Source organism: Pantoea cypripedii (assembly GCF_011395035.1).
Classification (GTDB): Bacteria; Pseudomonadota; Gammaproteobacteria; order Enterobacterales; family Enterobacteriaceae; genus Pantoea; species Pantoea cypripedii_A.
Genome location: NZ_CP024768.1, coordinates 1,578,613 through 1,623,331, shown reverse-complemented (window position 1 = coordinate 1,623,331; position 44,719 = coordinate 1,578,613). Strand labels below are relative to the sequence as shown.

The following is a 44,719-nucleotide window of genomic DNA, read 5'->3' as shown; positions in this document are numbered from 1 at the left end:
AGCACGGCAGTGGGATGGCAAAGTGCCAGAGGTGAGCTATCCGGAAGGGTCGAAGTTGCGCCTTGTGGGAATAAAAGGAGATATCTGTCTGGGAGGAAGGCTGTTCGTGAGTGCAGCGCTGAGAGGAGAATATGTGCGGTTCGTTGAAGTGGATGACGGTCTGGACGTCATCCTCTTCGACAGGCTGATCCTGGCGTATTACGACCGGTCTGAAAGACGTATTATCCGGATAGACTGAGCACAAATGTGTTACCTATGTGCCCGGTCTGATCTGTTACCCATGTGCCCGGTCGTACCTTTATGCCGACCTGACGATTATTTGTATAGACCGCGCAGAAAGGTGTGCACAAACGCCGGGACCACTTCGCTTGCCAGACCATACTGGCTCTCGGCAAACTCGTTACCCACCTGACTCGGTTCCAGATTGAGTTCCACGGTATGCGCCCCCTGCACTTTCGCCTCATGGACAAAACCGGCGGCCGGATAGACGTGGCCGGAGGTGCCGATGGCAATAAACAGATTCGCGCGGTCCAGCGCCTGATAAATCTCTTCCATACCCAGCGGCATTTCGCCAAACCACACCACGTGCGGACGCAGCAGTGAGTGGAACTGACAGCAGGTACAGCGATCGTCCGGGGTGAGATCCTCTTGCCAGTCAATCACCTGGCCGCTACTGACGCAGCGCACCTTCAGCAGCTCACCGTGCATATGCAGCACACGCTGGCTCCCGGCACGTTCGTGCAAATCATCAATATTCTGCGTCACCAGCAGGAAGTTATCCCCCAGCACCTGCTCCAGCTCAGCCAGCGCCCGGTGTGCCGCGTTCGGCTGGATCTCAGGCTGTTGCAGCTGGCGACGGCGCGCATTGTAGAACGCCTGCACCAGCGCCGGATCGCGCCGGAAACCTTCCGGCGTCGCCACATCCTCAACCCGGTGCTCTTCCCATAAACCATCGGCAGCACGAAAGGTACGAATGCCCGACTCAGCCGAAATGCCTGCCCCGGTCAGCACCACCACATGCGGCAGCGGGTGCGCTGCCAGCTCCGCTTTACGATCGCGCTCAAAAATACGCTGACGAAAACGCTGATGCACTTTACGGCGCGTCTTTTTATAGCGAGCGAGTCGAACGCGGCGACGGAGTGTGCGCATAAAGGCTCCTTAATCTGCGCAACCGCTGCTCTGCCGCGGTTGCGCTGGTTTGCGGTTATTGCCCGCTCAACACACGGGCCGGATCGATGCGGCTGGCGCGTCGCGCCGGATACCAGCTGGCGAGCAGGCTCAAAATTATCGCGGTGGCCAGCACCGAGAATACATCCAGCCAGTGCAGTTCCGACGGCAGAAAATCGATAAAATAGATATCCCCTGCCAGCAGCTGATGGCCGGTGAGATGTTCCAGCCCGCGCATAATCGGCGTCAGATTCAACGCCACCACCACGCCGACCACCACGCCGCTTACGCTGCCCAGCAACCCGGCCAGCAGCCCGTACCAGATAAAAATGGCACGGATTAACCCGTCTTTGGCACCGAGGGTACGCAGCACCGCGATATCGCTGCTTTTGTCCTTCACCGCCATCACCAGCGTTGACACGATATTGAAGCAGGCTACGCCAATCACCAGCACCATCGCCAGATACATAATGGCGCGAATCATCTGGATATCACGATACATATAACCGTAAGTACCAATCCAGCTGCGGATATAGACATAAGAATGGGTCACTTCACCGGCATCACGCACCAGCTTCTGTGCTTTGAACGGGTCGTTCATCTTCAGCGCGATACCGCTGACGCTATCCCCCATATCCAGATAGTTCTGCGCATCCGCCAGCGGCACCAGCGCCAGGCTGTGGTCAAGCATCCCGCTCAGTTGCAGAATACCGCTCACCTGCAAACGAATACGTTTGGGTTCCAGCAGCTTATTCTGGCCGTCATTATTGGGGATCATGATGGTGATCCAGTCACCCTGCTTCACCTTCAGCGACGTCGCGATACCGCCGCCGAGGATGATTTGCTGTTTACCGGCCGCGAACTGCGACCAGGCATTATCGGCCACGAAACGCGGCAGTGCGCTCAGACGCGGTTCCTGTTGCGGATCAACGCCCTTCACCTGCAAAGCCTGGAGTTTCGCACCGCTCTCAATCAGCCCGGTGAAGTTCACATAAGGCGCTGCCGCCGCGATGCCCGGCACCTGCTCAATCGGGGCAATCATCGGCTGCCAGTTACGGAACGGCTGATTAACCGGCTCGATTTCCCCATGAGGCACCACCGCCAGAATGCGGCTGTTGAGTTCACGTTCGAAGCCGTTCATCGCACTTAAGCCGATGATCAGCACCGCCACACCCAACGCGATACCCACCGTTGAGATAATGGAGATCAGCGACACCATGCCGCCACGCCGACGGCCGCGGCTAAAGCGCAGCCCCAGCAGCAGGGATAACGAAGGCGTCATTACAGCGCTCCCAGCGTCAGATGTTCGCTTAGCTGGCCGTCACGCATCTCCATCTGACGACTGAGACGTTTTGCCAGCTGCAAATCATGCGTCACCACCAGAAAGGCGGTGCCCTGGCGGGTATTCAGTTCGCCCAGCAACTCAAAGATCGCATCGGCGTTACGCGCATCAAGGTTGCCGGTCGGCTCATCGGCCATCACCAGACGCGGACGATTCACCAGCGCTCGGGCAATCGCCACACGCTGCCTTTCACCACCCGATAACTCTGAGGGACGATGCGCCGCGCGTTTTTCCAGCCCGACCGCCGCCAGCATCTCTCGGGCGCGAGCCTCTGCTTCACCTTTAGGGTTTTTGCCAATCAGCAACGGCATCGCCACGTTTTCCAGCGCGGTGAAGTCCGGTAGCAGGTGGTGAAACTGATAGATAAAGCCCAGCTCGCGGTTACGCAGCTCGGCCTTCGCGGAAGAGGACATCTCATTCAGCGATTTACCGTCGAAAACCACATCACCGGAGGTCGGCGCATCCAGACCGCCCAGCAGGTGCAACAGGGTACTTTTGCCGGAACCGGAACTGCCAACGATCGCCGTCAGTTCGCCAGGCTGGAGGCTGAAAGCCACGTTGCGCAGCACATCGGTCTGCACGCTGCCTTCCTGATAGCGTTTACACAGGTCACGACACTGCAACAAAGGGGTGTTACTCATAACGTAAAGCCTCAGCGGGTTGAACGGCGGCAGCGCGCCATGACGGATAAAGAGTGGAAAGCAGCGCGACAGCCATCGACACCAGCGCAATGGTGACCACCTGCCAGACATTGATATCTACCGGCAGCGCGGCACCATCAAGGAACAGGCCAATCACCGGTAGCAAATGATTTAACTGGCTGGCGAGTAGCACCCCGAGCAGCGTGCCGAGCAGCGCCCCGATAATGCCCGCGCTGGCCCCCTGCACCATAAACACCGCCACGATCTGACGGCGGGTTAAGCCCTGGGTTTGCAGAATAGCCACTTCGGCCTGCTTTTCCATAATCAGCAGCCCGAGCGAAGTGATGATGTTAAACGCGGCGACGGCGATGATCAGACTGAGCAGCAGCCCCATCATATTTTTCTCCATGCGTACCGCCTGGAACAGGTCACCTTTGCGCTCACGCCAGTCTTTCCATACCAGCCCATCGGCCAGCTTCTGCTGGCTCAGCGCATCCACGTTGAGGGGTTTATCCAGCCACAAACGCCAACCGGTGATATTGCCGAGCGGATAACGCATCACGCGTGAGGCATCCTGTTGGTTGACGAGGATCTGGTAGCCGTCCACCTCGCTGTTGGCGGCGTAGGTGCCCGCAACGGTAAAAATACGCTGGCTGGGAACGCGGCCAACCGGGGTGAACTGGCTGACAGAAGGCACCATCAGGCGTAATTGATCGCCGCGCTTAACCCCCAGTTGTCCCGCCAGCTGCTCACCGAGGATAACGTTATATTGTCCTGGCTGGAGCACGCTCTGCTGGGTATTGACCAGATACGGGGTGAGCGGATCTTTCTCATCCGGATTGATGCCGAGCATCACCGCGACGGAGACGCTGTGGGCGCTCTGCAACACCACGTCCGCCGTGGTGAGCGGCGCAATGCGCGTCACGCCCTGGAGATTGAGGCTTTGCGGCGTCAGCTGTTGCGGATTGATGCTGCCTTTGTCGCTGGTAACCAGCGCCTGCGGCATCAGGCCAAGGATATTGCCTTCCAGCTCACGCTCGAAGCCGTTCATCACCGACAGCACCGTCACCAGCGCCAGCACGCCCAGCGTGATGCCGATGGTCGAGAGCCAGGAGACGAAGCGACCGAAGCGGTCTGAAGCACGTCCACGCATGTAGCGCAGGCCGATGAATAACGCGACTGGTTGATACATGAGATCCGTCTTGGCAGTAGCCTGAAAATAAGTACAGGGATGATAAAGGAGCCGCCTGCTTTATGAAACCTCTAACCCTCTGAGTCTGCGGCAAAGTTGCGTCAAAATACGTCGCATAGCCGCTCAATGCACAAAAAAGTGACAAAGCAATGACGTTAATTGTACGTTTATTAAGCGTTCGCTGGGGTAGACTCAAAGATGTAGTAACGTTTTATTGCGCAGGAGAACACCATGTTCAAATTTCCCAAAGGCAGTATTGTGAAACACAAATCGGGAGAGATAAAAGGCGAGGTTGTTAACGTTTTTGAACAGGGAGATGCGCCGACGGGGTATTACGTAAAATGGGACGATGGTAACCACAGTTACCATCTGGAACAGGAACTCTCCTGGGCCAACGTTGACCGCCCGCGTATGCACTATACACAGCAATCGATTAAGTAACACAACCGGAAAAAAGCACCGCGACAGGTGATCCTCAGGGCGGATTATGGAATGATGACGCCCTGGAATAAAAGGAGAGAATGTCGAGACCCCATGTCCGAACAGAGTCGTTATACCCTGCCAGCGAAAGCCGGTGACCATCGTCAACTCGGTCAACTGCCAGGTGCCGCTCAGGCGGTGGAGTGTGCCAGCATCACCGAACGCCATCAAGGTCCGGTGCTGATGATTACCCCGGATATGCAATCTGCCCTGCGTCTGCAGGAGGAGATTCGCCAGTTCACCGATCTGCCGGTCAGTAACCTCGCCGACTGGGAAACGCTGCCCTACGACAGCTTCTCGCCCCATCAGGATATTATCTCCGCCCGCCTTTCCACCTTATACCAATTACCGACGCTGACGCATGGCATGCTCATCATGCCAGTGAATACGTTGATGCAACGCGTTTGCCCGCACAGCTTTTTACACGGCCACGCGCTGGTGATGCAACAAGGCCAGCAGCTATCGCGTGATGCCCTGCGCGACCAGCTGGAGCAGGCCGGTTACCGCCATGTTGATCAGGTGATGGAGCACGGTGAATACGCCACGCGCGGCGCGCTGCTCGACCTGTTCCCCATGGGCAGCGATCAGCCCTATCGCATTGATTTTTTTGATGACGAGATCGACAGCCTGCGTCTGTTTGATGTCGATACGCAGCGCACGCTGGAAGCCGTCGACGCCATCAATCTGCTACCGGCGCATGAATTTCCTACCGATAAAGCCGCCATTGAACAGTTCCGCAGCCGCTGGCGCGAAACCTTTGATGTGCGTCGCGAACCGGAACACGTTTATCAGCAGGTCAGCAAAGGCACCCTGCCCGCCGGGATCGAGTACTGGCAACCGCTGTTTTTCGAGCAATTACTGTCAACGCTCTTTAGCTACCTGCCCGCTAACACGCTGATTATCAATAGTGGTGACCTGGAAAGCAGCGCACAACGCTTCTGGCAGGACGTCAATGCCCGCTTCGAAAATCGCCGTATCGACCCAATGCGTCCGTTGCTGGAGCCGGTGGCGCTGTGGCTGCGCCCGGATGCCTTACTGGGTGAGTTAAAAGCCTGGCCGCGTATCCAGTTAAGCAGCGACACGCTGCCGGAAAAAGCCGCTAACACCAACCTCGGCTATCAGCCGCTGCCGGAATTGACAGTGCAGGCGCAGGCCAAAGCGCCGCTCGACCTGCTGCGTCAGTTCCTTGAACAATTTTCCGGTCCGGTGGTATTTTCGGTGGAAAGTGAAGGCCGCCGCGAAAGTCTGCAGGAATTGCTGGCGCGCATAAAACTGCGCCCACAGCCGATTAACCGCCTGGCGGACGCCAGCCAGCACGCGCACAGCCTGATGATTGGTGCCAGCGAGCGTGGCTTTATCGATAGCGAACGCCAGCTGGCTTTTATCTGCGAAAGCGATCTGCTGGGCGAGCGCGTCAGCCGCCGCCGTCAGGATAATCGTCGCACCATCAACCCTGATGTGCTGATCCGCAACCTGGCGGAGTTGCATCCCGGCCAGCCGGTGGTGCATCTGGAACACGGTGTTGGACGCTATATCGGCCTGACCACCCTTGAAGCGGGTGGTATCGAAGCGGAATACCTGATGCTCTCCTACGCCGGTGACGCCAAACTTTATGTACCGGTGTCATCACTGCATCTGATCAGCCGCTATGCCGGGGGTGCCGATGAGAACGCGCCGCTGCACAAACTGGGCAGCGATGCCTGGTCACGGGCGCGTCAGAAAGCGGCGGAAAAAGTACGCGACGTGGCGGCTGAATTGCTGGATATCTACGCGCAGCGCGCCGCCAAAACCGGTTATGCCTTTAAGCACGACCGCGATCAATATCAGCTGTTCTGTGAAGGTTTTCCGTTTGAAACCACGCCAGATCAGGCGCAGGCCATCAATGCGGTGCTGAGCGATATGTGCCAGCCGCTGGCGATGGATCGTCTGGTATGTGGTGATGTTGGCTTTGGTAAAACGGAAGTGGCGATGCGCGCCGCGTTTCTGGCGGTGGAAAACGGCAAGCAGGTGGCCGTGCTGGTGCCCACCACCCTGCTGGCGCAGCAGCATTACGACAACTTCCGTGACCGCTTCGCTAACTGGCCGGTGCGTATCGAGATGTTGTCACGCTTCCGCAGCGCTAAAGAACAAAATCAGATCCTCGAACAGGCGTCTGAAGGCAAAGTGGATATTCTGATCGGCACCCATAAGCTGTTGATGAGCGACCTGAAATGGCACGATCTTGGTCTGTTGATCGTCGATGAAGAACACCGTTTCGGTGTGCGCCATAAGGAGCGTATCAAAGCGATGCGTTCCGATGTCGATATTCTGACCCTCACCGCCACCCCAATCCCGCGTACCCTGAATATGGCGATGAGCGGCATGCGCGATTTGTCGATTATCGCGACGCCACCGGCGCGACGCCTGGCGGTGAAAACCTTTGTGCGTGAATACGACAGCCTGGTGGTGCGTGAAGCGATTCTGCGTGAAGTGCTGCGTGGCGGCCAGGTTTATTACCTGTTCAACGATGTTGAAAACATTGAAAAAGCTGCCCAGCGGCTGGCGGAACTGGTGCCGGAAGCGCGTATTGCCATTGGTCATGGTCAGATGCGTGAGCGCGACCTGGAACGGGTGATGAATGATTTCCACCACCAGCGTTTTAACGTGCTGGTGTGTACCACCATCATCGAGACCGGTATCGACGTGCCAAGCGCCAATACCATCATCATCGAACGCGCCGACCATTTTGGCCTGGCCCAGCTGCACCAGCTGCGTGGCCGTGTGGGTCGTTCGCACCATCAGGCTTATGCCTGGCTGCTGACGCCACATCCCAAAGCCATGACCACCGATGCGCAGAAGCGACTGGAAGCCATCGCCTCACTGGAAGATTTGGGGGCCGGTTTTGCCCTGGCGACCCACGATCTGGAGATCCGTGGTGCCGGTGAGCTTCTGGGTGAAGACCAGAGCGGCCAGATGGAAACCATCGGCTTCACGCTGTATATGGAGCTGCTGGAAAGCGCGGTTGATGCGCTGAAGGCCGGACGCGAGCCGTCGCTGGAAGATCTTACCAGCAACCAGACGGAGATCGAGATGCGTATGCCCGCCTTGCTGCCGGATGACTTCATCCCCGATGTGAATACCCGCCTGTCCTTGTACAAACGTATCGCCAGCGCCGGAGATGACGGCGAACTGGCCGAGCTGAAAGTTGAGATGATTGATCGCTTCGGCACCTTGCCGGATGCGGCACGCAACCTGCTGGATATCGCCGCACTGCGTTTAGTGGCGCGCGAGTTGGGGGTACGGCGCATTGAGGCCAGCGAGAAAGGCGGCTTCTTTGAGTTCGCCCCGCAAAATCATGTCGATCCCGGCTGGTTGATTGGCCTGCTGCAAAAAGACCCCAAACAGTGGAAACTCGATGGTCCAACGCGCCTGAAATTCACCCGCGATTTAGCCGAGCGTAAGTCGCGTATGGACTGGGTGCAAAAATTCGTTGGCGATCTGGCGCATCATCGCGTGTAAACACCTTTCTGTGACGTAACGGCGCGATTTATCGCGCCGTTTTTCCCTGCGGTGGATAATTATTCGGTTCCTGACTATCTTTGCATGAGTCCATTTTTTACCAGAGTGGGTTTATGCTTTTTCGCAAGGAAGTCAGCGATCATTTACAGTCACGCTACGCCGGACCTGTTCTGCTGTTAACCGGCTGGCCGGTCTGGATAACGTTACTCGTCACCTCAGTGTTGCTCGCCAGCTTACTGCTTTTCCTCTGGCTGGGAAGTTATACGCGACGGGCCACTGTCAGCGGTGAAGTCATCACCTGGCCGCACACCATTAACCTGTTTGCACCGCAGCAGGGGGTGGTTTCCCGTCTGCTGGTCTCCACCGGCCAGCTGGTCAGCGCCGGTACCCCTCTGTATGCGCTGGACATCAGCCGTGTCTCTCCCTCCGGTAATCTCAGCGCGACCACACGGGCGTTGCTGATAAAACAGCAGCAACAAATGGACGATATGGTGCGTCAGCTGGAGCAAAACCGCCGCGCGACGCTCACCACCGTTCAGCAGCAGCTTGACCAGTTACGCAACGCCCGGCAGCAAACCCAGAAGATGGTGGACTCGGCCACGGAGGGGCTTGACGTGATGCGCAGCAGCATGAACGACTATAGCCGCTTTATCCGCAAGGGATTGATCACCACCGACCAGCAAAACAATCAACGTTATCTTTTTTACCAACAGCTTAGCGTGTGGCACAGCCTGAATTCTCAGCGGGTACAGCAGGATATGCAGATCGCCGACCTGCTCAGCCAGCAGGTCACTCGTGCCGCCGATTTTGATGGGCAGCTGGCGCAGTACCACATTCGCCAGGCCGACATCGCTCGTCAGCTGGCGGAAGCCGATGCCGGTAGCGAACGCCTGATAACCGCCCCCGCCGCAGGACGCATCTCATCGCTGAGCGTGACGGCAGGACAGATGGTCAGTGACGGCGATAGCCTGGCGCAGCTGGTGCCTGCCGGAGACGACACCCCGAGCCTCGTTATCTGGCTCCCCAACGACAGCGTGCCCTATATCAAACCGGGCGACACGATAAACATCAGCTATGCCGCGTATCCAGCGGAAAAATATGGCCAGTTTCCGGGCAAGGTGCTGTCCGTGTCCGCCGCGCCAGTGCCGCTGCGTGAACTCAACAGCTACGGCAGCGCGCCCCGCTTAGCAAACGGGCAGCTGGCAGGCGCATGGTTCAAAGCCAGTGTGGCCCTGAATCAGCGGGGTTTGCGCTGGCAGGGCGAAAATCTACCGCTGGCCAGCGGTATGCAGTTGCAGGCCACGGTCTTCCTCGAAAAGCGTCCGCTGTATCAGTGGATGCTGTCTCCCTATTACTTCCTGAAAAACAGCATAACGGGGCCTGTCAGTGACCAACGGTGAAATGAGGGAGTTGTTCTCCCGTCTGCATATCAACCTGCGTCGTCGCATGCCGGTGATCCTGCAAACTGAAGCCGCTGAGTGCGGACTGGCATGCCTCGCGATGATCGCCAGCTGGTATCGATTGCCCGCCGACCTGCGGTTTTTACGTCAGCATTCGGGCATCTCCTCGCGGGGTGCCACGCTGCGCACAGTGATCGATACTGCGGCGGTCGCGGGCATGAAGTCGCGGGCGTTGCGTCTGGAAATGGATAATCTGCGCGCGCTCAAGCTGCCCTGCATTCTGCACTGGGATTTAAACCATTTTGTGGTCCTGGTCGCGGTGCGTCGTAATCGTGTGGTGATTCATGATCCGGCAGCCGGTTATCGCGTGCTCGGGATGCAGGAAGTCTCCCTGCATTTTACCGGCGTGGCGCTGGAGCTGTGGCCGACAGGCGATGTGCCACAAAGCGCCGCCCCCCGTCCCCGGCTTTCCCTCTGGTCACTGACGGGACGCATTGCGGGTTTGGGCACCACCCTCGTCAAATTGTTTTGCTTCTCCATCCTGGTGGAATCCGCCAGCCTGTTGTTACCTGTCGGGATGCAAATGGTGCTGGACCATGCCATTCCGGCCAGTGATATCGGTTTACTGACGCTGATTTGCCTGGGGTTATTGTTTTTTGTGCTGTTACGCACCGCCGTCAGTGCGCTACGCGGCTGGACATCGCTGGTGATGAGTACGCTGATCAGTGTGCAGGGAAAAGCGCGGTTGTTTGATCACCTGCTCGCTCTGCCCACCGAATGGTTTGAAAAACGCAAACTGGGGGATGTTCAGTCGCGCTTTACGTCTCTGGAGACATTGCAAACCACCCTGACCAGCAATGTGGTGAGCGGTATTATGGACGGCATCATGACCATTGGCTTGATGATCATGATGTTGCTGTATGGCGGGTCATTGTTATGGGTGGTGCTGGCCTTCACGCTGCTGTGGTGCCTGTTCCGGCTCGGCACCTACCGGGCCTGGCGGCAGGCATCGGAGGAGCAAATCGTCAGAAGTGCCCGTTCCGGCTCGCATTTTATGGAATCACTTTACGGTATTCACACCATCAAAGCGCTGGGATTACCCGCACTGCGCGCGCAGCACTGGCTTAACCTGAATATAGAAAACGCCAATGCCACCATCAGCAAAACGCGCTATGAAATGCTGTTTTCTGGCGGCAATACCCTGATTGCCACGTTGCAGCAAATTACCCTGTTGTGGCTCGGGGCCAGCGCGGTGATCGCCGGAGATATGACGCTGGGGATGTTTGTCGCGTTCAGCACTTACCGCGGGCAATTTTCTGACCGCACCGCCAGTCTGCTGGAAACCTTGCTCCAGCTGCGCATGCTGTCACTGCATAAAGATCGCGTGGCGGATATTGTGCTGGCCGAGCCAGAAACGCCCGTCGGAGAGCCTGTTCATCCGTTGCTGAGCCACGGCGAACCCGCCGCGCTCGCCGTGAAAGGGCTATCCTTTCAATATGATCCCTTCAGCCCCCTGCTGTTCAGCGATGTTAATCTTGAGATTGAGGCCGGGGAGTGCGTGGCAATCACTGGCCCTTCCGGCAGAGGAAAAACCACGCTGATCAGGATGATGGCCGGTCTGCTTAAACCCAGCGCCGGGGAAATTTATGTTAATGGCATCAATATCCGCACCAGTGGCGTGGCGAACTGGCAGGCCTGTATCGCCTGCGTGTTGCAGGATGATACGCTGCTGGCGGGGTCCGTGGCGGAAAATATCTGCGCGTTTGATACGCAGCCAGACGAGGAGTGGATCAAAGCGTGCGCCAGCCTCAGCCAAATCCATGACGATATTCTGGCGATGCCAATGGGGTATCAGACGCTGATCAGTGAGCTGGGTAGCAGCCTGTCCGGGGGACAAAAGCAGCGGCTGCTGATCGCCCGCGCATTATATCGTCGGCCCCAGGTATTGTTCCTCGATGAAGCCACCAGTCACCTCGATGTGGATAATGAGACGCGGATAAATGCCGCCATCCGGGCGCTGAATATTACCCGCGTGATGATTGCGCATCGGCCATCTACTATTGCGTCGGCAGACCGGGTGATTGATATGGCGACGTGGCCGTCGGGGAAATAAATTATTCAGGTGGGTTCTGAGTTTTTCTCTGAATAGTCTTATCCCTAACATGAGTTATATCGAAACGGCTGGTCCTGAATTGGAATTTATTTTTACCACCACAGCAAAGGGTTATATATCGTAACAACTATTTTTTTCAGTACCATCTTTTCATCCAGCAAATGCCGTCTATCCTGAATATGAGGCTTTTAAATACGAAAGCCGATTCCTGAAGATCGTTATTATCCAGTCCACCATTTTATAATCTGGAGTCTGACTATGAACGAATCAATGCGTGAGCTATCTGAACAGGAAATTTCACAAGTAAGTGGCGGAGCACTTTCTATTCCCGGCCTCGCTAATGTCACTGGCACTGTAGGTGGCCTCACCTCGACTATTACTGGCCTTCTTAGCTCTGCCCTGACTACCGTTGGCGGTTTGGTTACCGGTCTTGGTTCCGCAATAGGCGGGTTAACCAATAATTCAGGTATCTGATTTATCATAAAATCAATTATCTGTCGAAGCCTCAGGGATGAGGCATAAATATAAAAATCCTTTTAATAAGCGTCATGAAAATATGATATCCCACCAATGATGCGTCATCTCTTTCCCTCCCAACAATAAACAATATAACAAAATAAAGTCAGGGATTTTTTGGTTACCCTTTTACGAAAAGCGTCAATAATTTTTATTAAATTACATCATCAGTACGGAAGGTAATATTGAAAAAGGCAGCCTTAAAGGCTGCCTTTACGCTGTGATATGTCTTTGCCCAATCAGGCCTGATTCGAATTCAGGATTAGCTGACCATTACGGTCGAGCGGAATGCGGGTGCCAGGGTCTTTTTCCATGCGGATTTTGCCCTGCTGGTCGCCTATTTTATAGGTCACATCATAACCCAGCATTTTGTCCTGTTTGTCGTACACCGTTTTACAACGTTGTTCCGTGGTGGTGTAGGTATCGCGATCCTGCATACCTGCCTGCACCTGGTTACCGGCGTAACCGCCTGCCAGCGCGCCAGCTACCGTCGCCACACTGCGGCCACGTCCGCCACCAAACTGGTGACCCAGCACACCACCCGCTACCGCGCCCAGCACCGAACCGGTCAGACGGTTCTCGTCCTGTACCGGACGACGATGGGTGAGGGTCACGTTGCGACATTCCTGTCGCGGCTGCTTGATACTCTCTTTGATTGGCGTCGCTGAGAGCACCTGAGCATATTGCGGGCCACGGTCAAAGACATCCATGCTGGCGACAGCTGCAACCCCTAAGGCCGCCGCTACGCCGATACCGATACCCGCTAACATTGATTTGTTCACAGGAATGTCCTCCTGAAAGTTGTTACCGCGCAATCCTGCCGCTGACAGCATCCTGTGCAGCTGGGACATAACCGGCGTGCGCGACGCGCCGTGTCTGTTGAGATAAGTTTTACAGATGGCCCGATTTTGCAACATCAGATTAATGGAGGAAACGCAGCGCAAAGCCACCAGGGCCAGCTTTTCGGAGAGTTCTGAGAGCAGCGAGGACCGCCCTCTTCCATCAGGTAAGCTTACGCTTTTCAATGGATTAAAGCGGGCAGAACCGGGTTGGGCGGCAAACGCCGCCCGAAATCCATCAGTGCAGCTTGAGACGCGGACGGAGTACGCGGTTGAGGCTACCGACCAGCATCATCAGACCGGTTTTGAAATAACCGTGGAGCGCAATCTGGTGCATACGATACAGGGAAATGTAGACGAAACGGGCAATACGCCCTTCCACCATCATCGATCCACGCATCAGGTTACCCATCAGGCTGCCGACGGTGCTGAAGCGCGACAGCGACACCAGTGAACCATGATCTTTATAAACATAGGCCTTCAGTGGCTTGCCTTTCATTTGCGCAAGGATATTTTCCAGCGCCAGCGACGCCATCTGATGCGCTGACTGTGCGCGCGGTGGCACAAAGCCGCCGGACGGCAGTGCGCAGGAAGCGCAGTCACCGATGGCGTAAATATTCTCATCACGCGAGGTTTGCAGCGTATCCTTCACCACCAGCTGATTGATACGGTTGGTTTCCAGCCCGCCAATCTCTTTCATAAAATCTGGCGCTTTGATACCGGCTGCCCACACCATCAAATCGGCGGCGATAAACTCCCCGCCTTTGGTATTCAGGCCATTGGCATCAGCGCTGGTCACCATGGTCTGGGTCAACACGCGCACGCCAAGTTTGGTCAGTTCATGATGCGCGGCTGCCGAGATACGCGGCGGCAGCGCAGGCAAAATACGCTCGCCCGCTTCCACCAGCGTCACGTTCAGCGCCGAGTTATCCAGCCCCTTATAACCGTAGCTGTGCAGCTGTTTCACCGCGTTGTGCAGCTCCGCCGACAGTTCAACGCCGGTCGCACCACCACCCACAATCGCGATGTTCACTTTATCCAGACGGCCTTCGCTGGCGGAGAATTTCAGGAACAGGTTGAGCATTTCATTGTGGAAACGACGCGCCTGGTGCGGGTTATCGAGGAAGATACAGTGATCTTTCACGCCCGGCGTGCCGAAATCATTCGAGGTGCTGCCCAGCGCCATCACCAGCGTGTCATACGCCAGCTCGCGCTGCGGGACTAATACTTCACCTTCGGGGTCGAGGATCTCGGCCAGCCCGATGGTTTTGTTATCGCGGTCAATTTGGGTCAGTGAACCCAGCTGGAACTGGAAACCGTGGTTACGTGCATGCGCCAGATAGCTGAGCGCATCAATCCCTTCATCCATCGAACCGGTGGCCACTTCATGCAGCAACGGTTTCCACAAATGGCTGTGGTTACGATCAACCAAAATGATCTCGGCTTTCTTTTTCCGGCCCAGCTTATGTCCGAGCTGGGTGGCCAGCTCTAAGCCGCCGGCACCACCGCCGACAATAACGATTTTTTTCATAGATGTAGTCAACAAAGACCCCCTCAAAGTTGTAAACCAAAAGTTAATTAATGGTTACTAAAAACCTTAATAAACATAGGGTTGGCGAAGTTAAATCGCGAGCTGAGGGCAGAATATCATGGTAGGATCGGGATATCACAACAAAATTGATGTACATCAATCTTTCAGCGGCACTATCAGAATGTTACACAAACATTGCGCCGCAGAGTGCGGCGCAGGCAGGATTAACCCAATGTTTTGAAGGCTTTTATCCGCTGAAGATGCGGTGCGATATTCCTGAATTTATGGCTGGCCTCTTCATCCCAGACGATCTCATAGAAATGGTGTAACGTCGCCGCACTGCGCTGATTATCCAGCGCTTCATCATGACGCGACAGAATCGCCAGGCAATGGTCCCGGTTCTTTTCGCGAAAGTTACTGATGCATTTGGTGGCGATATCGACATACTCTTCCGGGCGATCTATTTTGCCCTCCATGTTCTCTTCGGGGAACAGGTTAGGATTGAGGATCACCTGGCGGATACCACAGAGAAAACCGATACGCTCGGCCCAGTAGCCGCCCAGTCCGACACCACAAATCAGCGGCCGCGCATCGGCAGCCTGCTGCAACAATTTGTCGGACTCCTTCAGCAGAAACTGCATGTCATGCTTCGGGTGCAGCGTGCTGTAACTGATCAGCCTGACGTCCGGGTCTATAAACTGCAGTTGCAGCACCTTTTCATGGTTGCCCGGACTGCTTGAATCGAAACCGTGCAAATAGATGATCATGATTATCCTCAGCGTGGTGAACGTTCCGGGCAGTTCCGTTACCTGCCCGACGCTTTATGTGCCAGCCAGCGGCTTTGCAACTCGCTCAGCTGGCGCTGATTCTGCTGCCAGCGTGTACTTTCCTGCAGGCTTTGACGCGTGAATCGTCCCTGATGGTATAACTGTGCCACCCGCGTCGCCCCGATCAGGGTCAAATTATCCAGCACACTGATGGCACCCTGGCGGTGATTACACACCAGAATCATATCGCATCCGGCGTTGAGCGACTGCCGGGCGCGATCGGCATAGCTGCCCATCACCGCGGCCCCTTCCATCGACAGATCGTCGGAGAATATCACCCCGTCAAAACCAAATTCTTCACGTAATACGGTTTTCAGCCAGTAAGGAGAACCGCTGGCAGGCAGTGGGTCCACCTCAGTATAGATAACGTGGGCAGGCATCACCGCATCCAGCGCGCGCTCGTCAATCAACTGCTGGAAGATCGCCATATCATGCTGGCGCAGGGTCGCAACATCGCGCGGATCGCGCGGTGTCTCTTTATGCGAATCCGCACTTACCGCGCCATGGCCGGGAAAATGCTTCCCGGTGGTTTTCATGCCCGCTTCGTGCATGCCGGCAATAAAACGACGCGCGACCTGCAACGCAATCGCCGGATCGCTATGGAAAGCGCGATCGCCGATTGCCGCGCTGATATGACCAATGTCCAGCACCGGTGCGAAACTGATGTCGATATCCATCGCGATCATCTCGGCCGCCATTTGCCAGCCTGCCTGCTGCGCCAGTTCTCCGGCGGTGGGCAAATCGTGTAACGCCGCGAAAGATTGCATCGCCGGTAAGGTGGTGAAGCCATCGCGAAAACGCTGCACACGCCCCCCTTCCTGATCCACCGCCACCACCAGCCGGGTATGGGATGCCGCACGAATCTGGCGCACCAGCTCAGCCAGCTGCGCCGGGTCATGATAGTTACGGGCAAACAGAATCAGGCCGCCAACCAGCGGATGTTGCAGAATCTCCCGTTCTTCTGCGTCAAGTTCATAGCTCTCAACGTCAAGCATCAGCGGTCCGGGTGTGTTCATCGTCATAACATCAATCCTGTAGCGCGAATAAAGCGCGCGATATTAAAGGTCCTGCCAGCTGGCGCGAGCCAGTTGTTGTAGGGTTTCGTCCTGGGTCTGCTCGGCACGCAGCTGATACCAGCTGGCCATCAGCAGGTGCAGCCACGGTTGCCAGCGGCGAATTTGCTGCTGCAACGGGGTCAGTGCCAGCTGCATGGTCTGCGCGTAGGCGGTGACCCATTCCGTTTGCTGATGAGGATCGACCGCGCAAATCGCCGCCAGTTCCAACGCCACATCACCATCCGCCGCATATTCCCAGTCGATCAGACGCAGCCCGTCAGGGGTGACAATCAGATTGCCCGCATGAACATCCATATGAACCGGCGCAAGGCGTAACGGATGCGGTTCTCCCACCGCCATCAGGCGTTGCAAACGACGCTGCCAGCGCCAGTGTTTGTGCTGGCACAGCTGCCAGTAACGTTGCAGCAGCGGCGTGAGGGACAGGCGGTAGCCCGTCAGCGGTTGCTGGTGCAGACGTTGCAGCAATGCCACCACCGCCGCACGCTGCTGGCTGAAAGCGGCTACCGGCAGCATCTCACCCGGCAGCCACTCCAGCAACAGCCAGGGATCGCGCCAGCCGAAGGGGCGCGGAGCCAGTTGTGAAGCCCGTAACTTATGCAGCAGACGGTACTCACGCAGACGATTAACAAACGGAATCACTGCCTGTGGCGCACGTCGCGCCAGTAACGTTCCCTGATCGCTGGTGATGCACACGCTCTGCCCACTCAGCCCTGGCAACGTGAAAAAATGACCGGCAGCTTGCGCCGTCGGCCATTGTTGCTGAATCAAATATTGCAGCTGCGGATCAGGGTTGTGCGACACCGTTACCCGACCAGATAATTTCACCGGTCTGCACCAGCATTAACAACATCTGTATGGTCGGTGCTTTCACATCGCCCTGCGCGGTGCTGTACAGCACGTATTGCGCGTTAACATTGCGCGCCAGGCCAATCGCCTTGCTACGTGAGTTCAGGCTATCGTCATCAGACAAACCCAGCGCCTGTTTCGCCTGCGTCAGTTGTTGCGGCGTCACCAGCGTGAACTTACCGTTGTTAGCCAGAGCATGCTGGATCGCTGCGGTAGCGTTGTCCGATTGCAGCGAACCATTGGTGTTGTTTTTAATCCGATCCACCAGCAGCACGCTACCCGGGGTCACGCCAGCCGATTGCACCATATTGGCAACCAGCGGCTGCACACTGGCATTCCAGTTGATGGTTTTCAGCTTCGGCGGCTGTGGCACGGTTTCCGGTGGCTGTTGCGGCGGAGTTGGCGGCGGAACAGGTTGTGTTGGCGTGGTCGGCGGCGTTGGCTCCACCGGGGCCGGAGCTTGCTGTTTTATCACACAGCCGGTTAGCATCAGCGCAAATAGCAGCGCGCCGGAACGTTGTAAACTGCGAATCACGGATTACTCCTCAGAGATAAAGATAGAGACGCACCTTGCTGGCGGTCGGATTACCGATTTGCGAAGCCGCTTCAATGCTGCCATGCGCGGGTACGGTCAGCGTTTGTGCCGGTTCGCGTGGGGTGATTTCCAGCCCCTTGTCGTCATACCAGTAATAACGATAGTGCACAGTCACCGGCGTTTCGCGTTGGTTATAGAGTACGCTCGACGCCCGCAGCTGCCCATCACGCGAAGCCAGGGTTGGCTCATCGGTAATGATGCCCGCTGACAGCACCGAGGCTTCCATCACCAGCGACTGCGAAGTATTGATCATCGGCTTGTCACTGCTGCATCCCGCAAGGGTCAGCAATAACAGGCCGCTCAGCCATTGACGCATAGCAAGGTCCGCCTGAGGGTTAGCCAGCCAGCATCGGTCCAAGCGGTTTGCCGCCCAGCAGATGCATATGGATGTGGTAAACCTCCTGGCCGCCGTGGCGGTTGCAATTCATGATCAGGCGATAGCCATCTTCGGCGATCCCCTCGTCACGGGCAATTTTGGCCGCGACAGTGATCATGCGACCCAGCGCCTGCTCGTGCGCAGCCTGCGCATCGTTGGCGGTGGGAATCAAAACGTTAGGGATGATCAGAATATGCGTGGGCGCTTTGGGTGCGATATCGCGGAAGGCGGTGACCAGTTCGTCCTGATAAACCACGTCGGCGGGAATTTCGCGACGGATGATTTTACTGAAAATGGTTTCTTCAGCCATGATGCATTTCCTTAAGCCTGGAGTTCAGTCAGGCAGTATGCGGGAGGAATTCTGCTTCTTTCAACCTCAGGACCACTTTTCTTACATTAAATGGCTGCGTTTACACCACTTTTTCCTTTCTGCTTACCATGATGTGGCCTGCTTCGCATTTCTGACATGGTTCCCACCACAAAAATGAAACACTGTTTTATAAATTAGATTTATCACGGCTGTTTCTTTGCGATTTTGCCACTTGTGCAGACAACCTTGCCAAATCACGAAGGTTTGGCCCGTCTTCCCGCTCTATTTTCTAACCAATCCGAGCCAGTTGTCCGGAGTGATGAGGGATGTACACCACATTTGTCTCAGGGAGTACCTGCAATGCGCTCACGTAAGATTGGTCTGGGCCACTACCTGGCCTATGGTTCCGGGGATTTTCTCGGTGCTGGCACCACGGCGTTAACGGCCGCATGGCTGCTTTACTTCTACACCACGTTTTGTGGGCTGACGCCCATCGAGGCGACCTTTATCTTTGCCGCTGCCCGCGTGCTGGACGCGCTGGTCAGCCCGTTAATGGGCTTCCTGACCGACAATTTTGGTTCGACATGGCTCGGTAAGCGCTTTGGCCGTCGCAAGTTTTTTATCCTGCTGGGGATCCCCTGCGTATTCAGCTATAGCCTGATGTGGATAGCCGATATGCATTTCTGGTGGTATCTGCTGACTTACCTGCTGTTTGACATCGTCTACACCATGATTCTGGTGCCCTATGAAACGCTGGTGCCGGAGATGACCGATGATTTTAAACAGAAAACCCGCTTCTCCGGCGCACGCATCGCGCTGGCACAGCTGTCCGCCATTCTGGCGGCGTTTCTGCCTGGCATCCTGATCGGCTGGTTCGGCAAAGAGAATCCACTGTCATTCTTTTATGCCAGCCTGGTCTTTTCCGTGATTTGCGCGCTGGTGCTGACGCTGGTGTGGCGTTTCACCTGGGAGCGTCACCCGGAAGACTTTTCCGCAGAATCGCTGCGTGCCGAACAGCAGAAATCCCAGCTCACGCTGCTGCAAAGCCTGAAGCGGCTGTATATCGAACTCGCCTCAACGCTGCGCATTCGAATCTTTCGCCAGCATCTCGGAATGTACCTCGGCGGCTATATCGCGCAGGACGTGTTTAACGCGGTATTTACCTGGTACGTGGTGTTTGTGCTGATGCAGAGCGCGCAAATCGCCTCCAGCCTGATGGGCACCATGGCAGTGCTGCAATTTATTGCGGTGATGGGGATGATCCCGTTATGCATCCGCCTGGGACCGGCCCCGGCCTACCGTCTGGTGGTGGTGCTGTTCGGCCTTAGCGCCCTCTCCTATGCCGCGCTGTGGTACACCGGCATGAACAACAGCATGACGCTGCTGGTGCTGATTTCGGGTCTTGCCGGACTGGGGCGCGGCGGCATCAACTATGTTCCCTGGAACACCTACACCTATATCGCTGATGTGGATGAAGTGATCACGGGCCAGCGCCGTGAAGGTATTTTTGCCGGCATTATGACCCTGACGCGTAAAGCGTCACAGGCGGGTGCCGTGATGCTGGTGGGTATCGTGTTGCAGCTGGCGGGCTTTGTCTCCGGCCAGACAATCCAGGTCCCGGCAGTGGGTCACACTATCCTGGCGATCCTGACTATAGGCACCGTCTGCGTGCTCACCTGCGGCTTTCTGGTTTCGCTGCGCTTTAAACTCAATCTGCATACCCACACGGTATTGCGTGCCGAGACGTTAAAGATGCGCGATGCCGGACGCGTGGTGCCGGAACGCATCACCCCGGAGGCACGCGAGATTGTCGAAACCCTCGCCGGTATGCCTTACGAGAATCTGTGGGGCAACAACAACGTGGGCTACCTCAATCGCCATCATCCCGCTGCGCCACCCTTACCCCGTAAGCAGGGCACCTTGCATCCCCTGCCTGCCTCTTCAAAACGATAGGAATGAATCATGACGGTATTCCCTGTAAAGCATAGTGACCTGTTACGCCAGCCGGAGTTTCTGCTGCCGCGCAAGGAGCTGGTGCAGTTGATCCATCAACTCACGCAGAACCTGGTGAATATTACCGACCCGAGTGGCGAGTTTTTACTGCGCCTCGATGATGGCCGCGTCATTGATACCAAAGGCTGGGCAGGCTGGGAGTGGACACATGGTATCGGGCTGTATGGCATGTTGCATTATTACCAGCAGACCGGGGACCAGGCTACGCGACAGATTATTGACGACTGGTTTAGTGCCCGGCTGGCAGAGGGAACCCCCACCAAAAACGTCAACACCGTCTGCCCCTTCCTGACGCTGGCTTACCGCTATGAAGAAACGCGCAACCCAGCCTGGCGGCCGGTGCTGGAGCGCTGGGCGGAATGGGTCATGTTTGACATGCCGCGCACCGAAAACGGCGGGCTGCAACATATCGTGTATAACAACGAGAACACGCAGCAGCTGTGGGACGATACGCTGATGATGAGCGTGATGGCGCTGGCGAAGATTGGTCAGCTGCTGGACCGCCCGGAATTTGTGGAGGAAGCCAGCTATCAGTTTCTGATTCATACCCAGTATCTGGTGGACCGCCACAGCGGATTGTGGTTTCACGGCTGGAACTTCGACGGTCGCCACAACTTTGCCAACGCGCGCTGGGCACGCGGCAACAGCTGGGTCACCATCGTCATCCCCGACTTCCTCGAAATGATGAACTGGCCAGAGCAGCATGCTACCCGTCGTTTTCTGCAACAGGTGCTGGAGAATCAGGTGAAGGCGCTGGCCGGATGTCAGCACAGCAGCGGCCTGTGGCATACCCTGCTGGATGATCCGCACAGCTACCCCGAGGCTTCGGCGACTGCGGGCTTTGCCTACGGTATTCTGAAAGCGGTACGTAAACGTTATCTGTCCCGTGACTATCTGCCGCTGGCAGAAAAGGCCTTGCGCGGGGTGATCGCCAACATTGACGAGGAGGGTGAACTGAAGCAGGTATCGTTCGGAACCGCGATGGGCAGCGATCTGGATTATTATCGCCAGGTGCCGTTGACCTCCATGCCGTATGGTCAGGCGATGGCGCTGCTGTGCCTGACGGAGTATTTGCGGGTCTATTTATAAAAAAAACGGCCCCATCAGGGGCCGCTGTTGATTACATATTACGAATATAATCGTCCATCTCGGTTTTCAGGTTATCCGACTTGGTGCCGAAAATCGCCTGAACACCCGAACCGGCTATCACCACTCCACGTGCACCGAGGCTTTTCAGCTCGCTCTGGTCCACTTTACCCACATCCGCCACGCTAACGCGCAGACGAGTGATACAGGCATCGAGGTTGGTGATGTTTTCTTTGCCACCGAATGCAGTGACCAGTTTGCCCGCCATTTCACTGCCGGTCGCGCTGCTCTGCTCAACCGCATTATCTTCACGGCCCGGCGTTTTCAGGTTCAGTTTGACAATCAGTACACGGAACACGGTGTAGTAAATCAGGCCGTAGATGATACCCACAATCGGGAACAGCCAGATTTTGCTGCTGTTGCCACTCAGCACGATAAAGTCGATCAGACCGTGTGAGAAGCTGGTGCCATCACGCATGCCGAGCAGGATGCAAATCGGGAATGCCAGGCCAGCCAGAATCGCGTGGATCACATACAGGATCGGCGCAACAAACATAAAGGAGAACTCGATCGGCTCGGTGATACCGGTCAGGAACGAGGTCAGTGCGGCGGAGATCATGATGCCGCCCACTTTGGCACGGTTTTCCGGTTTTGCAGAGTGCCAGATAGCAATGGCAGCAGCAGGCAGACCGTACATTTTGAACAGGAAGCCACCAGACAGTTTGCCTGCGGTTGGGTCACCCGCCATATAACGCGGAATGTCACCGTGGAAGACCTGGCCAGCAGCGTTAGTGAATTCACCAATCTGCATCTGGAAAGGTACGTTCCAGATATGGTGCAGACCAAACGGCACCAGTGAACGCTCAACCACGCCGTAGATCCCGAAGGCGACAACCGGGTTCTGATAGGCTGCCCATTGTGAGAAGTCCTGAATGGCTGAACCTACCGGTGGCCAAATGAAGGACAGCAGCACACCCAGCACGATAGCCGCCAGACCAGAAATAATCGGCACAAAACGCTTACCGGCGAAGAAGCCAAGGTATTCCGGCAACTTGATACGGTAGAAGCGATTAAACATGTATGCCGCGATGGAACCGGCGATAATCCCGCCGAGTACCCCGGTATCGGCCAGATGTTTGGCATCGATCTCCGCAGCTGGCAGATGCAGCACCAGCGGAGCCACTACCGCCATGGTTTTCACCATGATGCCGTAAGCCACCACTGCCGCCAGGGCGGAAACACCGTCGTTATTGGTAAAGCCGAGCGCCACACCGATGGCAAAAATCAGCGGCATGTTGGCAAATACCGAACCACCCGCTTCAGCCATCACATGCGAAACCACGGCAGGTAACCAGCTAAAGTTAGCTGAACCAACACCTAATAAAATACCGGCAATCGGCAATACCGATACCGGTAACATCAGCGACTTACCTACTTTTTGCAGGTTCGCAAATGCGTTTTTGAACATAGCCTGAAGCTCCTGAGTATGAGTGCATTTCGCGCAGTGCGCGTGGTAACGGGGGGAGGACCCTTTACCGGGATGACGCTGAGCGTCTTTTGATTTATTACGAAGAGTAAAATAAATAGATTTTTCTTACTTTGACGGCTATCACGTTTCGCTGATGACACCGTCTGGCTTTCAGGCAATTCTTACTGACTTGCTGATATTTACAGCAAAAAATCACTGACTGCGCCCGCAGGGGCGCAATACATCGGATGAATTTCTGATTAATTACAGAGTTTGAAATAAAGTGCGTTAACCGCCGAGGCGACTCATCGGGATATGAAACAGACGGGAGAAATTCTCGGTGGTGGTTGCCGCCAGCGTCTCAATATCGACACCCTTCAGCACCGCCATATAATCGGCCACGTCACGGGTAAACGCAGGCTGGTTCTCTTTGCCACGATGCGGTACGGGTGCCAGATAAGGTGAATCGGTCTCCACCAGCATCCGGTCCAGCGGGACATAACGCGCCGCATCACGGATTTGTTCCGCGTTACGGAACGTCAGAATACCGGAGAAGGAGATGTAAAAGCCCATATCCAGCAGTTTCGTCGCGGTCTCTTTATCTTCAGTGAAACAGTGCAGTACCCCGCCGCACTTCTCAACCTGCTCTTCACGCAGGATCGCCAGCGTATCTTCACGCGCATCACGGGTATGGACGATGATCGGTTTGTTAAGTGCAATGCCGGTACGAATATGTTCACGGAAGGAAGCCTGCTGCTGCGCTTTGGTTTCCTGCTGGTAAAAATAGTCCAGCCCGGTCTCACCCAGCGCCACCACGCGTTCCTCCGCGGCCAGGCGTCGGAATTCCTCAACATCGTAAGGCGTTTCCTGATTCAGCGGATGAACACCACAGGCCAGCGCGATATTCTCACGCTCGCCAACCAGCGCTTTAATCTTGTAGTAATCCGGCAGGGTGGTGGCAATCGCCAGCATAAACTTCACGTCACGCGCTGCCGCTTTGGTGATCACATCATCCAGATCGCGGTGCTGCTTTTCGTAATCCAGGCCATCGAGATGGCAATGGGAATCGACAATAAACATACTTCTCTCTTTTACAATTAGCCGATGGTGGCTGGCGTCAGCAGACGGCCCCAGCTCAGCAAACGATCGGTCAACATTAATTCGCGATTGAGCGCAGTCACCTGCTGCAATTGTTCACGACACTGCATCCACAACTGCACGCTGGCACTCAGAGCGCTGCTGTTCAACTGTTGCGCCAGCAGCGTCACCACGTCCGGACGATCGCCGTTGCTTAACCAGCGATTGGCACCCTGCTGGACTTTCATCGCATCAACCAACAGCGAAAGCAGCCAGGCCAGGCGGTCGGCGACATCATCACTGTTTAGCGAGGGCAGCAGTTGCAACAGATCCTGCGACAAAGCACCGGGCAGTGCGTCGCACAATGCCTGGCGGGCCTGCCATCGCTCAGGTTGCAACAACGCCAGCGCGGCCGCAGGTGCGCCGTTGCTTAAGCGCAGCGCAGCACGCAGCGTCTCTTCCGCTTGGGAAATCTGTTTTTGCAACCATTGCAGGCTATGAATTTCATCAGGGGGCGAGAGATGCCAGGTCATGCAACGGCTGCGCAGCGTGGCGAGCAAACGCGACGGCTCACGGGTGCTGAGGAAAAACCAGGTATTAGCGGGCGGTTCTTCCAGGGTTTTCAGCAACGCATTGGCGGCAGCTTCGGTCAGTTGTGCCGCGTCAGGCAACCACACCACTTTCGCCCCTCCCTGCTGAGCAAAATGATACAGTTTTTCCGTGACGTCACGTACCGCATCTATCCCCAGCGAGGATTTGCCCTTCTCGGCCTCAAGACGATACCAGTCAGGATGCGTCTGCGCCTGCATCAAATGGCAACCGTGGCAGTGACCACAGCTCTTTAGCCCTTCGGGTTGCTGGCACATCAGCCAGCGGCTGACACCCCAAACCAGTGCATCGTCACCCATCCCCTCGATCGCCTGAATTAACAGCGCATGGTGCGCCTGATGGCTTTGATGACGGGCAATAATTTGCCGGTACGGCTGGTTTAGCCACGGATACCAGTTCATGCCGTTTGACCTGCCAGCCAGTGACGAACGGCGGACTGGATTGACTGTGTTACCTGCGGCAACGGCTGCGTGGCATCAATGGTGATAATGGAAGCATCTTTCGCCGCCAGCGCCAGATAACGTTCACGGGTGCGTTCAAAAAAGCGCAGCGATTCCTGCTCGATACGGTCCAGTTCGCCACGTGCACGCGCACGCTGTAAACCAATTTCCGGAGTGACGTCGAGATACAGGGTACAATCGGGGCGGAATTCACCCAGCACCGCGTCACGTAAGGTATTCATCAGTTGGGTATCCAGGCCGCGTCCGCCGCCCTGATAAGCCTGAGAGGACAGATCATGACGATCGCCAATTACCCAGGCACCCCGCGCCAGCGCTGGCTTGATGACATTCTCCACCAGCTGGACGCGCGCAGCGTAGAGCATCAGCAGTTCCGCTTGATCGGTGAGCGTTTCGCCATCAATCCCTTGCTTAACCAGCACACGCAGCTGTTCCGCCAGCGGTGTACCGCCCGGTTCACGCGTGAAGACCAGGTCATCAATGCCCTGCTCATGGAGCACCGCAACCACGGCATCACGCGCCGTGGTTTTGCCTGCCCCTTCCAGGCCTTCGATGACGATAAACTTACTTTTCATTTTTTTCCTTCATTGCCAGCCGATACGCCTGCACGGCTTTATTATGGCTGACCAGATTAGTGGTAAAGGTGTGACCACCTTTACCATCAGCCACAAAGTAGAGGTAATTGCTTTTTTCCGGGTGCGCTGCCGCTTCCAGTGAAGCCCGGCCCGGCATGGCAATCGGACCCGGTGGCATGCCGCTAATGGTATAAGTATTGTAATCGGTTGGCGTGTCGAGATCTTTACGCGTCAACGTTCCAGCATAGCTATCGCCCATGCCATAAATCACCGTCGGATCGGTCTGTAGCTTCATGCCAATCCGCAAGCGGTTGATAAACACCGAGGCCACCCGCGCGCGCTCCTCGCTGACGCCGGTTTCTTTCTCGATGATCGACGCCATCGTAACCAGATCCTGCTCTTTCTTATAAGGCAGGTTATCCATACGATTCTGCCAGATCTCATCCACCAGCTTGTTCATGCGCGCATGGGCACGTTCCAGCAGCGCGACATCGCTGGTGTTGGCGGTGTAGAGATAAGTATCGGGATAAAAGCCGCCTTCAAGCTGGCTGGCATCAAGTTTTAGCGCTGCCGCCACCGTCGCAAACTGATCATCTTTCAGAGTGTGTTTGAGATAAGGGGCCGCACGCAGTTGCTCCAGCCACTCTTTCAGGCGGGAACCTTCCACAAAACGCAGCGGAAACTGCGCTTCCTTGCCACTCGCCAGCAATGCCAGCAACTGACGCACCGTCATGTTGCTTTCGAGACGATAAGTACCGGCCTTAAAGCGCGCCAGCTCTGGCTCCAGCTTCAGCAACGGACCAAACCACAGGCTCGGTGCAATCACATGCTCACTTTCCAGCTGTGCTTCAAGTGCCACCCGGCCAGTCCCTGCTGGCAGAGTAAAAATGGTTTCCTGATGCAGGGTTAACGGTGTATCGGCGAAACGTTCAATTTGCCAATAACTAAAGGCCGCTGCGAGGCCAATAATCGCCGTGGCGCTGGCGATAATTTTTTTCATTCGGGTCATGGTGCTTCCATTTTCTGGCAACTGCCAAGCAGTTTCTGGTACAGCGAACGTGCGGTGAACGAAACATCGTCAATACTTCGCACGGGTAAAACGGGCATCAGGGCATTGCAAATCACCACTTCATCAGCGGCAAGGATCCGCTCCCTGTTACCATCAATCAACTGACAATCCTGGCCCGCAGCCGCCATCTGCGCCATCAGAAAACGCCGCATAATGCCAGCAACGCCAGCCTGGTCGAGACGTGGCGTGAATATCTCATCGCCCTCGCGCCAGAATAAATTGGCCGCACAGCATTCCACCACCGTCCCCTCAGTGTCAAGCACCAGCGCCTCGTCGGCTGCCGTCTGGTCAAGATGGTGGCGAATCAGCACCTGCTCCAGCCGATTCAGGTGTTTAATTCCCGCCAGCAGCGGATTGCGTGCCAGCGGCACCGGGCTGGTCACCAGCCTCGCCCCCTGTTGTTGCAGGGTCTGATAATGGTGGGGCCAGGGGGAGAGAGAGAGAATCCGCGTGGGGTGGCTGCATCCTGACCGACTGTAGCCGCGACCACCCGCACCGGGCGTCAGAATCACTTTTAACACCGCCCGTTGCTGCCCTTGTGCGGCAGCCAGCATTTCTGCTTCGAGTTGCTGCCAGTCAGGTTCAGCCATCAGCAGGCGTTCACAACCCTGTTTCAAACGTTGCAGATGGGCGGCTAACAGCTGAATCTGTCCGTTTATCACCGCAGCGGTGGTGAAACAGCCATCGCCAAACTGCACCGCACGGTCGCGCGCTGCAAGCTGCGTCTGTTCTGCTCCATTTATCCACATCATAACGACCTCAATGAATTGACCTTGCTTTGAATACCATTGAAGGCCGTAAGATTCCACGCGACTGCGTGACAAAATATAAAAAAAGGCCCGCATTGCGGGCCTCTGTTCTGGACGGAACGACTTACACCTTACGGAAAATCAGAGAACCGTTGGTTCCACCGAATCCGAAGGAGTTACAGAGCGTATATTCCATACCGCTGACCTGGCGTGCGGTATGAGGCACGAAATCCAGATCGCAACCTTCATCCGGGTTGTCGAGGTTGATAGTCGGCGGAATCGCCTGGTCGCGCAGTGCCAGGATCGAGTAGATCGACTCTACCGCACCTGCTGCACCGAGCAGATGGCCGGTCATCGATTTCGTTGAGCTGACCATAACGGAGCTGGCTGACGCACCAAAGATCGATTTCACCGCCTGAGCTTCGGCTTTATCACCGGCTGGCGTTGAAGTGCCATGCGCGTTGACATAGCCGATCTGTTCCGGGTTCAGCTGCGCATCGCGCAATGCGTTAGCCATCGCCAGCGCCGCGCCCGCACCGTTTTCCGGTGGTGATGTCATGTGGTAAGCATCGCTACTCATGCCAAAGCCAACAACTTCAGCATAAATTTTCGCACCGCGTTTTTTCGCGTGCTCATACTCTTCCAGTACCACGATACCTGCGCCATCGCCCAGTACAAAACCATCACGATCTTTATCCCAGGGACGACTTGCCGCCTGCGGGTTCTCGTTATGGGTTGAGAGCGCACGCGCAGCGCCAAAACCACCCACGCCCAGCGGCGTACTGGCTTTTTCAGCGCCACCGGCAAGCATGACGTCTGCATCGTTGTAAGCAATGATGCGCGCAGCATGACCGATGTTATGGACACCTGAAGTACAAGCTGTCGCGATTGAAATGCTCGGACCTTTGAGGCCAAACATAATCGTCAGGTGACCTGCGACCATATTTACAATGGTGGAAGGCACAAAGAACGGGCTGATTTTGCGCGGACCGCCATTCACCAGCGAGCTATGGTTTTCTTCAATTAAACCCAGTCCACCGATGCCAGAACCAATCGCCGCACCAACGCGACCGGCATTTTCATCAGTGACTACCAGACCGGAGTCATGCATAGCCTGTATACCGGCAACAATGCCGTATTGGATGAAATCATCCATCTTGCGCTGATCTTTGCGCGAGATGAATTCATCACAATTGAAATCTTTTACCAGACCAGCAAAACGTGTTGCATAGGCACTAGTATCAAAATGGTCGATCAGGGTAATGCCGCTCTGACCGGCAAGGAGAGTACTCCAGGTAGACTCTACGGTATTGCCGACAGGAGACAACATGCCAAGACCGGTCACAACTACACGACGCTTAGACACGTTCGTCCTCCAGGGAGGGATAAAAAAACTATTTGGGGCAAACAATAAAACTCAGGCGGTCGAGCGACCGCCTGAAGATATTCATTAGCCTTGGTGGCTAGTGATGTAGTCGATCGCTGCCTGAACGGTAGTGATTTTCTCAGCTTCTTCGTCTGGAATCTCAGTATCGAACTCTTCTTCCAGAGCCATCACCAGTTCAACCGTATCAAGAGAATCAGCGCCCAGGTCTTCAACGAAAGCAGCATTGTTGGTAACCTGTTCCTCTTTGCAGCCCAGTTGATCAACAGTGATTTGCTTAACGCGTTCCTCAATAGTCTTAGTGCTCATGCTATTCAATTTCCTATCAAAACTCGCTTTGTGCGATGGTTTTCGTAGTGTATAAAATGTTGAAAAAGATGCAACAAAATCCCGGCCGGTCGAACCACGATTTTACGCTATTCTGCGGTTTTTGCCGCAAATAATGCAAATGTTTTCGTGATTATCAGACCATGTACATGCCGCCATTGACGTGCAGCGTTTCACCTGTGATGTAGGCTGCTTCGTCAGAGGCTAAGAATGCTACTGCATTGGCGATTTCCTGCGGGTTGCCTAAGCGACCTGCCGGAACTTCAGCCAGAATGCCCGAGCGTTGATCTTCGTTCAGTGCGCGCGTCATATCCGTTTCAATAAAGCCCGGAGCCACGACGTTCACGGTAATGCCACGTGACGCGACTTCTCGCGCCAGTGATTTGCTAAAGCCAATCAAACCTGCCTTTGCTGCAGCATAGTTTGCCTGGCCCGCGTTACCCATGGTTCCAACTACAGAACCAATGGTGATGATACGGCCCACACGTTTTTTCATCATGGCACGCATAACCGCCTTAGAAAGGCGGAAAACTGATGTCAGGTTGGTATCCAGGATATCCGACCATTCATCGTCTTTCATGCGCATCAGCAGATTATCACGCGTAATGCCTGCATTATTGACTAAAATGTCCACTTCGCCAAATTCTGCGCGAACTTTATCAAGTACGCTCTCAATCGAGGCAGGATCGGTCACGTTCAGCAGCAGACCTTTGCCGCTGTCGCCGAGGTAAGCACTGATTGCCTCCGCGCCGCTTTCGCTGGTGGCGGTACCCACCACTTTAGCACCACGCGCTGCCAGCGTTTCCGCAATGGCGCGACCGATGCCGCGGCTCGCGCCGGTAACCAGCGCAACTTTACCTTCAAAGCTCATGATTTTCCTCTTATTCCTGGGTAAGCGCTGCCGTCAGTGAAGCAGGATCGTTCACCGCTGCAGCGGTCAGGCTATCCACAATACGTTTGGTGAGACCCGTCAGCACTTTACCTGGACCCATCTCCAGCAGCTGAGTCACACCTTGTGTGGCAATAAATTCAACGGCCTCGGTCCAGCGAACCGGGCTATACAGCTGACGCACCAATGCGCTACGAATGGCGTCTGGTGCGGTTTCGCACTTCACATCAACATTGTTGACCACCGGCACAGAAGGCGCATTAAAGCTGATGGCTTCAAGCGCAACGGCCAGTTTCTCTGCCGCTGGCTTCATCAGGGCGCAGTGTGATGGCACACTGACCGGTAACGGCAGTGCGCGTTTGGCACCGGCTGCTTTACAGGCTGCGCCCGCACGTTCAACCGCTTCTTTGTTGCCCGCGATAACAACCTGACCCGGAGAGTTGAAGTTGACGGGTGAAACCACCTGCCCTTGCGCACTCTCTTCACAGGCTTTACGGATCGCCGCATCATCAAGACCAATAATGGCCTGCATCGCGCCAGTACCTTCCGGAACGGCTTCCTGCATCAATTTACCGCGCAGTTCCACCAGTTTGATGGCATCGGCAAAATTCAGTACCCCTGCGCAAACCAGCGCCGAGTATTCACCCAGGCTGTGGCCAGCCATCAGCACCGGTTGCGCGGCATTTTTGCTCTGCCAGACGCGATAAATTGCGACGGATGCAGCCAGCAACGCCGGCTGTGTCTGCCAGGTTTTATTCAATTCTTCTGCCGGTCCCTGTTGGACCAGTTGCCATAAGTCATAACCCAGCGCATCAGAAGCTTCACGGAAAGTGGCTTCTACCTGCGGGTATTCAGCAGCCAGCTCGGCCAGCATACCTACGGTCTGCGATCCCTGTCCCGGGAACACAAAAGCAAATTGCGTCATCTTTCGTTCCTGTAATCAAAAGCGAACCAGCGCGGAACCCCAGGTGAAACCACCACCAAAGGCTTCCAGCAGAATCAGTTGTCCGGGCTTAATACGGCCATCACGGACGGCTTCATCCAGCGCGCTGGGTACGGATGCGGCTGAAGTGTTACCGTGACGATCCAGCGTCACCACCACTTTATCCATTCCCATACCGAGTTTTTTTGCTGTAGCGCTAATAATGCGCAGGTTGGCCTGATGAGGAACCAGCCAGTCGAGCATTTCGCGATCAAGATTATTCGCCTGCAACGTTTCATCAACAATATGCGCCAGCTCAGTCACTGCCACTTTGAAGACTTCGTTGCCTGCCATGGTGAGATACGCGGGTTGGTCCTGGTTCTCACGATCCTGATACGGCAGAGTCAGCAATTTGCCGTAGCGGCCGTCTGCATGCAGATGGGTCGAAATGATGCCCGGCTCGCTGCTCTGGCCGAGTACCACAGCACCCGCACCATCACCAAACAAAATAATGGTGCCACGGTCAGCCGGATCGAGCGTGCGTGCCAGCACGTCAGCTCCAATCACCAGCGCATGTTTCACCGCGCCATTTTTGATGTACTGATCGGCTACGCTCAGCGCATAGGTAAAGCCCGCGCAGGCAGCCGCAAGATCAAAAGCGGCGCAATCGTCGATTTCCAGCATTTGCTGGATCATGCAGGCTGAACTGGGGAATGCGTGGCTGGACGATGTCGTCGCGACAATAATTAAGCCCACATCACTGGCTGCCACACCCGCCATTTCGAGGGCGCGTTGTGCTGCCGAGTAACCCATGCTCGCTACTGTTTCATCCGGCGCAGCAATGCGGCGCTCACGGATACCGGTACGGGTGACAATCCACTCGTCCGAAGTCTCCACCATTTTTTCCAGGTCCGCGTTGCTGCGCACCTGGCTAGGCAAATAGCTGCCCGTACCGAGAATTTTGGTAAACATCTACGCTTTGTCACTCCTGGCTAATACAGTATCCAGGCGCGCCGCAATCCGCTCAGGGACTTGCCGCCGCACCGCCTGCTCTGCCTGCTCTATCGCCACGGCAAATGCGCGTTGATTCGCCGCACCGTGGCTTTTGATTACCGTCCCGCGCAATCCTAACAGACAAGCGCCATTGTACTGGTCGGGGTTGAGATGACCGAAACGCTTTGTCAGACGCTTCAGGATCCAACGACCAAGCAATTTCAGCCACCAGGCCCGTTTTTTTCCTTCACCTGACGACTTAAGCAGAGAAAGAAACATTCTTACCACGCCTTCCATGGTTTTCAGCGTGACGTTGCCAGCAAAGCCATCGCAAACCAGCACATCCGTTTTGCCAGTGAGGAGTTCGTTCCCCTCAAGATAACCAATATAGTTGATCTGCGGTGATTCCCGCAGCACAGCAGCTGCCATACGGATAGTTTCCAGACCTTTGGTCTCTTCCTGTCCGATATTGAGCAATGCCACACGCGGTTGCGCAATGCCCAGCACTTCTTCGGCCACCACTGCGCCCATCACGGCAAACTGCACCAGCATTTCACTGTCGGACTCAACATTCGCGCCCAGATCCAGTACCACCGTTTTCCCCTGCTGCTGGTGCGGCAGAACGGTCATCAGCGCCGGACGTTCAATCCCTTCCAGCGGCTTCAGTAATAACTTGGCCAGCCCCATCAGTGCGCCGGTATTTCCCGCACTGACACAGGCTTGTGCCTGACCTTCTTTCACCAGCTCCAGCGCGATACGCATTGAGCTACCGCGACTGTGACGAATCGCCTGTGAAGGTCTGGCATCACTTGCAATAACCGATTCGGCAGGAATAACCCGCAAACGCTCCAGTACAGAGGAATCCGCTTTGGCAAGTAATGGCGTGATGATGTCGGGCTTGCCGACCAGAAGGAGAACCAGGTGCGTATGAGAGGCCAGTGCCTGCAAGGCTGCAGGCACTGTCACGCAGGGACCGAAATCCCCGCCCATGGCATCTAACGCCAGGGTCAAACGTGTCAAAGTATCGCCTTGCGTAACCGCAAGAATTACTTAGCGATTACCTTGCGACCGCGGTAGTAACCATCCGCAGTGATGTGGTGACGCAGATGAGTTTCACCAGAAACTTTATCTACAGACAGGGTGGTGGTGGTCAGAGCATCATGAGAACGACGCATACCACGCTTAGAACGGGTGGGTTTATTCTGTTGTACGGCCATGGACCTTACTCCTATTACTTACGCTTTAAACTGGCTAATACGGCAAATGGGTTTGGTTTTTCTGCCTCTTCAGGCAACTTTCCAAAGACCATGTCCGCGTCGGACACTTCACAGTGTTCAGAATCATGCACCGGAACCACCGGCAGTGCGAGGATGATTTCATCTTCAATCACCGCCAGCAGGTCAATCTCGCCAAAATCATCGACATCGACCGGCTCGTAGGCTTCCGGCAGTGCCTCCGCCTGCTCCTCAGTGGAGACAGGACTGAAGCAATAGCTTACGTGGACCTGATGCGGAAACGGCTGGTTGCAGCGCTGACATAACAACGTTACCTGCACATCCGCTGTTCCTTGCAGAACGGCGAGGCGCTGGTTGTCAACCGCAAACGACATGGCACATTCCACATCACTGTCCACACTCACGACCGAGTCGGCCACGCGCGCCACCAATTCAGGTGAATAAACACCATGATAATCAAGGCGTTTTTGCGCAGCGCGTACCGGATCGAGCGTCAGGGGTAATTTTACCTTTTGCATAGGGCGCGAATATTAACTTTGTAACGTCATAGAGTCAAAGAAAAAGGCCGTTTCACAGCATCTTTCACCCGTTAGTCGCATCCAGTGCGGCGCACAGTTTAAAATGACTGTCACCTTTACGCTATCTATTCTGCAAAAAAATGATGACACCGCTGGTTTTAGCCTCAACTTCTCCATTCCGTCAGGCTTTATTAAGCAAACTCGGCCTGCCTTTTATCTGCGCAGCGCCGCATACCGATGAAACATCGCTCCCCGGCGAGACGGCAGAAGCGTTGGTGCAACGGCTGGCGCGGGCAAAGGCCCAGGCGCTGGCCGATCAGTATCCGGATCGCTGGATCATTGGTTCCGATCAGGTTTGCGTGCTGGATGGCAACATAACCGGTAAGCCGCATACCCCGGAGAACGCCCGACGTCAGCTGGCTGCCGCCAGCGGTAAGGCCATCACCTTTTATACCGGGCTGGCGTTAATCCAGCCGCAAAGCGCACAACAATTTTTATTCTGTGAACCTTTTATCGTGCATTTCCGTGACCTCAGTAAGGAGGAAATCGCCGCTTACGTCGCTAAAGAGCAACCTTTGCAATGTGCAGGTAGCTTCAAAAGCGAAGGTCTCGGCATTTGTTTGTTTGAACGACTGGAGGGGCGCGATCCCAATACGTTGATTGGCTTACCGCTGATTGCACTTAATGCGATGCTGCGTCAGGCAGGCATCAACCCATTGAGCTGATGCCTGCCACGGTTACGCCTTTTTCTGGCGTAACTGCGCCAGACAATGCTTCAGAGCGCCGTCAAGCGGCGCTTCCATGCGAAGTGTCTCGCCGGTGTTGGGATGAGTAAAGGTCAGCGCTGCGGCATGCAGGAACAGGCGGGAAAGCCCGGTCGGTGCCAGCTGGCGATCAAACGCACGTTCACCGTAGCGATCATCAAACGCAATAGGATGACCCGCATGCAGTGTATGAACACGAATCTGGTGGGTACGACCGGTTACCGGGCTGGCTTTTACCAGGGTGGCGAAACCAAAACGTTCCTCTACCTTGAAACGCGTTTCGGATGGTTTGCCTTCCGCACTGACGCGCACCACGCGCTCACCGCTTTGCAGGATATTTTTCAGCAACGGTGCCTGGACCACTTTCAGGTGCGAAGGCCAGTCACCCTGCACCAGTGCCAGGTAATCTTTTTGCATGCCCTTTTCACGCAGCTGTTCATGCAGGGAACGTAACGCTGAACGTTTCTTCGCCACCAGTAAAATACCGGAGGTGTCACGGTCCAGTCGATGGACCAGTTCAAGGAAGCGTGCTTCCGGGCGCAATGCACGCAATCCTTCGATCACGCCAAAGCTCAGGCCGCTGCCACCGTGCACCGCTGTGCCAGAAGGTTTATTCAGCACCAGCAAATAATCATCTTCATAGAGGATGGCGTCCGCCAGCGAAGACACTTTTTCCAGCTTAGGTGACAATGCCTGTTCTTCGCGCTCCGCCACGCGCACCGGCGGAATTCGCACCTCATCACCCTCTTCCAGCTTATATTCGGGTTTGATGCGCTTTTTATTTACCCGCACTTCGCCTTTACGCAAAATGCGATAAATCATACTTTTGGGCACCCCTTTCAATTGGGTACGCAAAAAGTTATCAATTCGTTGACCGGCGTTTTCAGCCGTGATGGCGACAAAATGTACGCCAGGATTCTCAGTTTTCATGGCGGCGATTCTAAATAGTGTCCCTGGATAGCGCCACCCCTTTTTCTGTGCTTAACTCTCTCTGGTCAGCTTGCTGAAACGGATGAAATGTTGTCTTTTTCAGCACGGCGATGATTAACCCTGCAAATGAACAGGTTAAGGATGAATAAACTTCACAGCTCGGCAAAAGTCGCCTTGCTATATGAAGGCTAGCAATGGAATAATGCAGGGGTTTCTGTCCTGGAAAGATTCAGGCTGGAAAAAGAGCGAAATAAGTCATTTTGCCGGATTGAACGGACACGCAGCAATGGCGTAAGACGTAATGTTAAATCAGGCACTTAGCGGGCTGCGGGTTGCAGCCAGGACGACAGACTGGGATGTGTGGATTTTTGAATACTCGCGTAGCACTTCCACCTTCAGGCGCTGGATTTCCTTATGAAAAACAGGCCACCGACAAGATTTGCGCCCCTTTAGCCGCCGACAACCGTGAGGTTGACGTCAGTGCATTAATGACACGGGGCCATCGGTTGATTCTCGTCCAGGGTAACGATGCCCGCAGCTTTGTCACTCATGAGAGAATAACGAGTAAGTCAAGATGAAAAGAATGTTAATTAACGCAACTCAGCAGGAGGAGTTGCGCGTTGCCCTGGTTGATGGTCAACGTCTGTACGATCTGGATATCGAAAGCCCCGGACACGAACAGAAAAAAGCCAATATCTACAAAGGTAAAATCACCCGTATTGAACCTAGCCTCGAAGCTGCGTTTGTTGATTACGGCGCTGAGCGTCACGGTTTTCTCCCTCTGAAAGAAATCTCCCGCGAATATTTCCCCGCTAATTACAATGCGCACGGACGTCCCAACATCAAAGATGTGCTGCGTGAAGGCCAGGAAGTTATCGTTCAGATTGATAAAGAGGAACGCGGTAATAAAGGTGCAGCACTGACAACCTTTATTTCGCTGGCCGGTAGTTACCTGGTGCTGATGCCGAACAACCCGCGTGCGGGTGGCATTTCACGCCGTATCGAAGGTGATGATCGCACCGAACTGAAAGAAGCGTTATCAGCCCTGGAACTGCCGGAAGGCATGGGTCTGATTGTGCGTACTGCGGGCGTGGGCAAATCTGCCGAATCGCTGCAGTGGGACTTAAGCTTCCGCCTGAAACATTGGGAAGCGATCAAAAAAGCCGCAGAAAACCGCCCAGCCCCCTTCCTGATCCATCAGGAAAGCAACGTGATTGTTCGCGCCTTCCGCGACTATCTGCGTCAGGATATCGGTGAGATTCTTATCGATAACCCGAAAGTGCTGGAGCTGGCACGTCAGCATATCGCTGCCCTGGGTCGCCCGGACTTCAGCAGCAAAATCAAACTGTACACCGGTGAAATCCCGCTGTTCAGCCACTACCAAATCGAATCGCAAATTGAATCCGCCTTCCAGCGTGAAGTGCGCCTGCCATCCGGCGGTTCTATTGTTATCGACAGCACCGAAGCACTGACGGCGATTGATATCAACTCCGCACGCGCCACCCGTGGCGGTGATATCGAAGAGACGGCGTTCAATACCAACCTGGAAGCGGCCGACGAAATCGCTCGCCAGCTGCGTCTGCGTGACCTTGGCGGCCTGATCGTTATCGACTTTATCGATATGACGCCAGTTCGCCATCAGCGCGCGGTGGAAAACCGTCTGCGTGAAGCGGTACGTCAGGATCGTGCACGTATCCAGATCAGCCATATTTCTCGCTTTGGCTTGCTGGAGATGTCTCGTCAGCGCCTCAGCCCGTCACTGGGTGAATCCAGCCATCACGTGTGCCCGCGCTGTAGCGGTACTGGCACCATCCGTGATAACGAATCGCTGTCGCTGTCAATTCTGCGTCTGATTGAAGAAGAAGCGCTGAAAGACAACACCAAAGAAGTACATGCCATTGTGCCGGTACCGGTTGCGTCTTATTTGCTGAACGAAAAACGTGATGCCGTGAGTGCGATTGAGAAGCGCCAGGGTGGTGTTCGCGCCATCATCGTGCCGAACGATCAGATGGAAACCCCGCACTACTCCGTACTTCGTGTGCGCAAAGGCGAAGAAACTCAGACGCTGAGTTATCACCTGCCGAAGCTGCATGAAGCGGAAATGGCACTGCCTTCGGAAGAAGAACAGGCCGAGCGTCGTCGCCCTGAGCAACCTGCCCTCGCCGCCTTTGTGATGCCGGATGCACCACCTGCACCGGTTGAAGCAGATGAAACAATCGCGCCAGTGGTGAAAGCCGAGCCGAAGGCCAAAGCGACGGCAACCGCCGCCGCACCGGCAGCCTCAACCGGCTTTATGGCACGTCTGCTGGGTGGTCTGAAGAAATTGTTTGTCGGTGACGCACCTGCTGAAGCGCCTGTGGCCAGTGAGAAACAGGAAAGTGACAGCAAAGCCGCTGAAGGTGAAAACACTCAGCAGCGTGGCGATCGTCGCAACAACCGTCGCAATAACCGCCGTGAACGCACACCGCGCAACGGTGAGAATGCACCGGTACGTGAAGCACGTGACCAGCGTGAGCCACGTGAACAGCGTGAACCTCGCGAAGCACGTGAGACCACGGAAAACCGTCGCAACAAACGTCAGAACGAGCCGCGTGAAGAACGTAGCCCGGTACAGAGCGAAGAAGCTCGCCAGCAGCGTGAAGAACAGCAGCAGCAACGCCGTGAACAGCGTGCAGAGCGCCAGCGTCGTCGTCAGGAAGAGAAACGCGCCCAGCAGCAGGAACAGAAAGCCGCTGAGCCGATCGTTCAGACTGATGTCGTTGACGAATCCGTAGCTCAGGAAGAAGAACGCGTTCAGGTCATGCCGCGTCGTAAACCACGTCAGCTGACGCAGAAAGTCCGCTTTGGTGACGAGAACGTCGTCGTGACGGATACCGCTGCGCCGCTGGTTAGCGAAGCACCGGTTGAAACACCGCCGCGTGCGCCGCAGCAAGAAGAACCAGAAGCGGTGAATGAAGACCAGGATGATAGCGAAAACCGTGACAGCGCCAATATGCCGCGCCGTTCACGTCGTTCCCCGCGTCACCTGCGCGTCAGTGGTCAGCGTCGCCGTCGTTATCGTGATGAGCGTTATCCGACCCAATCTGCCATGCCGCTGGCTACCGCTTCGGCGTCGCCGGAAATGGCTTCTGGTAAAGTCTGGGTACGTTATCCAGTGGCTCAGGCCAATGAAGAACTGGTGACTCAGGATGCGGTAAACGAGACGCCAGACTACAGCCGTGAAGAGACCGCTGCCGCCGTTGCGCTACCTGCCAGTGTCGAAGTGGCACAGGAAGTGGTTGCGGAACCGAGTGCTGAAGCTGCCGTACATCAGGCTGAACCGGAGCCGCACACTGACGTGCCTGTGGTGAATACCGATGACACCAGCCCGATTGAAACCCCGGTCAACGAAGAACCGGCGGTGATTTCCGCTGCAGATGAAGTGGTTGCGCAGGAAACGGCGGCACAGGCCGAGCCGGTGATTGACGTTGCCGCTGAAGTCGACGAAGCCGTAGCAACCGCAGCCGTTGCCCCTGCTGAAGTGACGCCAGAAGTGGCCGAACAGGTGGAAGAAGTGCTGGCTGCCCCGGTCGCAGCAGAAGTGCCGCAGCAACCCGTTGTGGAACCTCAGGCACCGGTTGCCGCACGTGACGCCGCGCTGAATAACGCGGAAACCCGCTGGAAGCATTTCGCTTCAGCACCGATGACCAAAGCACCGGCACCGGCATGGGAACCCGAAACGGTTCGCCACAGCGATTGGGTACGCCCACCGTTCGAGTTTGATGGTCGTGGATCGGCTGGCGGTCATAGCGCCACGCATCAGTCTACTGCTCCGGCAACCAAACCGGAAAGCGTCTAAGCAAATAGCTCTGTAACCAACCCCGGCCAGTCCGGGGTTTTTTATTGCCCCGCAATCAGCAAAAACTCAGACAAAAAAAATCCCACGGCCCCTGAGGGCAGTGGGAAAAAGCAAGCGCACCCGGTTTAAGTACGCTCAAATCTTCAGGTCAGTTACGCGTTAAGCTGGAACAGTGACATCTTCGACATTTGGGTAAACACGGTATAGGACGCCTGCAACGCCGTTTGTTGCATGGTGTAGCTGGAGATGGCTGAGGTGTAATCCACATCCACCAGGTCACTCATTTGCGAGGCCATAATGGTATCGCGGCTATCGCCCTGCGCATCCAGCGTGTCCAGGTTATCCATTTTGATCCCTACCGCAGAAGTCACGGCAAGCACGTTATTCAGTGAGTTGCTCAGACCACGGTTGGTCTTATCCATCGCATCCTGGAAGGTTTGTTTGGTGGCATCGTCCGCATCGTCCTGCGGCACTTTCAGCGCGGCGATGGCACTGTCGAGCATATTGAACAGGTTGGTTTCGCTGGCACTACCGTCCGGCTCCGCTTTGGCGTTGCTGGTAATTGACATAAACACTGAAGTACCGGTATCGCCCACCGTCATCGTCCGGCTGTCGTCCACTTTCTGACTAATGGCCGTGGTGCCGCCCACATAGGTAACACCTGAGCCGGTATCGTCAAAAGGTGCAGTATCCGTTTTATAACCGGCAAAAATGTAGTTGCCGTTACTATCCTTGCTATTAGCCTGCCCAAGTAACTGCGCACGGATCCCTTCAAGAGAAGTTGCTATCGAGGCGCGGTCATCATCACTCAGCGTACCGGTTGAACCCTGAACAATCAGGGTCTGTGCATCCTGAATGCTGCTGGTTATGCTTTGCAGGGTGTTTGCCTCCAGAGACAAGCTCTGATTGGCAAAGTTGCGCGCCGTGGCGTACTGGCTGCTTTTCGCCTGTGACTGCGACAGCACCACCGCACGCGAAGCGGCAATCGGATCATCAGACGGATTGCTGACGCGGCGGCCACTGGAAAGCTGCTCACCCACTTTAAGCCAGGAGGATTGTGAATCAGTGATTCCGCGCACCTGCTGGTTGAAAATCATATTCGTGCTAAGACGCATGGTTATTTATCCTCTCTCTGCTTAGCTGATACTGCTGATCAGCGCATCAAAGATGGTGCTGGCAGTTTGTAGCACCTGTGCGTTGGCAGTGTAATATTGCTGATATTTGGTCAGGTTGGCGTATTCCTCATCGAGGTTAACGCCTGAAATTGACTGCTGACGATCGCTCAGCTGGTTCACCACGTTTTCCTGGGTAGTGCTTTTGGTTTCCAGGTTGCTGGTTTTATTACCCACGGTACTCACCAGGCTGGCGTAAGCCTGAGTCAGAGTGGCGTTGCCGTTCACCAGATTGGCGTCCTGCAAATCCATCATTTTCTGGGCGTTGGTGTTATCACTTTCTCCACCGGTGGCAGAACCTGCGGCAGCAATCTGTGATTCATCGGTGATGGCGACAGACATGCCACCAATCACGTTCTGCACCGGCTTAACCAGGAAGCTGTCTTTCGCCGCAGGCGTACCGCTTACCGTCAGTTGCAGACCATCGAAACTCAGCGTGGTGTTGCCGCTACTATCCGTGGATTGTGTCGGTGTGACGCTGACGTTGTCCGAGTTACGCGTGACCGACCAGTTGCTGCCGTCATAGCTTACGGTGTAGTTCGAGGCTTTCACCGCGCTGGTATCGGTCCAGGCGGCCGTCACGGTTGCGCTGGAGGTGTTTTTGGTGTTGCTCAGCACTTCCGGGCTGCCGATGGTGAAAAAATCAGTTCCCTGATCGCCGTTGCTATCGTAACCGGCTGTCTGTACGGCGTTGAAACTGGTGGTAAACGCGGCCGCCAGCTGACCGAGCTGATTCTGCGCGGTGTCCAGGTCCTGAGAACGGAATGCCAGCAGGCCGCCAAGCGAACCGGTTGTCAGGGTTTTCTCAGGAATTTCTACGTTGCCCGCCAGCTTATCAACATAACCGACGGTGATACGGGACGGGTCGCTGGTTGACGGCATCGCCACCAGCGTGGCGCTGTTTTTGCCATTTACCAGCGTGGTGCTGCCCATGGAGACGATGTAGCTGCCATCCTGCTGGGAAACGCTGACGCCCACGATATCATTCAGGCTATTCACCAGCTGATCACGCTGATCGAGCAGATCATTCGGTGCCGTACCGCCACCGGTGGTCAGTTTGGCAATCTGGGTATTCAGATCGGCAATCTGGCTGGTATAGGTGTTGATCTGATCAACGCTGGAGGTGATATCGGTATTGACGCTGCTCTGCATGTTGGTCAGGTATTGCGCGGTGGACTGGAACTGGTCTACCAGACCATCTGCATAACTCAGCAGCGACTGACGTGCAGAAGGATCGTTAGCGTTGCTGACTACGTTCTGGACGTTAGTGAAGAAACTTTGCAGCGAATCGGACAGGCTGGTTGTCGAGGTTGACAACAAATCGTCGATATTCGAAACCTGCGAATATTGCGTGTTGGCCGCCTGATAGGTGGCACTGGCGCTACGCAGCTGCGCGGTGATGAATTCATCATACTCACGCTGCACCCCGGTCACATTGACACCATTGCCATAGTAGCTGCTCCCGGTCAGGGTGCTGTTCGCCTGTGCCAGAATGGTGGTCTGACGGGTGTAACCTGCCACGGTGTAGTTACTGATGTTGTTACTGGTGGTACTTAATGCGGCCTGTGCGGCGCTCAGCCCGCTCATCGCTGAGTTGATTATACTGGACATCTCGGTTCCTTAATTTCCCGTTCACCGGGCTGGCTGTCATCAGTGCGGTTACCAGGGCGTCAGGACGCCCAGGGTCTATGAAGGTTATCGGCGTGCTTAAGTGAAACTTGAGGCAAAAAATCAGAACAAATTGGTTAAATCCTGGCTGTACGCCTTCACGACTTTTTCACCCATGTTTTTGAATTGCTGGATCATTCCCACCAGTTTCTGGGCATATTTCGGGTCAGTAGCGTAACCGGCAGCCTGCAAAGCCTGTGCCCCCTGCTCGGCGGTCTGCGCATTCGCGACCGCCGCATAGCGCGGGTTGCTGGAAAGTAGTTTGACGTAGTCAGTCAGTGCTTCGAGATAAGAGCCATAGACGCGGAAGCTGGCGCGGACTTTTTTCGCTTCGCCATGATCGTATTCGGTGGTCATGATATCGGTGGTTTCACCTTTCCAGTCGCTGCTGGCTTTAATACCAAATACGTTGTAGCTCGGCTTACCGTCACGCGTCAGAATCTGACGCTGACCCCAGCCGGACTCCAGTGCCGCCTGCGCCAGGATCAGATGGTGCGGAATGCCACTCTCGTCACTCGCCACTTTGGCGGGCTGCGCCAGCTGGGCAATAAAGTCGCTGCTGTCGCCAGACAGGTTGCCCGGTGACACCGGCAAACGCGGCACCGCTTTGCGCACCATTTGCTCCAGCTGGAGCGGGGCCATGGCGCTGACAATAAAGCTGTTATCCAGCTTCATCGGTACCGTACCCGCACTTTCATCCGGTTCCTGCGCGGGCTGCATCTGTTTGACGATGGTGTCCGCCAGGCCGAGGCCGCGTTTCCCCATTTCCTGCGCAATCTGCTGATCGTACATTGAGGTATAAAGACGCGTTTGATCGTTGCTCAGCAGGCCATCCTGCGGCAGCGCCTCACGCATACTTTTCAGCATCATCTGCACGAACATCCCCTCAACCTGTTTCGCAACCTGTAAGGCTTTACCTTTGGGATCGAGGCTGGCCTCACGTTTCAGGTCATTGAGCGAGCGGCTGTCGTAAGCCGCATTCATCAGCGATTGCGTATCACTCATCAGATAATTTCCAGTTTGGCGCGCAGGCAGCCCGCACTCTGCATGGATTGCAGAATCGACATCAAATCAATCGGTGTCGCACCCAGCGCGTTAAGTGCACGCACCACGCTGTTAAGGTTGGCGCTGGCGTTGACGTGTTGCAGTGCCCCACCACTCTGGCGCATATCAATCTGCGTCTGGGTGGTTGCCACCGTCTGTCCACCGGCAAGCGGGGTATTCGGCTGGCTGACGTTCTGCTGCTGATTCACCGTCACTGACAGATTGCCCTGTGCCACCGCACAGGTGCTCAACGTCACCTCACGGTTCATCACCACCGAACCGGTGCGTGAGTTGATGATCACTTTGGCATCTTCCAGCGGTACGGAAACGTCAAGGTTCTGGATATCGGCCAGCAGACGTACCTGCGAGCTGTTGTTTGGCGACACCCGAATCTGCACAGTACGGGCATCCAGCGCCTGAGCATAGCCGTAGCCACCCCGGTTGATAGCATCCGAGATACGCTGTGCCATGGTGAAATCTTCGTTGTTGAGCTGCAGATTGATGGTGCTCTGGCTACCAAAGTTGCTTTGCAGTTCACGCTCCACCGTGGCCCCACCGGTAATCCGGCCACCATTCAGCTGGTTGACCTGAACGCTGCTGCCACCGGCTGCCGCACCGGCACCACCCACCAGAATGTTACCCTGCGCCAGCGCATACACCTGGTTATCGACCCCTTTCATCGGCGTCATCAGCAGCGTACCGCCACGCAGGCTTTTGGCGTTACCCAGTGACGACACCACCACATCAATGGTTTGTCCCTGACGCGCGAAGGCAGGCAGTGAAGAGGTGACCATCACCGCCGCCACGTTTTTCAGCTGCATGTTGGTGCCGGTCGGTACGGTGATCCCCAACTGCGACAACATGTTGCTGACGGTTTGCGTAGTAAACGGCGTTTGCGTGGTCTGGTCACCGGTACCGTCCAGTCCCACCACTAAGCCATAGCCAATCAGCTGGTTGTCGCGCACGCCCTGCACGGTGGTCAGATCGCGGATGCGGTCAGCATGCGCAATAAGGCTGAAACCGAGCAGCATGCCCAGGCCCAGACGCAGCAGAGTGTTCATTTTCATCGTAACCTCTTACATCGGCGAGATGTTCAGGAAGAAGCGCTGGAACCAACCCATGGTCTGCGCCTCATTGATATAACCATTACCGACGTACTCAATACGTGCATCGGCCACTGCG

41 protein-coding genes and 1 pseudogene (1 of these 42 cut by a window edge) are annotated in these 44,719 nt (G+C 55.6%); 10 read left to right on the top strand and 32 right to left on the bottom strand.

Going from position 1 to position 44,719, the window contains the following annotated elements; translation table 11 throughout:
• Positions 1 to 238 (top strand): annotated as a pseudogene (locus tag CUN67_RS30255) (integrase core domain-containing protein); the annotation flags it as partial.
• Positions 239 to 315: 77 nt separating this feature from the next.
• On the opposite strand, the gene cobB reads toward CUN67_RS30255, so the two are convergent.
• Genes cobB through lolC form a run of 4 tightly spaced genes read right to left on the bottom strand, consistent with a single transcriptional unit; the run spans position 316 to position 4,342 of the window.
• Positions 316 to 1,149 carry a Sir2 family NAD+-dependent deacetylase gene (gene cobB / locus CUN67_RS07510; protein ID WP_208714663.1) on the bottom strand — a complete coding sequence of 278 codons (834 nt, stop codon included), beginning with the start codon at positions 1,147 to 1,149 and terminating at the stop codon, positions 316 to 318.
• A gap of 55 nt (positions 1,150 to 1,204) precedes the next feature.
• Entirely contained in the window at positions 1,205 to 2,449 is a 1,245-nt protein-coding gene (lolE, locus tag CUN67_RS07505) for a lipoprotein-releasing ABC transporter permease subunit LolE (RefSeq protein WP_208714662.1), read from the bottom strand.
• Positions 2,449 to 3,150 (bottom strand): lipoprotein-releasing ABC transporter ATP-binding protein LolD, encoded by a 702-nt coding sequence (gene lolD, locus CUN67_RS07500; protein WP_208714661.1) that lies wholly within the window; start codon positions 3,148 to 3,150, stop codon positions 2,449 to 2,451. The genes lolE and lolD overlap by 1 nt, the downstream gene beginning before the upstream one ends.
• The gene (lolC, locus tag CUN67_RS07495; RefSeq protein WP_208714660.1) at positions 3,143 to 4,342 is read right to left on the bottom strand and encodes a lipoprotein-releasing ABC transporter permease subunit LolC; all 1,200 of its coding nucleotides are present in this window, start codon (positions 4,340 to 4,342) and stop codon (positions 3,143 to 3,145) included. The genes lolD and lolC overlap by 8 nt, the downstream gene beginning before the upstream one ends.
• Before the next feature lie 231 nt (positions 4,343 to 4,573).
• On the opposite strand from lolC, the gene CUN67_RS07490 reads away from it, so the two are divergent.
• The 5 genes from CUN67_RS07490 to CUN67_RS07470 all read left to right on the top strand — a co-directional run bounded on the left by CUN67_RS07490 (position 4,574) and on the right by CUN67_RS07470 (position 12,307).
• Complete coding sequence (locus CUN67_RS07490) at positions 4,574 to 4,783, top strand: hypothetical protein (RefSeq protein WP_208714659.1); 210 nt, start codon at positions 4,574 to 4,576, stop codon at positions 4,781 to 4,783.
• A gap of 93 nt (positions 4,784 to 4,876) precedes the next feature.
• Positions 4,877 to 8,320, top strand: a complete 3,444-nt coding sequence (mfd, locus tag CUN67_RS07485; RefSeq protein ID WP_208714658.1) for a transcription-repair coupling factor — start codon at positions 4,877 to 4,879, stop codon at positions 8,318 to 8,320.
• A gap of 113 nt (positions 8,321 to 8,433) precedes the next feature.
• Entirely contained in the window at positions 8,434 to 9,720 is a 1,287-nt protein-coding gene (locus CUN67_RS07480; protein ID WP_208714657.1) for an HlyD family secretion protein, read from the top strand.
• Positions 9,707 to 11,833, top strand: a complete 2,127-nt coding sequence (locus CUN67_RS07475; protein ID WP_254711384.1) for a peptidase domain-containing ABC transporter — start codon at positions 9,707 to 9,709, stop codon at positions 11,831 to 11,833. Before CUN67_RS07480 ends, CUN67_RS07475 begins: the two co-directional genes overlap by 14 nt.
• Positions 11,834 to 12,091: 258 nt before the next feature.
• The gene (locus tag CUN67_RS07470) at positions 12,092 to 12,307 is read left to right on the top strand and encodes a hypothetical protein (protein WP_208714656.1); all 216 of its coding nucleotides are present in this window, start codon (positions 12,092 to 12,094) and stop codon (positions 12,305 to 12,307) included.
• Positions 12,308 to 12,588: 281 nt separating this feature from the next.
• Here the strand turns inward: CUN67_RS07470 and CUN67_RS07465 are convergent, their stop codons facing one another.
• The 8 genes from CUN67_RS07465 to hinT form a co-directional block, all read right to left on the bottom strand.
• Complete coding sequence (locus tag CUN67_RS07465) at positions 12,589 to 13,131, bottom strand: glycine zipper 2TM domain-containing protein (protein ID WP_084873904.1); 543 nt, start codon at positions 13,129 to 13,131, stop codon at positions 12,589 to 12,591.
• Positions 13,132 to 13,426: 295 nt separating this feature from the next.
• Positions 13,427 to 14,731 (bottom strand): NAD(P)/FAD-dependent oxidoreductase, encoded by a 1,305-nt coding sequence (locus CUN67_RS07460; protein ID WP_208714655.1) that lies wholly within the window; start codon positions 14,729 to 14,731, stop codon positions 13,427 to 13,429.
• A gap of 212 nt (positions 14,732 to 14,943) precedes the next feature.
• The gene (gene ycfP / locus CUN67_RS07455; protein WP_208714654.1) at positions 14,944 to 15,486 is read right to left on the bottom strand and encodes an alpha/beta hydrolase YcfP; all 543 of its coding nucleotides are present in this window, start codon (positions 15,484 to 15,486) and stop codon (positions 14,944 to 14,946) included.
• A gap of 38 nt (positions 15,487 to 15,524) precedes the next feature.
• The gene (gene nagZ, locus CUN67_RS07450) at positions 15,525 to 16,568 is read right to left on the bottom strand and encodes a beta-N-acetylhexosaminidase (RefSeq protein ID WP_208714653.1); all 1,044 of its coding nucleotides are present in this window, start codon (positions 16,566 to 16,568) and stop codon (positions 15,525 to 15,527) included.
• A gap of 36 nt (positions 16,569 to 16,604) precedes the next feature.
• Positions 16,605 to 17,447, bottom strand: coding sequence for a thiamine kinase (gene thiK / locus CUN67_RS07445; protein ID WP_439332272.1), 843 nt, complete (start codon positions 17,445 to 17,447; stop codon positions 16,605 to 16,607).
• On the bottom strand, positions 17,407 to 18,003 hold the full coding sequence (lpoB, locus tag CUN67_RS07440; RefSeq protein ID WP_208714652.1) for a penicillin-binding protein activator LpoB: 597 nt from the start codon (positions 18,001 to 18,003) through the stop codon (positions 17,407 to 17,409). The genes thiK and lpoB overlap by 41 nt, the downstream gene beginning before the upstream one ends.
• 10 nt (positions 18,004 to 18,013) lie before the next feature.
• Positions 18,014 to 18,379 (bottom strand): YcfL family protein, encoded by a 366-nt coding sequence (locus CUN67_RS07435; protein WP_208714651.1) that lies wholly within the window; start codon positions 18,377 to 18,379, stop codon positions 18,014 to 18,016.
• 19 nt (positions 18,380 to 18,398) lie between these two features.
• Positions 18,399 to 18,749, bottom strand: a complete 351-nt coding sequence (gene hinT / locus CUN67_RS07430) for a purine nucleoside phosphoramidase (protein WP_084873897.1) — start codon at positions 18,747 to 18,749, stop codon at positions 18,399 to 18,401.
• 360 nt (positions 18,750 to 19,109) lie between these two features.
• On the opposite strand from hinT, the gene CUN67_RS07425 reads away from it, so the two are divergent.
• Both CUN67_RS07425 and bglB read left to right on the top strand, forming a co-directional pair.
• Complete coding sequence (locus tag CUN67_RS07425) at positions 19,110 to 20,702, top strand: MFS transporter (RefSeq protein ID WP_208714650.1); 1,593 nt, start codon at positions 19,110 to 19,112, stop codon at positions 20,700 to 20,702.
• 9 nt (positions 20,703 to 20,711) lie between these two features.
• Positions 20,712 to 21,851 carry a beta-galactosidase BglB gene (bglB, locus tag CUN67_RS07420; RefSeq protein ID WP_208714649.1) on the top strand — a complete coding sequence of 380 codons (1,140 nt, stop codon included), beginning with the start codon at positions 20,712 to 20,714 and terminating at the stop codon, positions 21,849 to 21,851.
• A gap of 31 nt (positions 21,852 to 21,882) precedes the next feature.
• Here bglB and ptsG read toward each other — a convergent pair whose 3' ends face one another.
• The 14 genes from ptsG to yceD form a co-directional block, all read right to left on the bottom strand.
• Positions 21,883 to 23,316 (bottom strand): PTS glucose transporter subunit IIBC, encoded by a 1,434-nt coding sequence (gene ptsG / locus CUN67_RS07415; protein ID WP_208714648.1) that lies wholly within the window; start codon positions 23,314 to 23,316, stop codon positions 21,883 to 21,885.
• A 288-nt stretch (positions 23,317 to 23,604) separates the two neighbouring features.
• Positions 23,605 to 24,396 carry a metal-dependent hydrolase gene (locus CUN67_RS07410; RefSeq protein WP_208714647.1) on the bottom strand — a complete coding sequence of 264 codons (792 nt, stop codon included), beginning with the start codon at positions 24,394 to 24,396 and terminating at the stop codon, positions 23,605 to 23,607.
• Between the two features lie 17 nt (positions 24,397 to 24,413).
• Positions 24,414 to 25,403 carry a DNA polymerase III subunit delta' gene (gene holB, locus CUN67_RS07405; RefSeq protein WP_208714646.1) on the bottom strand — a complete coding sequence of 330 codons (990 nt, stop codon included), beginning with the start codon at positions 25,401 to 25,403 and terminating at the stop codon, positions 24,414 to 24,416.
• Positions 25,400 to 26,035: a dTMP kinase gene (gene tmk, locus CUN67_RS07400; RefSeq protein WP_208714645.1), complete on the bottom strand. Its 636-nt coding sequence runs from the start codon at positions 26,033 to 26,035 to the stop codon at positions 25,400 to 25,402. Before tmk ends, holB begins: the two co-directional genes overlap by 4 nt.
• Entirely contained in the window at positions 26,025 to 27,044 is a 1,020-nt protein-coding gene (mltG, locus tag CUN67_RS07395; protein ID WP_208714644.1) for an endolytic transglycosylase MltG, read from the bottom strand. The genes tmk and mltG overlap by 11 nt, the downstream gene beginning before the upstream one ends.
• Positions 27,041 to 27,856 (bottom strand): aminodeoxychorismate lyase, encoded by an 816-nt coding sequence (gene pabC / locus CUN67_RS07390; RefSeq protein WP_208714643.1) that lies wholly within the window; start codon positions 27,854 to 27,856, stop codon positions 27,041 to 27,043. Before pabC ends, mltG begins: the two co-directional genes overlap by 4 nt.
• A 121-nt stretch (positions 27,857 to 27,977) precedes the next feature.
• The gene (gene fabF, locus CUN67_RS07385; protein WP_208714642.1) at positions 27,978 to 29,219 is read right to left on the bottom strand and encodes a beta-ketoacyl-ACP synthase II; all 1,242 of its coding nucleotides are present in this window, start codon (positions 29,217 to 29,219) and stop codon (positions 27,978 to 27,980) included.
• An 84-nt stretch (positions 29,220 to 29,303) separates the two neighbouring features.
• Positions 29,304 to 29,546 carry an acyl carrier protein gene (acpP, locus tag CUN67_RS07380; protein WP_208714641.1) on the bottom strand — a complete coding sequence of 81 codons (243 nt, stop codon included), beginning with the start codon at positions 29,544 to 29,546 and terminating at the stop codon, positions 29,304 to 29,306.
• A 154-nt stretch (positions 29,547 to 29,700) separates the two neighbouring features.
• A complete protein-coding gene (fabG, locus tag CUN67_RS07375) occupies positions 29,701 to 30,435 on the bottom strand; it encodes a 3-oxoacyl-ACP reductase FabG (RefSeq protein ID WP_208714640.1) in 735 nt (244 codons plus the stop codon).
• 10 nt (positions 30,436 to 30,445) lie between these two features.
• Positions 30,446 to 31,378, bottom strand: coding sequence for an ACP S-malonyltransferase (gene fabD, locus CUN67_RS07370; protein ID WP_208714639.1), 933 nt, complete (start codon positions 31,376 to 31,378; stop codon positions 30,446 to 30,448).
• A gap of 15 nt (positions 31,379 to 31,393) precedes the next feature.
• A complete protein-coding gene (locus CUN67_RS07365) occupies positions 31,394 to 32,347 on the bottom strand; it encodes a beta-ketoacyl-ACP synthase III (RefSeq protein WP_208714638.1) in 954 nt (317 codons plus the stop codon).
• Positions 32,348 to 33,388 (bottom strand): phosphate acyltransferase PlsX, encoded by a 1,041-nt coding sequence (plsX, locus tag CUN67_RS07360; protein ID WP_208714637.1) that lies wholly within the window; start codon positions 33,386 to 33,388, stop codon positions 32,348 to 32,350.
• A 26-nt stretch (positions 33,389 to 33,414) separates the two neighbouring features.
• Positions 33,415 to 33,585, bottom strand: a complete 171-nt coding sequence (gene rpmF / locus CUN67_RS07355; RefSeq protein WP_013508656.1) for a 50S ribosomal protein L32 — start codon at positions 33,583 to 33,585, stop codon at positions 33,415 to 33,417.
• 14 nt (positions 33,586 to 33,599) lie between these two features.
• Entirely contained in the window at positions 33,600 to 34,121 is a 522-nt protein-coding gene (gene yceD / locus CUN67_RS07350) for a 23S rRNA accumulation protein YceD (protein ID WP_084873883.1), read from the bottom strand.
• 143 nt (positions 34,122 to 34,264) lie between these two features.
• Between yceD and CUN67_RS07345 the strand changes: the two genes are divergently transcribed.
• The gene (locus CUN67_RS07345; protein WP_208717096.1) at positions 34,265 to 34,846 is read left to right on the top strand and encodes a Maf family protein; all 582 of its coding nucleotides are present in this window, start codon (positions 34,265 to 34,267) and stop codon (positions 34,844 to 34,846) included.
• A 12-nt stretch (positions 34,847 to 34,858) separates the two neighbouring features.
• Here the strand turns inward: CUN67_RS07345 and rluC are convergent, their stop codons facing one another.
• Positions 34,859 to 35,815, bottom strand: coding sequence for a 23S rRNA pseudouridine(955/2504/2580) synthase RluC (rluC, locus tag CUN67_RS07340; protein ID WP_208714636.1), 957 nt, complete (start codon positions 35,813 to 35,815; stop codon positions 34,859 to 34,861).
• Positions 35,816 to 36,389: 574 nt separating this feature from the next.
• Between rluC and rne the strand changes: the two genes are divergently transcribed.
• Positions 36,390 to 39,653: a ribonuclease E gene (gene rne / locus CUN67_RS07335; RefSeq protein WP_208714635.1), complete on the top strand. Its 3,264-nt coding sequence runs from the start codon at positions 36,390 to 36,392 to the stop codon at positions 39,651 to 39,653.
• Between the two features lie 152 nt (positions 39,654 to 39,805).
• On the opposite strand, the gene flgL is transcribed toward rne, so the two are convergent.
• From flgL to CUN67_RS07310, 5 genes are all read right to left on the bottom strand, one after another.
• Complete coding sequence (gene flgL, locus CUN67_RS07330; protein ID WP_208714634.1) at positions 39,806 to 40,768, bottom strand: flagellar hook-associated protein FlgL; 963 nt, start codon at positions 40,766 to 40,768, stop codon at positions 39,806 to 39,808.
• A 21-nt stretch (positions 40,769 to 40,789) separates the two neighbouring features.
• Positions 40,790 to 42,436 carry a flagellar hook-associated protein FlgK gene (flgK, locus tag CUN67_RS07325; protein WP_208714633.1) on the bottom strand — a complete coding sequence of 549 codons (1,647 nt, stop codon included), beginning with the start codon at positions 42,434 to 42,436 and terminating at the stop codon, positions 40,790 to 40,792.
• Between the two features lie 120 nt (positions 42,437 to 42,556).
• Positions 42,557 to 43,498, bottom strand: a complete 942-nt coding sequence (flgJ, locus tag CUN67_RS07320; protein ID WP_208714632.1) for a flagellar assembly peptidoglycan hydrolase FlgJ — start codon at positions 43,496 to 43,498, stop codon at positions 42,557 to 42,559.
• Positions 43,498 to 44,604, bottom strand: coding sequence for a flagellar basal body P-ring protein FlgI (locus CUN67_RS07315; RefSeq protein ID WP_084873876.1), 1,107 nt, complete (start codon positions 44,602 to 44,604; stop codon positions 43,498 to 43,500). The genes flgJ and CUN67_RS07315 overlap by 1 nt, the downstream gene beginning before the upstream one ends.
• Positions 44,605 to 44,613: 9 nt before the next feature.
• Positions 44,614 to 44,719 carry the 3' end of a flagellar basal body L-ring protein FlgH gene (locus tag CUN67_RS07310; RefSeq protein ID WP_084873875.1) on the bottom strand. It continues 605 nt past the right edge of the window, so the window shows 106 of its 711 coding nt (coding positions 606-711); its start codon lies off the right edge, out of view — the gene reads right to left on this strand; its stop codon occupies positions 44,614 to 44,616.

Excerpts from the sequence above, each read along its gene's own strand:
- cobB (WP_208714663.1), bottom strand. The coding sequence starts at position 1,149 with ATGCGCACACTCCGTCGCCGCGTTCGACTCGCTCGCTATAAAAAGACG.
- lolE (WP_208714662.1), bottom strand. The coding sequence starts at position 2,449 with ATGACGCCTTCGTTATCCCTGCTGCTGGGGCTGCGCTTTAGCCGCGGC.
- lolD (WP_208714661.1), bottom strand. The coding sequence starts at position 3,150 with ATGAGTAACACCCCTTTGTTGCAGTGTCGTGACCTGTGTAAACGCTAT.
- lolC (WP_208714660.1), bottom strand. The coding sequence starts at position 4,342 with ATGTATCAACCAGTCGCGTTATTCATCGGCCTGCGCTACATGCGTGGA.
- CUN67_RS07490 (WP_208714659.1), top strand. The coding sequence starts at position 4,574 with ATGTTCAAATTTCCCAAAGGCAGTATTGTGAAACACAAATCGGGAGAG.
- mfd (WP_208714658.1), top strand. The coding sequence starts at position 4,877 with ATGTCCGAACAGAGTCGTTATACCCTGCCAGCGAAAGCCGGTGACCAT.
- CUN67_RS07480 (WP_208714657.1), top strand. The coding sequence starts at position 8,434 with ATGCTTTTTCGCAAGGAAGTCAGCGATCATTTACAGTCACGCTACGCC.
- CUN67_RS07470 (WP_208714656.1), top strand. The coding sequence starts at position 12,092 with ATGAACGAATCAATGCGTGAGCTATCTGAACAGGAAATTTCACAAGTA.
- ycfP (WP_208714654.1), bottom strand. The coding sequence starts at position 15,486 with ATGATCATCTATTTGCACGGTTTCGATTCAAGCAGTCCGGGCAACCAT.
- nagZ (WP_208714653.1), bottom strand. The coding sequence starts at position 16,568 with ATGACGATGAACACACCCGGACCGCTGATGCTTGACGTTGAGAGCTAT.
- CUN67_RS07435 (WP_208714651.1), bottom strand. The coding sequence starts at position 18,379 with ATGCGTCAATGGCTGAGCGGCCTGTTATTGCTGACCCTTGCGGGATGC.
- hinT (WP_084873897.1), bottom strand. The coding sequence starts at position 18,749 with ATGGCTGAAGAAACCATTTTCAGTAAAATCATCCGTCGCGAAATTCCC.
- CUN67_RS07425 (WP_208714650.1), top strand. The coding sequence starts at position 19,110 with ATGCGCTCACGTAAGATTGGTCTGGGCCACTACCTGGCCTATGGTTCC.
- bglB (WP_208714649.1), top strand. The coding sequence starts at position 20,712 with ATGACGGTATTCCCTGTAAAGCATAGTGACCTGTTACGCCAGCCGGAG.
- ptsG (WP_208714648.1), bottom strand. The coding sequence starts at position 23,316 with ATGTTCAAAAACGCATTTGCGAACCTGCAAAAAGTAGGTAAGTCGCTG.
- CUN67_RS07410 (WP_208714647.1), bottom strand. The coding sequence starts at position 24,396 with ATGTTTATTGTCGATTCCCATTGCCATCTCGATGGCCTGGATTACGAA.
- holB (WP_208714646.1), bottom strand. The coding sequence starts at position 25,403 with ATGAACTGGTATCCGTGGCTAAACCAGCCGTACCGGCAAATTATTGCC.
- tmk (WP_208714645.1), bottom strand. The coding sequence starts at position 26,035 with ATGAAAAGTAAGTTTATCGTCATCGAAGGCCTGGAAGGGGCAGGCAAA.
- mltG (WP_208714644.1), bottom strand. The coding sequence starts at position 27,044 with ATGACCCGAATGAAAAAAATTATCGCCAGCGCCACGGCGATTATTGGC.
- pabC (WP_208714643.1), bottom strand. The coding sequence starts at position 27,856 with ATGATGTGGATAAATGGAGCAGAACAGACGCAGCTTGCAGCGCGCGAC.
- acpP (WP_208714641.1), bottom strand. The coding sequence starts at position 29,546 with ATGAGCACTAAGACTATTGAGGAACGCGTTAAGCAAATCACTGTTGAT.
- fabG (WP_208714640.1), bottom strand. The coding sequence starts at position 30,435 with ATGAGCTTTGAAGGTAAAGTTGCGCTGGTTACCGGCGCGAGCCGCGGC.
- fabD (WP_208714639.1), bottom strand. The coding sequence starts at position 31,378 with ATGACGCAATTTGCTTTTGTGTTCCCGGGACAGGGATCGCAGACCGTA.
- CUN67_RS07365 (WP_208714638.1), bottom strand. The coding sequence starts at position 32,347 with ATGTTTACCAAAATTCTCGGTACGGGCAGCTATTTGCCTAGCCAGGTG.
- rpmF (WP_013508656.1), bottom strand. The coding sequence starts at position 33,585 with ATGGCCGTACAACAGAATAAACCCACCCGTTCTAAGCGTGGTATGCGT.
- yceD (WP_084873883.1), bottom strand. The coding sequence starts at position 34,121 with ATGCAAAAGGTAAAATTACCCCTGACGCTCGATCCGGTACGCGCTGCG.
- CUN67_RS07345 (WP_208717096.1), top strand. The coding sequence starts at position 34,265 with ATGACACCGCTGGTTTTAGCCTCAACTTCTCCATTCCGTCAGGCTTTA.
- rluC (WP_208714636.1), bottom strand. The coding sequence starts at position 35,815 with ATGAAAACTGAGAATCCTGGCGTACATTTTGTCGCCATCACGGCTGAA.
- rne (WP_208714635.1), top strand. The coding sequence starts at position 36,390 with ATGAAAAGAATGTTAATTAACGCAACTCAGCAGGAGGAGTTGCGCGTT.
- flgL (WP_208714634.1), bottom strand. The coding sequence starts at position 40,768 with ATGCGTCTTAGCACGAATATGATTTTCAACCAGCAGGTGCGCGGAATC.
- flgK (WP_208714633.1), bottom strand. The coding sequence starts at position 42,436 with ATGTCCAGTATAATCAACTCAGCGATGAGCGGGCTGAGCGCCGCACAG.
- flgJ (WP_208714632.1), bottom strand. The coding sequence starts at position 43,498 with ATGAGTGATACGCAATCGCTGATGAATGCGGCTTACGACAGCCGCTCG.
- CUN67_RS07315 (WP_084873876.1), bottom strand. The coding sequence starts at position 44,604 with ATGAAAATGAACACTCTGCTGCGTCTGGGCCTGGGCATGCTGCTCGGT.